This is a genomic window from Paenibacillus tianmuensis (genome assembly GCF_900100345.1).
Lineage (GTDB): Bacteria > Bacillota > Bacilli > Paenibacillales > NBRC-103111 > Paenibacillus_G > Paenibacillus_G tianmuensis.
Map to the genome: position 1 here is coordinate 1 of NZ_FMTT01000031.1, position 57,671 is coordinate 57,671.

At 55.9% G+C, this 57,671-nt stretch carries 45 protein-coding genes, 1 rRNA gene and 3 pseudogenes (1 of these 49 running past the window's edge); 14 read left to right on the forward strand and 35 right to left on the reverse strand.

From position 1 onward, the window contains the following. The 11 genes and pseudogenes from BLO51_RS18615 to BLO51_RS18665 form a co-directional block, all read right to left on the reverse strand. Positions 1-308, reverse strand: a 16S ribosomal RNA gene (locus tag BLO51_RS18615); the annotation flags it as partial. A gap of 424 nt (positions 309-732) precedes the next feature. Beyond that, positions 733-1,590: pseudogene (locus BLO51_RS18620) on the reverse strand (helix-hairpin-helix domain-containing protein); the annotation flags it as partial. A 104-nt stretch (positions 1,591-1,694) separates the two neighbouring features. Continuing rightward, complete coding sequence (locus tag BLO51_RS18625) at positions 1,695-3,491, reverse strand: reverse transcriptase domain-containing protein (protein WP_090674273.1); 1,797 nt, start codon at positions 3,489-3,491, stop codon at positions 1,695-1,697. A gap of 627 nt (positions 3,492-4,118) precedes the next feature. After that, positions 4,119-5,279 (reverse strand): annotated as a pseudogene (ligA, locus tag BLO51_RS18630) (NAD-dependent DNA ligase LigA); the annotation flags it as partial. 48 nt (positions 5,280-5,327) lie between these two features. Further along, positions 5,328-7,640 carry a DNA helicase PcrA gene (gene pcrA, locus BLO51_RS18635; RefSeq protein ID WP_090674274.1) on the reverse strand — a complete coding sequence of 771 codons (2,313 nt, stop codon included), beginning with the start codon at positions 7,638-7,640 and terminating at the stop codon, positions 5,328-5,330. 16 nt (positions 7,641-7,656) lie between these two features. Next, on the reverse strand, positions 7,657-8,340 hold the full coding sequence (pcrB, locus tag BLO51_RS18640) for a heptaprenylglyceryl phosphate synthase (protein ID WP_090674340.1): 684 nt from the start codon (positions 8,338-8,340) through the stop codon (positions 7,657-7,659). A 306-nt stretch (positions 8,341-8,646) separates the two neighbouring features. Then, positions 8,647-9,231 (reverse strand): hypothetical protein, encoded by a 585-nt coding sequence (locus BLO51_RS18645; RefSeq protein ID WP_090674276.1) that lies wholly within the window; start codon positions 9,229-9,231, stop codon positions 8,647-8,649. 128 nt (positions 9,232-9,359) lie between these two features. Further along, positions 9,360-11,288, reverse strand: coding sequence for an ABC transporter permease (locus BLO51_RS18650; RefSeq protein WP_090674277.1), 1,929 nt, complete (start codon positions 11,286-11,288; stop codon positions 9,360-9,362). Continuing rightward, positions 11,263-12,045 (reverse strand): ABC transporter ATP-binding protein, encoded by a 783-nt coding sequence (locus BLO51_RS18655; RefSeq protein WP_090674279.1) that lies wholly within the window; start codon positions 12,043-12,045, stop codon positions 11,263-11,265. The genes BLO51_RS18650 and BLO51_RS18655 overlap by 26 nt, the downstream gene beginning before the upstream one ends. A 108-nt stretch (positions 12,046-12,153) precedes the next feature. Then, on the reverse strand, positions 12,154-13,266 hold the full coding sequence (locus tag BLO51_RS18660) for a sensor histidine kinase (protein ID WP_090674281.1): 1,113 nt from the start codon (positions 13,264-13,266) through the stop codon (positions 12,154-12,156). Beyond that, positions 13,263-13,967 (reverse strand): response regulator transcription factor, encoded by a 705-nt coding sequence (locus BLO51_RS18665; protein ID WP_090674342.1) that lies wholly within the window; start codon positions 13,965-13,967, stop codon positions 13,263-13,265. Before BLO51_RS18665 ends, BLO51_RS18660 begins: the two co-directional genes overlap by 4 nt. A 181-nt stretch (positions 13,968-14,148) precedes the next feature. On the opposite strand from BLO51_RS18665, the pseudogene BLO51_RS18670 reads away from it, so the two are divergent. Then, positions 14,149-14,521: pseudogene (locus BLO51_RS18670) on the forward strand (VOC family protein). Between the two features lie 91 nt (positions 14,522-14,612). Here the strand turns inward: BLO51_RS18670 and BLO51_RS18675 are convergent. From BLO51_RS18675 to BLO51_RS18705, 7 genes are all read right to left on the reverse strand, one after another. Next, entirely contained in the window at positions 14,613-15,674 is a 1,062-nt protein-coding gene (locus BLO51_RS18675) for a spore coat protein (protein ID WP_090674283.1), read from the reverse strand. Between the two features lie 26 nt (positions 15,675-15,700). Beyond that, positions 15,701-15,925, reverse strand: a complete 225-nt coding sequence (locus tag BLO51_RS18680; protein WP_090674285.1) for a hypothetical protein — start codon at positions 15,923-15,925, stop codon at positions 15,701-15,703. A 163-nt stretch (positions 15,926-16,088) separates the two neighbouring features. Next, positions 16,089-17,063, reverse strand: coding sequence for a DUF4340 domain-containing protein (locus tag BLO51_RS18685; RefSeq protein ID WP_090674287.1), 975 nt, complete (start codon positions 17,061-17,063; stop codon positions 16,089-16,091). Further along, positions 17,060-18,451: a GldG family protein gene (locus BLO51_RS18690; protein WP_090674288.1), complete on the reverse strand. Its 1,392-nt coding sequence runs from the start codon at positions 18,449-18,451 to the stop codon at positions 17,060-17,062. The genes BLO51_RS18685 and BLO51_RS18690 overlap by 4 nt, the downstream gene beginning before the upstream one ends. A 61-nt stretch (positions 18,452-18,512) precedes the next feature. Then, complete coding sequence (locus tag BLO51_RS18695; protein ID WP_090674289.1) at positions 18,513-19,226, reverse strand: ABC transporter permease subunit; 714 nt, start codon at positions 19,224-19,226, stop codon at positions 18,513-18,515. Continuing rightward, positions 19,219-20,289: an ABC transporter ATP-binding protein gene (locus BLO51_RS18700; protein ID WP_245719733.1), complete on the reverse strand. Its 1,071-nt coding sequence runs from the start codon at positions 20,287-20,289 to the stop codon at positions 19,219-19,221. The genes BLO51_RS18695 and BLO51_RS18700 overlap by 8 nt, the downstream gene beginning before the upstream one ends. Positions 20,290-20,561: 272 nt before the next feature. Continuing rightward, entirely contained in the window at positions 20,562-23,066 is a 2,505-nt protein-coding gene (locus BLO51_RS18705) for a U32 family peptidase (protein ID WP_090674290.1), read from the reverse strand. Between the two features lie 197 nt (positions 23,067-23,263). On the opposite strand from BLO51_RS18705, the gene BLO51_RS18710 reads away from it, so the two are divergent. Together BLO51_RS18710 and BLO51_RS18715 are read left to right on the forward strand one after the other, a co-directional pair. Beyond that, positions 23,264-24,241: a LytS/YhcK type 5TM receptor domain-containing protein gene (locus tag BLO51_RS18710; protein WP_090674291.1), complete on the forward strand. Its 978-nt coding sequence runs from the start codon at positions 23,264-23,266 to the stop codon at positions 24,239-24,241. After that, complete coding sequence (locus BLO51_RS18715) at positions 24,150-24,359, forward strand: diguanylate cyclase (RefSeq protein WP_090674292.1); 210 nt, start codon at positions 24,150-24,152, stop codon at positions 24,357-24,359. Before BLO51_RS18710 ends, BLO51_RS18715 begins: the two co-directional genes overlap by 92 nt. A 32-nt stretch (positions 24,360-24,391) precedes the next feature. On the opposite strand, the gene BLO51_RS18720 is transcribed toward BLO51_RS18715, so the two are convergent. Both BLO51_RS18720 and BLO51_RS18725 read right to left on the reverse strand, forming a co-directional pair. After that, on the reverse strand, positions 24,392-25,828 hold the full coding sequence (locus tag BLO51_RS18720) for an aminotransferase-like domain-containing protein (RefSeq protein ID WP_090674293.1): 1,437 nt from the start codon (positions 25,826-25,828) through the stop codon (positions 24,392-24,394). A 31-nt stretch (positions 25,829-25,859) separates the two neighbouring features. Then, positions 25,860-26,072, reverse strand: a complete 213-nt coding sequence (locus BLO51_RS18725) for a hypothetical protein (RefSeq protein WP_090674294.1) — start codon at positions 26,070-26,072, stop codon at positions 25,860-25,862. 267 nt (positions 26,073-26,339) lie between these two features. On the opposite strand from BLO51_RS18725, the gene BLO51_RS18730 reads away from it, so the two are divergent. The 5 genes from BLO51_RS18730 (at position 26,340) to BLO51_RS18750 (ending at position 33,549) form a co-directional block, all read left to right on the forward strand. Continuing rightward, entirely contained in the window at positions 26,340-29,591 is a 3,252-nt protein-coding gene (locus BLO51_RS18730) for an FG-GAP repeat domain-containing protein (RefSeq protein WP_090674295.1), read from the forward strand. A gap of 135 nt (positions 29,592-29,726) precedes the next feature. Next, entirely contained in the window at positions 29,727-29,978 is a 252-nt protein-coding gene (locus BLO51_RS18735) for an acyl carrier protein (protein ID WP_090674296.1), read from the forward strand. A gap of 5 nt (positions 29,979-29,983) precedes the next feature. Beyond that, a complete protein-coding gene (locus BLO51_RS18740) occupies positions 29,984-31,180 on the forward strand; it encodes a class-II aminoacyl-tRNA synthetase family protein (RefSeq protein WP_090674297.1) in 1,197 nt (398 codons plus the stop codon). A 70-nt stretch (positions 31,181-31,250) separates the two neighbouring features. Beyond that, positions 31,251-32,219 (forward strand): SGNH/GDSL hydrolase family protein, encoded by a 969-nt coding sequence (locus BLO51_RS18745; RefSeq protein WP_090674299.1) that lies wholly within the window; start codon positions 31,251-31,253, stop codon positions 32,217-32,219. A gap of 178 nt (positions 32,220-32,397) precedes the next feature. After that, entirely contained in the window at positions 32,398-33,549 is a 1,152-nt protein-coding gene (locus tag BLO51_RS18750; RefSeq protein WP_090674300.1) for an MBOAT family O-acyltransferase, read from the forward strand. A gap of 66 nt (positions 33,550-33,615) precedes the next feature. Here BLO51_RS18750 and BLO51_RS18755 read toward each other — a convergent pair whose 3' ends face one another. Next, positions 33,616-33,906, reverse strand: coding sequence for a hypothetical protein (locus tag BLO51_RS18755; RefSeq protein ID WP_090674302.1), 291 nt, complete (start codon positions 33,904-33,906; stop codon positions 33,616-33,618). Between the two features lie 223 nt (positions 33,907-34,129). On the opposite strand from BLO51_RS18755, the gene BLO51_RS18760 reads away from it, so the two are divergent. The 3 genes from BLO51_RS18760 (at position 34,130) to BLO51_RS18770 (ending at position 35,789) form a co-directional block, all read left to right on the forward strand. Further along, entirely contained in the window at positions 34,130-34,351 is a 222-nt protein-coding gene (locus BLO51_RS18760) for a hypothetical protein (protein ID WP_090674303.1), read from the forward strand. 17 nt (positions 34,352-34,368) lie between these two features. Beyond that, complete coding sequence (locus BLO51_RS18765; protein WP_090674305.1) at positions 34,369-34,677, forward strand: hypothetical protein; 309 nt, start codon at positions 34,369-34,371, stop codon at positions 34,675-34,677. 143 nt (positions 34,678-34,820) lie between these two features. After that, positions 34,821-35,789, forward strand: a complete 969-nt coding sequence (locus BLO51_RS18770) for a sugar phosphate isomerase/epimerase family protein (RefSeq protein ID WP_036683040.1) — start codon at positions 34,821-34,823, stop codon at positions 35,787-35,789. Positions 35,790-35,956: 167 nt separating this feature from the next. Here BLO51_RS18770 and BLO51_RS18775 read toward each other — a convergent pair whose 3' ends face one another. The 3 genes from BLO51_RS18775 to uvrB form a co-directional block, all read right to left on the reverse strand. Then, the gene (locus BLO51_RS18775; protein WP_090674306.1) at positions 35,957-36,172 is read right to left on the reverse strand and encodes a hypothetical protein; all 216 of its coding nucleotides are present in this window, start codon (positions 36,170-36,172) and stop codon (positions 35,957-35,959) included. 418 nt (positions 36,173-36,590) lie between these two features. Continuing rightward, the gene (uvrA, locus tag BLO51_RS18780) at positions 36,591-39,473 is read right to left on the reverse strand and encodes an excinuclease ABC subunit UvrA (RefSeq protein WP_090674308.1); all 2,883 of its coding nucleotides are present in this window, start codon (positions 39,471-39,473) and stop codon (positions 36,591-36,593) included. A gap of 20 nt (positions 39,474-39,493) precedes the next feature. Next, a complete protein-coding gene (gene uvrB / locus BLO51_RS18785) occupies positions 39,494-41,491 on the reverse strand; it encodes an excinuclease ABC subunit UvrB (RefSeq protein ID WP_090674345.1) in 1,998 nt (665 codons plus the stop codon). Between the two features lie 284 nt (positions 41,492-41,775). On the opposite strand from uvrB, the gene BLO51_RS18790 reads away from it, so the two are divergent. Both BLO51_RS18790 and BLO51_RS18795 read left to right on the forward strand, forming a co-directional pair. Continuing rightward, positions 41,776-42,567 carry a flagellar motor protein gene (locus tag BLO51_RS18790; protein WP_090674309.1) on the forward strand — a complete coding sequence of 264 codons (792 nt, stop codon included), beginning with the start codon at positions 41,776-41,778 and terminating at the stop codon, positions 42,565-42,567. Then, on the forward strand, positions 42,551-43,345 hold the full coding sequence (locus tag BLO51_RS18795; RefSeq protein WP_090674311.1) for a flagellar motor protein MotB: 795 nt from the start codon (positions 42,551-42,553) through the stop codon (positions 43,343-43,345). Before BLO51_RS18790 ends, BLO51_RS18795 begins: the two co-directional genes overlap by 17 nt. Before the next feature lie 95 nt (positions 43,346-43,440). Here BLO51_RS18795 and BLO51_RS18800 read toward each other — a convergent pair whose 3' ends face one another. From BLO51_RS18800 to ftsE, 5 genes are all read right to left on the reverse strand, one after another. After that, complete coding sequence (locus BLO51_RS18800) at positions 43,441-44,733, reverse strand: PDZ domain-containing protein (protein WP_090674313.1); 1,293 nt, start codon at positions 44,731-44,733, stop codon at positions 43,441-43,443. Positions 44,734-44,955: 222 nt separating this feature from the next. Continuing rightward, positions 44,956-46,407 (reverse strand): S41 family peptidase, encoded by a 1,452-nt coding sequence (locus BLO51_RS18805; RefSeq protein ID WP_090674315.1) that lies wholly within the window; start codon positions 46,405-46,407, stop codon positions 44,956-44,958. Between the two features lie 92 nt (positions 46,408-46,499). Then, positions 46,500-47,726, reverse strand: a complete 1,227-nt coding sequence (locus BLO51_RS18810; protein ID WP_090674317.1) for a murein hydrolase activator EnvC family protein — start codon at positions 47,724-47,726, stop codon at positions 46,500-46,502. A gap of 42 nt (positions 47,727-47,768) precedes the next feature. Next, the gene (gene ftsX / locus BLO51_RS18815; protein ID WP_090674318.1) at positions 47,769-48,683 is read right to left on the reverse strand and encodes a permease-like cell division protein FtsX; all 915 of its coding nucleotides are present in this window, start codon (positions 48,681-48,683) and stop codon (positions 47,769-47,771) included. After that, positions 48,673-49,359 carry a cell division ATP-binding protein FtsE gene (gene ftsE, locus BLO51_RS18820; RefSeq protein WP_090674320.1) on the reverse strand — a complete coding sequence of 229 codons (687 nt, stop codon included), beginning with the start codon at positions 49,357-49,359 and terminating at the stop codon, positions 48,673-48,675. Before ftsE ends, ftsX begins: the two co-directional genes overlap by 11 nt. Before the next feature lie 321 nt (positions 49,360-49,680). On the opposite strand from ftsE, the gene BLO51_RS18825 reads away from it, so the two are divergent. Then, a complete protein-coding gene (locus BLO51_RS18825; RefSeq protein WP_090674321.1) occupies positions 49,681-51,177 on the forward strand; it encodes a VanW family protein in 1,497 nt (498 codons plus the stop codon). A 93-nt stretch (positions 51,178-51,270) separates the two neighbouring features. Here the strand turns inward: BLO51_RS18825 and argH are convergent, their stop codons facing one another. The 6 genes from argH to argJ form a co-directional block, all read right to left on the reverse strand. Further along, positions 51,271-52,686 (reverse strand): argininosuccinate lyase, encoded by a 1,416-nt coding sequence (gene argH, locus BLO51_RS18830; RefSeq protein WP_090674323.1) that lies wholly within the window; start codon positions 52,684-52,686, stop codon positions 51,271-51,273. Positions 52,687-52,829: 143 nt separating this feature from the next. Beyond that, positions 52,830-54,068, reverse strand: a complete 1,239-nt coding sequence (locus BLO51_RS18835) for an argininosuccinate synthase (protein WP_090674325.1) — start codon at positions 54,066-54,068, stop codon at positions 52,830-52,832. 39 nt (positions 54,069-54,107) lie between these two features. Continuing rightward, positions 54,108-55,064 (reverse strand): ornithine carbamoyltransferase, encoded by a 957-nt coding sequence (argF, locus tag BLO51_RS18840; RefSeq protein WP_090674326.1) that lies wholly within the window; start codon positions 55,062-55,064, stop codon positions 54,108-54,110. 37 nt (positions 55,065-55,101) lie between these two features. Next, positions 55,102-56,292 carry an acetylornithine transaminase gene (locus BLO51_RS18845; RefSeq protein ID WP_090674328.1) on the reverse strand — a complete coding sequence of 397 codons (1,191 nt, stop codon included), beginning with the start codon at positions 56,290-56,292 and terminating at the stop codon, positions 55,102-55,104. 44 nt (positions 56,293-56,336) lie between these two features. Continuing rightward, positions 56,337-57,128, reverse strand: a complete 792-nt coding sequence (gene argB / locus BLO51_RS18850) for an acetylglutamate kinase (protein ID WP_090674329.1) — start codon at positions 57,126-57,128, stop codon at positions 56,337-56,339. Between the two features lie 88 nt (positions 57,129-57,216). Beyond that, positions 57,217-57,671, reverse strand: partial view of a bifunctional glutamate N-acetyltransferase/amino-acid acetyltransferase ArgJ gene (argJ, locus tag BLO51_RS18855; protein ID WP_090674331.1) — the final stretch only. Its footprint extends 778 nt past the window's final position; 455 of the gene's 1,233 nt are visible here — the last part of the coding sequence; its start codon lies off the right edge, out of view; it ends in the stop codon at positions 57,217-57,219.

The window sequence follows — 57,671 nt, forward strand, 5'->3', positions numbered from 1 at the left end:
GATCACCCTCTCAGGTCGGCTACGCATCGTCGCCTTGGTGAGCCGTTACCCCACCAACTAGCTAATGCGCCGCAGGCCCATCTGTAAGCCACAGGTTGCCCCGTGTTTCTTGATCTCCTCATGCGAGAAGACCACTTATCCGGTCTTAGCTACCGTTTCCGGTAGTTATCCCAGCCTTACAGGCAGGTTGCCTACGTGTTACTCACCCGTCCGCCGCTAGCTTTACCCGAAGGCAAAGCCCGCTCGACTTGCATGTATTAGGCACGCCGCCAGCGTTCGTCCTGAGCCAGGATCAAACTCTCCAATAAAGTTTCGCGTCTTCACTTAGCCGAAGCCGGGCGAAGCGCTTGTTTATCGAACAGAGCCGATTAAGCTCAAATGCTTGTTACGCTTGGCATTTCGTTCTCATTTGTTCAGTTTTCAAAGAGCTTTTGTCACTATTCTGTTCTGCCGTGACAAGATCTAATCTTATCACATCAGGACGAGCTTTGCAACTACTTTTTTTCGTCGTCCGCTCGTTCAAGGCTAACTGCCTCTCGCGGCGACAAGCAATAATGTATCACAGATGTCGGGTCGAATGCAACCACAAATTTTGGCAATTGTAAATCGGGTCCATTCCTCGGCAAGCGGCGCACTTTTTAGCGGGCATTCCATAGCTCTTTCTGAGAACGAAAAACCGCCGCGCTCCTTTTCCGGAACCGGCGGTTTCGTGCTGCACAGCGTGAAAAGTGATTAGACGTCTCCTAACAGCTGCCGCAGCTCCTCTTCGTTATCAATAATACGGATACCCAGCTCTTGGGCTTTGGTCAGCTTGCTGCCGGCGTTCTCTCCGGCGATGACGATATCGGTCTTCCTCGACACGCTACCGGTCACCTTGGCGCCCAGCTTCTCCAGCTTCTTGGCGGCTTCGTCCCGTCCCATGGTGGTGAGCGTACCCGTTAAGACGACCGTTTTGCCGAAAAACAGACTGCTTTCGTCGACGACCGCAGGCGCTTCTTCGCTGACCGGCTGTATACCGGCGGCTAGCAATCGCTCAATGCTTCGCTGCATCGCCTGATCGCGGAAAAAGCCGACGATGCTCTCTGCAACGATACTGCCGATATCCGGCAGCGTGATCAGCTCCTCCGGCTCCGCCTGCATCAGCTTCTCGAGACTGCGGTAATGCTCCGCAAGCTCCTTGGTTGTCGTCTTGCCCGTATTCGAAATGCCGAGGGCATATAGGAACGATGCCAAATCGGGCTGCTTGCTTTTCTCGAAGGCGGCGATCAAATTCTCGGCCTTCTTCGTCCCGAAGCGCTCAAGCTTGATCAAATCGTCGAAGGTCAAATAGTACAGATCGGACGGGTCGCGTACGCCGAGCGAATCGTAGAGCTGCTCGGCCGTCTTCTCGCTGAACGTCTCGATGTCCATCGCATCGCGGGAGGCGAAATGGGCAATGCGCCCGACAAGCTGCGGACGGCAGTCCACCTTATTCGTACAGAACAGATGCGGACCCTTTTTCTCCAGATCGTGTCCGCACGAAGGACATACCGACGGAGGCACGATTTCGCTTCCGTCGGCTTCCTCAGTCACTTTGCCCAGAATCTCCGGATGAGGTAAGCCCCCGGCGCCTTGCCGCGTGTACGCGGTAGGTTTCCAAAGACTCCCTCCAGAACCGTACGTACTCCTCTCAGAGTATACGGCTCGCCACTTTGTCAATCTAGTCTTCCGGCGTTTAAGTCATCGTGACACTTTCTACAGAGAGCGAGAGTCTTTCTTCTTCTCGCAATCATGAATTGTTCCCATCTTGCTTTACCTTTTAGGTCCTTGAGCTTTCTTACGTGGTGCATTTCGATTTCGGTTTCTGCTTCGCACCATTCGCATTTGTTCGCTAGCAATCGGTCAACCAGGCTCGATCTGCCCGAGTAGATCAGTGTATTAGGTTCTTTGTCAACGTCTGGATCTGCGAGCGGGTTCTCATGTTTTGAGAAGCTTTCGTTGAGAAAGAATCTAATCTTCTCACCCTTCTTTGTCATGTATTTCACCGCGAATTTTCCGTTAATCCTGTATTTGTCAAGAATCTGACGAACCGAGATTTGATACTTCCTCGCGAATGTTTTATACATGCTGTATTCCATGATGTAGTGGAACTGGTTGAGAACACTGACGTTGTTGGCAAGACGATAATAGTTGCACAACCCTCTTATCTCAGAGTTGTAAATGCTAACGATCTCAAGGTCGTCGTTATCGATTAGATACTGTCTATGGATGGATTTCCACGACCCGTCATCCTTGGTTACTAGCGCTCCCAAGCTTCTTAGCTTGCCTTCCCAAGCTGACTTGGGTAGAAGAAGGTAAGGTTTGTAGTTTCTAGTTCTTCCGTGTTCACTAAACGATGTATCTCGTTGTACCGAGATGCCATACCCCAAGAATTTTGCGAATTTTGATGAGTGGGTAATCAAGGTTTTTTCCATGGATAGTTCGAGTTTAAGCTTCTCCTTTAGGAAGAGCGCCGCATCTTCTCTAACCTTCTCCGCCTCTTGCTTAGAACCGATGATGCCGATCAGGAAGTCATCCGCGTATCTTACGTAGACGAATCTTCTGAACTCTTCATCCATTGGGTCTAAGGCTGGAATGACCTTGATTCTTTCGTTTATCCGATTGATTTCTTCTGTGTACTCCGCCTTTTTGGCTTCGTCCCAGATATCCTTATTTTTCTCAAGCGTCCGTTGATATGATCTTCGTCTACCTTCGATAAGCCGATACTCCGGATTCCTCTTCCGTTCTTTGCCAGCGTTGAATTCCTTCTGGTATTTGCTTATGTACCTGTCAAATTCATTTAGGTAGATGTTCGCCAAGATCGGACTCACGATACCCCCTTGAGGTGTCCCGCTGTAGGTGCCGTGATATTCCCAGTCCTCCAAGTAACCTGCTCTAAGGAATTTCCAGATTAATCGAATAAATTTCTCATCTTCAATTCGTTTTCTAAGGATTACGATTAGTGTAGCATGGTCGATGTTGTCGAAGAATCCTTTAATGTCGCCTTCTACAAACCATCTTACTCCAGTGAACAGATTTTTAACTTGTTTAAGCGCTGTGTGACAGCTTCTGTTCGGTCTGAATCCATGCGAGGAGTCTTTGAAACTACCTTCGTAGATAGCCTCTAGTACCATTCTCACGACTTCCTGAACAAGCTTATCGTCCGTGGAGGGAATCCCTAATGGTCTTTTGCCACCGTTTTTCTTAGGGATATATTTCCTCCGAGCGGGGTTTGGCTGGTACGATTCGTCTCTAATCTTAGAGATGAGGTCATTAATTCTCTTAGTACTCATGCCGTCAATGGTTTGCCCATCTGACCCCGCTGTCATGTTGCCCTCTTTCGAAGCAACCTTCTGATACGCTCTTAGGTAAAACTCAGGATTGTACAGGTTTCTGTACAGATCACGATACTTGTAATCCTTATCTTTCGATTTGGAAGCTAGACTGTTTAACACTACTTCAGGAATTCTCAAGAGCCTCTCGCCCCTTTCCCTTTCGTATTAAACTGGACAAAGCTGTCCTCCTTCGCCATGTAGTGGGCTCTCCCTAGGGGCGCTACCCCCGTTCAGGTGGAGAACATATGTCACCATATGTTCTGACACCACCACCTTACCACTTCGGACTACTACGAGGACTCTGTCACCATATTGAGCGAAAATACACCCAACTTAGGTGATCCCCATTTACGCTTCAGAGACACGCGCGTTACAGTGTCGGATGTGCCGTTCGTCCTTTAGCTCTGATTGAGCTTGCCCAGCTTTTGACCTCTGATTAACTAAGTAATCCCATTAGTTAATCCAGTATACACCAATGTCATCCCAATCGGCGTATCTCAGCTGTCCGACTTTCGCGCCTACCTGGTCGGAGGGAACGTTAACCCTGCTTGGACTGGCATTCAAGTAATTCAACCTTCATCCTCGTCTGTAACTTTTCACCTTGCACTTCAGTAGCGCCATGGTAGTTAGGCGACTTAGTGCTTTGACCAACATGCTACACTCCCTCTTCGGTTTCCCTCCAAGATAAGTTGGCTGGTGACAGGCTATGATGGCTGGCCTGCTGCTTGCGAGGCAGATTCTGCTGAAGCGCCTTTATGGGCGCACGATGACGTCGTTAGAACGGCGGATGTAGACGAGACTGCCTAAGCCGTATTTTAAATTTTTGCGTTCGATGTCGTCCATGTTGTTCAGCGTACAGTTCTGTACGGTCACACCGCCGATATCAACGGCTTCGACTTGGGCGAGCGGCGTCACTTTGCCGGTCCGGCCCACGTTCCAGCTCACGTCGAGCAGCGTCGTCACGGCTTCTTCGGCTTCGAACTTATAGGCTACGGCCCACCGCGGGAATTTGTTGGTATATCCGAGTACTTCACGGGTGCGCATATCCGTTATTTTTACGACCAGTCCGTCGATCAGAAAATCAAGCGTATTGCGCATAGCGACCAGCTTCTCCAGCTCTTCCTCCACCGCGTCGATGCTGTCGACGAATTCGACGAACGGGCTGACTTTGAACTGGTTGTCGCGCAAAAAGCCGACCATTTCCTGATGATTCTGAACTTGCAAAGAGTCGGCATAGCCGATGTTGTAAAAATAAGCGTTGAGCTTGCGCTCCGCCGTCACCTTCGGATTCAGGTTGCGGAGGGCGCCTGCGGCGGCGTTGCGCGCGTTTTTGAGCGGTTCGGCCGCGGTCGCGTTATAGGCTTCGAGCACGGACAAGTTCATTATTCCCTCGCCCTGTACTTCGATAATCCCATCGGTATATGGAATGCGCAGCGGCACGGAACGGATCGTCTTGACATTGGCGAGAATCCCTTCGCCGACGACGCCGTTGCCGCGGGTAGCCGCCTGCACGAGCTCGCCGTGGTCGTAGGTCAGATTCAGCGTCAGGCCGTCGAATTTCAATTCCACGACAAAGGATAAAGGCGGCAGCGGATCGTCCGGATGCTGCGTATTGTAGTCGTTCACGAGCTTTTGGACGCGCGTATGCCACGCCATTAAATCGTCGTGATTTTGCGCCTTATCCAAGCTCCAGAGGCGGGCCAGGTGCCGATGCGGATCGAACCCTTTGAGCAGTTCGCCGCCTACCCGCTGCGTGGGCGAGTAAGGCAGCACGGTGCCGGTTTCCGCTTCCAGTTGAACCAGCTTATCATAGAGCGGGTCGTATTCGGCATCTGTGAGAGAAGGCTGGTCCAGCGTGTAGTATGCGTAATTGTGTTTATTGATCTCTTCGATGAGCGTCTTCATCGTTTCCAAAGCGTCCGGCATCGGAAGTTCATCCTCTCATGGCTACGGGATATAAAGTTGTCTGGCGATTTAGCTCTGCTTGGTGATCGGCGCAAATTTGGCCAGCAGCCGCTTGACGCCCACGGGGGCCGGGAAAGCGATCTGCAGCTCGGTGTCATCGCCCGAGCCCTTGATGGCGACGACGACGCCGGTGCCCCACTTGCCATGCGACACTTTGTCGCCCATGGCAAAGTCGGTCGCCTGCGCCGCGGGGGCCGCGGCTTTGGGCGCTGCGCTTCCCGCGGCGGCGGCCGGGCCGCTGCGGAAGCTCACGGGCGTGCGGCCCGCCTGTGCGGGCGCGCCGCCGAAGCCTCCGGCGCTGCCGAAGCGGCGTTCGCCGCCGGCCCACGCCGGGGTTGCCGCTCCGCCGCGGCCGAAGCCGCCGCCGGCGCGAACGGTCTCCAGGAGCTCCTGCGGGAGCTCCTGAAGGAACCGGGACGGCGCGTTCGCCGTCGTCCGTCCGAACAGCGTGCGCATCCGGGCGCACGTAAGGAACAGCTCCTCCTCGGCGCGGGTAATGCCGACGTAAGCGAGGCGCCGCTCCTCCTCCAGTTCCTCGTTGTCCATCAAGGCCCGGCTGTGCGGGAATACGCCTTCCTCAAGGCCAATGACGAAGACGACGGGGAACTCGAGTCCTTTGGCGCTGTGCATCGTCATGAGCACGACGCCCTGTTTTCCTGCTTCCGGGTCCTGATTCATGGAGTCAATGTCGGCGATCAGCGCCAGATCGGTCAGGAAGGATACGAGAGATTTATCCTCGTTGCGCTTCTCGAACTCCATCGTTACGGACAGGAACTCGTCGATGTTCTCCAGCCGCGCCTGCGACTCGATCGTGTTTTCCCGCTTCAGTTCCTCGCGGTAGCCGCTCATTTCGAGTATTTTCTCCGTCAGCTCGGTGACCGACAAATAATCGACCATCCGGTACAGGTTCTCGATCATGTCACGGAAATCGGCCAGCGCATTGCGGGCTTTGGCGCCGATCTCCATGCTGTCCACGTTCTCCAGCATCGCAAACATCGATACGCCGAATTGCCCCGCCGCTGCCCCCAGCCGCTCGACCGTCGTATCCCCGATGCCCCGCTTCGGCACATTGACGATCCGCGCAAAGCTGATATCGTCGTCCGGGTTCGAGATGAGCCGCAGGTAGCCGAGAATGTCCTTGATCTCTTTGCGATCGTAGAACTTGATGCCGCCGACGATCTGATAAGGAATATCGGATTTGATCAAAATTTCCTCGACAACCCGGGACTGCGCGTTCGTGCGGTACAATATGGCATGGTCGCTGAACCGGCGACCTTTGTCCACGTTTTTGCGGATTTCGCCGGTGATAAAATAGCCTTCCTCATGCTCGGAATCGGCTTGGTAAAGCCGGATTTTCTGCCCTTCACCCTTGTCGGTCCACAGGTTCTTCGGCTTGCGTCCGGTGTTGTTGGCGATCACTTTATTCGCGGCGTTCAAGATGTTCGAGGTCGAGCGGTAATTTTGCTCGAGCAAAATGGTGGTGGCGTTCGGGTAATCTTTTTCGAAATCGAGAATGTTGCTGATATCGGCCCCGCGCCAGCGGTAAATCGACTGGTCACTGTCGCCGACGACGCAAATGCGCTTGTATTTGTCGGCCAGCATCCGGCACAGCATATACTGGGCGCGGTTCGTATCCTGGTATTCGTCGACATGAAGGTACTGAAACTTGTTCTGATAAAAATCGAGCACCTCGGGCACTTGCTGGAACAGCTCGATCGTGGTCATGATCAGATCGTCGAAATCAAGCGAGTTGTTGGCCTTCAGCTTGCGCTGGTAGGACGAGTATACTTTGGCGACGATGCCGTCGAAGTAATCGCCGATCTTGCGCTCGAATTTCTCTGGTGTCAGCAGCTCGTTCTTGGCGTTGCTGATGGCGGCCTGGACCGCTTTGGGCTCGAATTTTTTCGAATCGATGTTCAGCTCTTTCATGCAGTTTTTGACCACGGACAACTGGTCGCCCGAATCGAGAATCGTAAAATTCGACGTGAAGCCGATCCGCGAGATGTCCCGACGCAAAATACGCACGCACATCGAGTGGAAGGTGGATACCCAAATATCCTGCCCCTGCGGGCCGACGAGGGCGCTGACGCGCTCCTGCATCTCCCTCGCCGCTTTGTTCGTGAACGTAATGGCCAAAATGCTCCACGGCGCCGCTTTGCGCGTCGCGATCAAATAAGCGATCCGGTGCGTCAGCACGCGGGTTTTGCCGCTGCCCGCCCCGGCCATGATCAGCAGAGGTCCGTCCGTCGCTTCAACGGCGCGTCTTTGCTGCGGGTTGAGCTTTTGAATCGCTTTGTGTATATCGATAGGTTCGTTAATCATGATTCTTATTTCCTTTCTACCGCATTTCCATTACCGCCGGGACCGTAGCGAGCGCCCGATCGAGATCATCGTATACCGCGTTGCCTACGACGACGGTATGCGCCGCCTTGGCCGCCTCGCGCGCTTTCTCCGGGCTGTCGATGCCTCCGCCGTAAAACAGCCGCGACTGGGAAAGCAGCCGCTTCACCCAGCCGACCAGCTCCATATCGCCGAACGCGCCGCTGTACTCTAAATAAACGATCGGGCAGCGGAACAAGCGGTCGGCGATGCGGGCATAGGCCTCCACATCTTTCGCGTCGAGCCGTACGTTGGCTTCGGTCAGCTTGGCCGCCGTGGAATCGCCGTTCAATATAATGTAGCCTTCGGGAACGAGCTGGTCCCAATCCAGAATCGCGCCGTATTCCTTCAGCGCCTGCTGATGGCGCCCGACGATCCACTGCGTGTCTCCAGCGTTCAGCACGATCGGGATCATAAACAAGTCAAACCCCGGTACGATCGCTTCCGTGTCCGACACTTCCAAGACGCATGGCACTTCATACCGGCGGATGCGCGCCAGCAAGTCGACGGTGTTGTCGAAGGTGACGCCAGACGAGCCTCCGACCATCACCGCATCGGTGCCGGAGAGGCAGATGCGCTCAAGCGCTTCGTCGCCGATCTCCCGGTCCGGGTCAAGTTTAAACACATGCTTCCATTCTTCCATACGCAAATGCAAAGAAATTGCCTCCTGTCCGTTAAACGCGGCAAGCCCGCCGCCCCCCGGAAAAGGAACGTACGGAGCTGATTCAACCTGTCTCAAGTCAAGTCTATGCGAGCCTGTGCCCGGTGTCAATGAAGCCTGCGGGGAACGGCTCTTCTTCCTATTATACCATAAAACAAGCAAGGAATAGGAATGCTTGTTCGTCTGCCTCGGACGCTTGGCCGGAACCTTTTTCCATAGTCGGCAAACAAAAAACAGACCGGCGTGTAATAGTCACCAGTCTGCTGTAAATAAAGCTGTTTGAGCGGTTTAAGAGCGGGTCTTGAATTCGCTGACGATCAATCGGTCGCCTTGCACGCTGTAGGCTGACTCATGATGCATGACGGATTCGCTGTAATCCTGCTTCGACCTGCCGGTCAGGCTGAGCTTGTACTGTCCCTCGGCCGGCTGCGCTTTATGCAGCTCGTACTGCCCCCATTCGCTGCGCAGGCCCAGCATGGCCTTGGTGCTGTTCGCTTGGTACGTTCCGATCCGTGGGTCCCGGCGGTAAAAGTAATCGATCATCCGCCGCGCCATGTCGGGCGTATATACTTTTCCCAGCTGTGTCTGCATCTCGCGCATGGCGTGCTCGTCCATCTCCCCGGTAACCGGCGAAGACAGCACTTTATGCGTCCAGTCGTCCACTTGCTTAATCCAAGCGATGATCTCTTGATCGGACTTGTTCATGATTTCTTTTCCCATCGGCGGGGGCTCGATTTGGCTGAATGTCTGAAGCAGCCGCTCGCGGCCGACCGTTTTTTGCAGCGTCTTCATATCGGTAGCGTGGCGATCGGGCTCCCTTGTGCAGCCGCACAGAAGCGCCGCGGCCAGAAGCAGTGTGACGATGATTTTCACCCGGATGATGCCCCTTCCGTGTTGGCTTTTTTTTCGTATTATGGTTCAAAAACGAAAAAATATACCAAGCTTGCGGAGGAGGCCCAGGCAATGCCTTGCTTATGAGGGTTACGCGTCTTGCCCATCGCTTACAAGCTCTTCATCTGGGCCATGTAAGCGCGGCGGGTAAGCAGGAAATATCCAAATTGCAGCACGGCAAAAATGGAAATGACCAGCGCCCCGTAAGACCATATGTTCATCGAGAGCAAATTAGCCAGCGTCTTGTAAGCGAAAGCCGCGTGAGCCGCGCCTACGACAACCGGGAGCAGGAACAGCAGGCCGATCTGCACGTTAATGATCCGCCGGACTTCAGATACAGACATCCCGATCCGCATAAGTGCGCGATATTGGTTGTCATCGTCCTGCAGCTCGGTGAACAGCTTGAAATACAGCATGCTCGCCGAGGCGACAAAAAACAGGAAGCTGACGAACAAACCGATAAGCAGCGATAATGCCGAGCTTTGTTTGTTCGCGGCGTAGATGGAGGCGGGGCTGAACAACTTTTTCCGCTGCTCTTCGGGAACGGACTGCTTTACTTTCTCCACTGTGGCGATATGCTCCTGCCAGCGGTTCAAATCAAAGCCGTAATAGACAAGCTTCCGGTCGTCAGGCACCTTGCCCATCATCTGGGCATATTCCCCGTCATTGACCACGAGCAGCCCTAGCGGTTCCCCAAGCAGGTTGATCACGCCTCCCGTTACCTGCCCGTCCATCTCCAACGCCCAGGATTGCCCGTCCAATTGAACTGTCCGCTGCGAACCCTTATCCATTAGCTTAACGTCGGAATTCCTGTATGGATAACTGAATACGGCATGCCCCGGCGCGATCTGAAGCGGGGCTGTATACTCGATTCCTTCCGCCGCCCGATTATAATCGAATTCCGATATCAGCAACGCCTTCGTATCCAATGCGCGGGAGCCGTCCAGCATAAGCGGGACCTGAACGCCTACGATTTTCAATTCTTTAGCTAAGCTCGCTCTTTCGGCGGCCAATACGGCCTTGATCTTCTCGGGGCCGATCCCTTTAGGAGCATTGAGCCCTTGTTCGGTAAAGCTTATCGTATTCGGAAACTGCTCCATCACCTGCTTGTCGCTGTTCTTATAAAACACGTAAATCGTGCCTGATGCTGTCAAAATGACCGCGCTTAAAACCGAAACGACGAACAGCGTGCGCGCGTTGTCTTTCATTTTGAACGCAAGCTGCGAGATGGCAATTAAATTCGTCCTGTTGTAGTATAGGCCCGTCATGCGCTGCAGTCTGTGAATAATCGCCACGCTCGCCTGCGTGAACAGGAAATAGGTGCCGAGCACAGTTAAAAAAATGATTGGCAGCATGAGCACCAAAATAAGCTTCAGCGAGGTCGTGAAAGCTAAGTAATATCCGCTTCCGAGGCATAGTACCGCTAAGGCAGTCAGCCACGGCGAAGCTACGGGAGGCTTCTTCGGCTGCTTGGCCGCCCGCAGAAGCGTGATGATCTGGCTGCGGCCGACGCTGAACATCGCAAACAGGGTCATCGCGAGAAACAAGGCCAGAAATCCGACGACCGTCTGAAGCAGCGCCTGGGGTGGTACGATGAAGCTGAGCGGACTATCCGTTTGGAGCAAACGCGCAATAGCCAAAAAGAACAGCTTCGAGAACAGCATACCGGCGCCGATTCCGACGCCGACCGACAGCAAGCCGATCATCATCTGCTCGTAAAACATCAGCCGGCTGATCTGCGAACGGGTCATTCCGAACAAGGTAAGCAATCCGAATTCTTTCTTGCGCGTCTTGAGAAAAGCAAAGCTGGCGTACAGCACGAAAAAAAACGAGAAGACGACGATCAGAATCTGGCAGGCGAAGAGCACTTCTTTCACCATATTTGCCGCTCTGATTTGCCCGTTGGCGACTTCGGGATGATAGATGAAAGCACCGAACATATAGAAGACCATAACGGAAAAAGTGCTGCTTAGAAAAAATGCGACGTACCGGTGCCAATTGCCTTGAATATTTTTAAGGGCGAGCTGTCGGAAGTTCATCGAAGTTCCCTCCCAGCACGCTTAAGCTGTCCAAGATTTGTTGAAAAAAGGCTTGGCGGTTCGCGCCGCGGCGAATTTCCGAGAACAATCTGCCATCCTTAATGAACACAACCCGCTTGCAGTAGCTGGCGGCGAACGGGTCGTGCGTCACCATCAGGATGGTAACGTCCCGCTCCTCATTAAGGCTGCGCAGCGACTCCATCACGTCTTTGGCCGCCTTCGAATCCAGATTGCCCGTCAGTTCGTCGGCCAGCAGCATCGACGGACGGTGAATGATCGCCCGCGCAATGGCCGTGCGCTGCTGCTGCCCTCCGGATACCTCGTACGTCCGTTTGGACAAAATCGGGGTGATGCCGAGAACCTCGGCAATTTCCGCCACGCGCCGCTCGATCTCGGACGGCTTCGTCCCTTCCAGCACGAGCGGCAAAATGATGTTTTCTTTGATCGAGAGCGTCTCCAGCAGGTTGAAATCTTGAAATACGAAGCCGAGCTCGCGGCGGCGGAATAAAGCCAGCTGCTTGTTGTTCAGCCTCGCCGGGTCGGTGCCGTTGATTTCAATATGCCCCGAGGTCGGTTTGTCGATGGTGGCGAGCAGATTGAGCAGCGTCGTCTTGCCGCTGCCCGACGGCCCCATAATGCCGGTGAATTCTCCCCGTTCGATTTCCAGTGAGATATGCTCGAGCGCTTTATAAACGACGCCTTTGCCGGCGCTGCCGTATATTTTGGACAAGGCGTCCGTCTTCAGTACAGTAGTCACGATGCGGGTCCTCCTTTGATCACTTCACTCTGCCTGTAGTATACGAAGGTTCCGCCGATCAAGCCATCGATTCACCTTACATCGCGATCCTGTTTTCTTACAACACTGTCACCTAAGGGGCAGCAGCCCTTCGTGCAGCGCTCCGCTGCGCGGAAAATGAAGGCGGACGGTCGTTCCTTCCCCGAGCTTCGATTCGATCTCGAGCCGGTGTCCGAGCCTCCGGCACGCTTCCTTGGCGACAAACAGCCCCATGCCGGTCGATTCGGCGACAAGCCTGCCGTTCTCGCCGGTAAAAAAAGGATCGAACACCCGCGGAAGATCCTGCTCGGCAATGCCGATCCCTTCGTCCTGAAATACGGCATGACAGCCGCTGCCGTCCTTCGTAATCGTCATGATCAGCGATTTGCTGCCGTCGTGCTTGCTTTTGGAATATTTAATCGCATTCGAGACGATTTGATGCAAAATGATGCCCAGCCACTTGTCATCCGTATCGATGTAGCACGCTTCATGGCTGGCAATCAGCTTCGGATATATCCGGTAGCGGATGCATGCCTTCTTATGCTCGTTAATGACATGGCGCGCCGCTTGCAGCAGGTCGACCTTCTGCATGCGAAGATCCGCTTCGAACTTCTCAAGCCGTGCCGTGTGCAGCATCATGTCGAGGCCTTGACGCAGCTTTTCGTTTTCTTCCTGGATGCTCTCCAGCACTGCCCCAACAGGACGTTGGGGCGCTTCCTTCGGCGCGGCGTACGGCTGCTCGGTCAGCAGTCTGATGATGGACACTGGCGTTTTCATTTGATGCACCCATAACCGAACGAACGTTTGGTGCTGATCTTGGGAAATCCGGTGCTTCTCGAGCCGGTCGGTATAAGCGCCGTATAATTCCAACAGCAGCTCTACGGCGATCCGCTGCTCCCGGGTAACGCCGCCCGTAGACAGGCTTATAACGCCTTCCATAGCCTTAGGGTTGCGGCCGCTCAGCCCGCTTTGCTTCAGACTCCGAAGGCCTTGGAAATACCCGCGCTGCCGGATATAGTCCAAGCTCAAGAAAGCGGCGAGTCCTGCTGCCGATAATAACGCCATGTAGGCGATATTGCTTTCGTCGAGCGAAACGTTTTTGCCCAGCAGGTCCAGCTGCACGACTGCTGCGATCAAGATCACATTGATCCAATAAACGACGATAAATCCGATGCGGTCGGCCAAAAAGTCGCGGAAGTTCATCCTTCGCCCTCCCAGGAAGATTGAAGCCGGTAGCCTTGGCCGCGGATCGTTTCGATGGCGTGCGTGATGCCTAGCTCCTCCAATTTTTTGCGCACCCTTGTGACATTCACCGTCAGCGTATTGTCGTCAACGAAATCGATATCGTCCCACAGCGCCTCAAGCAGTCGTTCGCGGGACACGACTTCTCCCGCCTGCTTCAGCAAAAGATCCAGAAGCAGCAGCTCGTTGCGGCTGAGGTCCACTTTGCGCCCCTGCCATTCGGCCGAGCTTCGGGTCCGGTCGACGAACAAGCCGTTCAGCTCCGTCAGCTCGCGTCCGGTTTGCACCTGCGCATATTCCCCATAGGCGCGGCGCAGAGCGCTTTTGACCTTCGCCATGACGACTTCCGAATGAAACGGCTTCGTTATGTAATCGTCGCCGCCGTTCTCAATGGCCATGATCTGGTCCATTTCCCCGACTCGCGCGGACATGAACAAGATCGGCACGCTGGAGACGGTGCGAATCTGACGGCACCAATAGAAGCCGTCGTAACTAGGCAAGTTGATATCGAGCAGCACAAGCTCGGGCTTATGCTGAAGGAACGCGTCCTTGATATGTTTATAGTCGGTCGTGCGAAGCGCTTCGTACCCGTACTTTTCCAAGTATTCCTGAAGGATACTGGCAATCTTATCGTCATCCTCCACAATCAGAATACGATACATCATCCCAAGTCTCCTCTCCAAGTCGCTACGGAAAATATTATACCCTTTTTTGGCAAGGCTGGGTTAACAGCGCTCGATGCGGCTCTATATACATGAAAATCAAAATCGTATATGATAAATTCGTATCATTTAATGAAATTAAGTTTCATTATATGAAACTTCAATAAAGGAGCCATCTGTCATGAAAGCTCACGAATATACAGGGATTGACCATGTTCAATTGGCCGCGCCGGACGGATGCGAAAAAGAAGCGCGGGCTTTTTACGGAGAACTGCTGGGAATGCGGGAAATTCCGAAGCCCGTACTGCTCCAGGCGCGCGGCGGCGTATGGTTCGGCTGCGGCCCCCATGAGGTGCATATCGGCGCAGACCGACTTCGCTCCTGCGTCGAAAGCGCATCCGGCTTTTCAGGTCAAGGATATCGGAAAGCTTAAGCAAGCGTTATCGGAAAAGGGAATCGTCATCCGGGAGGACGTGCCGCTGGAAGGCGTTCTCCGCTTTCACTGCCTGGACCCGTTCGGCAACCGTCTTGAGTTCGTTCAGCGGCTGACGTGAAATGCTGCTCGGGCAGCCTTTGCCGGAAATAAAACCGTACGCAGAAAAAAGCCCGGCGGAACCTGGAAGGTCCGGTCCGGGCCAGAGCGCCTTACATCATATATTTGCTGCTATGGGTCGTACCTTGTTGGGAATGCGACTGCGTTTTATTGCGGTACGAGCCGGATATGGAAGCTTGACTTGACGTTGGCGCTTCGACTCCCGAGGAGACGCTGCCAAAGCTGGAGCTGCCGCCGGCAGGGCGGACGGAAGACGACGGGGCATAGCTTGTCTCTTGCGAGGACGTAGTCCCGGCGCTGTAAGTCTCCTGTCCGCTGCTGTATTTATTATTGTTATAATCTTGAACCGACCGGGCCGAGAAATAGTCTTGGTTGTCCGTCCCGGTAACGGAGGATTTCACGCCATATTCGTTGCTATGCGCCCCGGCAGAGGAGGAAAGCGAGCTCCCGAAGCTCGAACTGACTGCTTGACTGAGGCCCGGATTATGGGCGCTTGCTCCGCTCGTTTGACCCGTCCCCGTGCCGGTTAAACTTGAACCGACCGTTGTGCCGGTGCTTGAACCGTAAGAGCTCGAACCGGTCGTCGTATGACTGAAGCCGGAGCCGGACGTCTGGCCGTAAGTGCCGCTCGGGAATGCAGTAAAGCTGCTGCCGTAAGGCGATGCAGTCGAGGAAGTCGCAGTCGCGCTACCGGACGGATAGCCCGTCGGATGCACCGGCGCTTGGTAAACCGGCTGCTGGGCTTGCGGGTAAGCCTGCGTCTGCTGATGGGCGCTTTGCGCGTACAGGCTGCCGCCTGCATAGGCGGCCTGTACCGCCTGTTGAACGACCGAATGGAGCTGCTCGGTCTTGCGAAGCTGCTGCTGGAGCTCCTGCTGTACTTCTTGCTGGGAAGCCATGCTTATGGAGCCGTATCCGCCCGATTGAGACAAAACGTTGTACAGCTCGGCCTGATCCTGTAGTGTCTTTTGCGTCAACGATACAAAAGTTTGGCGAACCGCCGGATGCGTCGCCTCCAATGCAGCGGTCGTATACTCGCGGGCCGTGCGCTTAAGCTCGGACAAGACGAGGTTGGCGACATCCTGTTCGTTCAAATGAAAGTGAATTGGCTGGGTCTGTGCCGGCTGGAGACCGGAGAAGTTTTGCTGATACATGTTTACCGCACCTCCTTATGGTTGCCCTAGTGGGTAGTTTGCGTTTGCTGCTGCAGCGTACGGAGCAGTTGGTCCGTACTCTGCAAACGGTCCTGCGCAATTTGCGCCAGCTTCTGCTTCAGCTGTGGATTCTGGCTTTCGGCTACGCCTTGAGCTGCAATTTTGGCGAGCAGTCCCTCGTTTTTAAGGCTGTCCGTAATATAGGCGAGCTCCTTCGTGCTGACCGTCCCTTGCTGTTGACCTGAAATCATCCAAATCCTCCTTCCTTGTTGGCATTAGATTTCCCGGATGGTGGGAAAATATGTATGACTACCCAATTTATTTTTCGGTCCTAACCAACCATGCCAATGATCTCCGTAAAATCAAAAAGGACGCCATACCGGGACTGTGAGTCCCGACAGGCGTCCTATTGCTTTATTTCTGCTCCTTCGGCGCCTCTCCTTGGGGAGCCTCCGGCTTGGCCGGCTCCTTCTTGCTCAAATCGGCCAGCTCCTGAATGCTCTCGGACGGAACGGCGAAGGCCCATTCTCCGCCCTGCTTCGCGATCCAGACGTTATCGCCCTCGACGGCTCCGACGTAAACGGAAGAACCTTCCTTGCCTCCGGCGGACGCATCGGCTTCCTTAATCTCCATCCGCAGCCCCGGCTTATCCAGCCCCTTGATCTCGGTGGTTCGTTTGGCCGGCTGCTCCGAAGTCAGAAACGCCGTTTTATCCAAAAACTGGCTCGCTTCGGCGCCCTTGAACTCCTTGTCGCCGAGCTTCCAGACCGCCTCGTACGACTTCTTGTCCGGCTCCGTCTTGGTGATCGTCCAAGCCTGGCCTTTCCAATCGACTGTCAGCGAGCGAACCTGCTCGTAGTTCAGCTTGACCGGACTCTTTTCCATAAAATCAGTCTGCTGCTTCGCGAGCGCATTCACCGTAGACTCGCTAAACTGGAACACTTCCGGCGAAGAATTGAACTTCGCGTAATAAAATCCTTGAACGGCCGTCATGTCGCCTACGGACAGCATATTCGTCGAGCCGCCGGCGAGGTTTACCGTAAACTCCTGCTTCGGCTTGTCGAGCCCGAATTGAGCCAGGTCGGTCGGGTTCGCGTCGACGGTTTTTTCTTTCTTGGCCCCGTTGAACGAATCGACCCAGGCTCCGGGAGCATAGTCGTTCAGCGGAAGCGGGGACGGCTTGGTCATCGCCCATTTGCCGTCCTTCTGCTGCATTTCGATGACGGTATCGCCGTTTTTGATCGTGTAGCTCGCCACATCTTCCTTCTTCACCGTGACAAGCGCCGGCGCTTCCGGCTTCTTCTCTTTGAAGAAGTCCTGACTCGATGCGTACCAGAAGCCTCCGATGCAGATAAGTACCAGAACGAGCGTCGGAATGAACCGCTTCATCCTTTTCTCCTCCTCCACCAAATCACGCCACCCGCGATCAGGAAGAGGAATGGGAAGACCAGCACCGTGCCGTAGAAAATCATATTCCCCTGCCCTGCGGTTAGCATCGCCGTCTGGATGGCGTCGCCTTCGCGCGGACGAATCGTGACTTGATTTTGCTGCTCCTGCAGCCAACCGACCGTATTCAGCGCAAAGTCGCGGTTGCCCTGCTGCGCGATGACGCGGTCGTCGAACAACGTCGAACCGCCGAGTACGACGGCCTTCGGCTTCTTGTCCTTATCCTCGACGACGTAACCGAGGTTGAGCGGGCCCTTCACGTCATTGGCTTCCATGGTGCTGCGGCTGCTGTTGGCGAGCGTCTTCAGGTCGGTCTCGCCGTAGGCTTGATTCGTCGTCTTAAGAATCGACGTTGCCGGGAAGTCCGCTACAGGCTGATCCGCGTTCAGCGGGACGGCCAAGGTCATCATCGTCAGCAGATTGTACTGCTGCAGCTTGCTCGTAATGGTATGGCTGCCGTATTCCGGAATGATCGTGAGCGGATCGTACAGCATGCTCTGCTTCGGTTCGATCGCGACGGCATGCTGGTCTTTAATGCCGTAAGCCGCCATGATCCCGTCAATATTTTTCCAATTTGTTTCCATATCTTTATTGAAGCCGAGCGCCAGATACAGCTTGCCCTTGCCGTTCAAATACGTCTTGATCAGCTCAGCTTCCTTGTCGCTGACATCGTTTTCCGGTCCGATGATGAACAGCGTGCTGGCGTCATCCGGGATTTTGCCCTCGCGCAGCAGGTTAAGGTCCTTCACCTCATAGTTCTCGCCTTCAAGACCGCTCCGCCACAGGTTCATTCGGCTGAGTGGAATTTCGTTATGCCCGGAAAGGAAGTAGACCTTGCTCTTCTCCTTGCTGTTCAGATTGACCAGCGCCTGCGTCAGCTTCTCCTCGCCGCTGAAACTGTACTGGCCCGGCTGCTGCCCGGGCAGAAACATATCGTAATAATAGATCGTTTTCTTCTGGGTACCGCTTTCCACCACAAGTGTCCCCGACGGGTCCACCTCGTACTGCTTGGCGATCGCTGGCTGTTTGATCAGATCGTATTCGTCGAGCGTAATCTTACCGTTTCGTTTCTTGTACTCCTGCACCAGGTCGACGACTTGGCGCTTGATGTACGGATCGGTTTGATCGCTTGTCAGCGATATGATGCGCACGTCTTTATCCAGCACCTGAAGCGTCTGGGTCGTCTGATCGGACAGCGTAAATTTTTTATTTTGCGTAAGGTCGACCTGAAGGCCCTTGACCGAATTCAGAAAAATGGTCAGCACGATGAAAATGCCGATGACCGCCAGCGACAGCACGGTCGCGTTCGTGCCGCGAATCCACTTGTTCACTTTGCCTTTCCCCCTTCTGCTTGGACTTCTTCCGCAGGTGCGCGGAAGCTCGGACTTGCGCTTACCTCCACCGTTTTCTTTCAAGCACTTGAATGCTGAGTACGACGAACACCGCAATGAACGTCACATAGAAAAGAACATCGGCAAAATCAAGCACGCCTTTCTGAAAATCCACGGTCCGGCCGACGATCGAGAAAGTGCCGAGGTAGTCCTTGACTTTGCCGCCGATGGTATCGCCCAGCCATTCGATCGTCCAGAACACGAACAGAAGCACAAAGCACGCGATCCCCGAAACCATCTGGTGCGCGGACAGCGAAGAAGCGAACAGGCCGACGGACATCATGGCTGCTCCAAGCAGGAACATCGCGAGATAAGACATCCACAGCACAGGCTGGTCCAAGGTGCCGTAAGCGCTCAGAATCAGCGGATAGATCAGGCTGCCGACGACCAGCAGCAGTTGGACAACGAGCGCCGCCAAATATTTGCCGATCACGATCTCCGAAATGCTTGCAGGCGACGTTAACAGCAGTTCGTCCGTGCCCATCCGCAGCTCGTCGGATACGAGACGCATCGTAAGCAGCGGAATGATGAACAGGAAAATGAACACAACGGTGCCGAAAATCGGCCGAACGTCGACAATATAAGGCGGGTACAAAAAGTTCACGCTGAAGAAGTACCCGGCAATGACGAAAAAGAATGCAAACGCCGCATAAGCGATCGGCGAGTAAAAATACATCTGCAGCTCTTTCTTGGCTATAGCCAACGTTCTACGCATGAGGAATCGCCTCCTCTGCTTCCGGTGTTGGGCCGCCGTCCGCGGCCGCTGAATCCAGTGACTCGTTCGTCGTCAGCTTCAGGAAGATGTCCTCCAGACTGAGGCTCTCCTTCTTCATCGACACAATCGGATAGCGTTTATCGGCCATCCGGTAAAACAACGTTTCACGAATGTCCGTCTTGTCCGCCGAGGCGACAACGACTTTAACCGTTTCGCCTTCAGCGGTGACGGCTGTGTCTGGCGCCGCTGCTTCCGCGTCGGCCAACGCGGTCGGTTCGCCCGTAAGCTCCCGAACGCTGCCTACGCCGGGAGTGTCCCGCAGCTCAGCCAGCACCGCTTCGCGCGGGCCCTTGACTTCAAGCGAGACCTCGAACGTCTCGCCCATCGTATTCGCAAGCTGATCGGGCTGGCCGTCCAGCACGATGCTGCCTTGGTTGATGATCAGCACCCGATTACACAGCGTGTTGATCTCCGGCAAAATGTGCGTGCTGAGCAGCACGGTATGATTCTCGCCCAGCTCGCGAATGAGCTGGCGAATCTCGATAATCTGCTTCGGGTCGAGGCCGGACGTCGGCTCGTCAAGCACGAGCAGGTCCGGGTTATGCAGAATCGCCTGGGCGAGACCGATCCGCTGCTTGTAGCCCTTGGACAGGCTGCGGATAATTTGCCGCTCGCGCCCTTCCAGACCAAGCCGCTCGATCACTCCGCCGATGCGCTGCTTCTGCTCCCTCACCGGAATGCCGCGCAGATCCGCGATAAACTGCAAGTACGCCCTAACGCTCATTTCAGGGTACAGCGGCGGCGTCTCGGGCAAATACCCGATCTGCTGCCGCGCCTTCTTCGGATGGTCCGCCATGGACATTCCGTCAATCGTGATCGTGCCGTGCGTCGGGTTCAAGTAGCCCGTGATCATCCGCATCGTCGTCGTTTTCCCGGCGCCGTTCGGTCCGAGGAAACCGACGATTTCTCCGCGGTTCATCGAGAAGTCGATGTGCCGGACCCCTCTTTGGTTCTCATATAATTTACTGACTTGTTTCACCTCAAGCACGTCATACCCTCCCATCTGACAAATGGTTTCCTTACTAACATCCATTTCCATCTTGCGTGCCGCTTAACCTGCTTACAGACCAACAACAATATACAAACGAAACAATAATAGGAGCTTAACCGAAGCTGAAAATTGGATTAAAAATTTGTGTCTAAATTGTGAACAATCCCTCTACATCCACCCATCCATCAAACAAAAAAGCCTCGCCGTGATCCCAAGACGACTAAGTTCCCGAGATAACGCGACGAGGCTTATTTATTTCGATGCTATATCCATAAACGAAAAGCTTACTTTACGAGCTGACCGCGGGTAACGCCAAGCTGATTCGTCGCTTTCAGCGTCTTCCACACCTGCGTGCCGCCGATCTCCCCGCGCAAGGCGCGGTCATAGAGACCAAGCACCTCGCGCACCTTCTCTGCCGTTTCCTCTAGAAATTCGACGCGGTATGAAGATACGCCAAGCTCCATAAAGTTGGCGAGATACTCCGCGCCCGATTGATCGATGGCGTTGTACACTGTGTTGCGGCAGCCTTCGTCGACCCGCACCGGATGCGAGAAGCCGACGCGGTCGCGCAGCGACGCCCGCTGCTCCTCGCACGGGCGGCCGCAGTTCGTGTAGTCCGTACCCGGACTCATGAATGTACAGTAGACGCAGTGCTCGGTGTGGAACATCGGCAGATGCTGGTGGATAACGATCTCCAGCTTCGACGTATCGGTCCGGCGCAGCAGATCGATCATCTGCTGAATGTTCAGGTCGTAGGACGGCGTCACGCGCTGAAGTCCAGCTTCCACGAACAAAGCCGCCGCCTTGTGGTTGGCGATATTCAGCGAGAAATCGCCGATTAGCTCAGGGCGCGCTTCTGCCGGATGCTCCGCAAAGTACCGCATGAACCAATAAACGGCGCCCGTATTACGCACAAGCACGGCATCGGGGCCGAGGTTCAAAATGTTTTTGAAATAACCCGTTTCGCCGGGCATGTGAATGCGTGGCGTCGCCAGCGCGATGCGCTTCCCTGCGGCCCGAGCGGCTTCCACGGCGGCCGGAAACTGCTTGATGAACTCGAAATCAGCATAGATGAGGTCCACGTTCAGCTTACAGGCTTCCTGCACCTGCTCGAGGCTCCGGCACAGCGCCGTCAGCGACGGCCGCGCCTTCGAAGCGGCTGCGGGTGCCGCAGGCGCGTCGCCATAGACGTCCGCGCGCCGCTTGATGTACGCGCGCCGGCGCTCACGCTCCACAACCAACTGCTCCGCCGCCTGACGGCGCATTTGATTCAGCTCGCGCATCGGCACGATCAAGTCGCCGCTCAAATGCACGTCAACGGCCTCCAGCGCAAAAATCGTCCCACCGAGCCGCCCGAACTGCTCCTCGAACAGCGCCGCATCCATCGGCCGTTTCTCCGCAGGCACCAGCGGCAGCTCCGACTCAACGGTAACGGTATGCCCGGCCGCCACGTCGGTCCAGACGCTCTTCAGCGGCTGACCGGCCGCTCCCGTCACCTTAACCTTTACCGGAAAGACGCGGTACGGCTTGTCCGTCTCGAACGTCTGGCGCAGCCGCTTGTCCAGGTGCGGATCGTTTGTTTTCCAGATTCGGTCGCCGACATGCACCCGGCCTAAATCGACGTCGCTGCGTCCCGGCACGATCTCGATCAGCCCGCCCGGCGCTTCGCCTTCCAGCTTCACGCCTTTGCGGCGCAGATCGTAGACGCGGCCTCCTTCTTCCTTCTTCGTCGGGTCGCCCGCGTCGAAGCAAATGCCGTCCCCGCGCTTCAGCGGCGCCTCAAGCTCGCACAGCACGCCGTCGCGCAGCACCTGCTTCACGCGTCCTACATATACGCCCCGGCTCTTGGGATACGTGCCTTCCACAAGCTGTTTGTTGTTCGTACCCTTTAGAAATCCGTGCGTAAACCCGCGCGAGAAGCTCTGCTCCAGCTCACGCAGCTCTTCCTTCGTCGGCTTCGGATTGTCGCCGTCTAAGTAACGGTCGATCGCGCGCCGGTACTTAGACACAACGTTCGCCACGTACTCCGGGCTCTTCAGCCGGCCTTCGATCTTGAAGGAGGTAACGCCCGCTTCGATCAGCTCCGGGACAAGCTCCAGCGCCGCCAAATCTTTGGGCGACAGCAGGTAAGCCACATCGCCCATCGGCTTCTGCTCTCCGTCGACCATCAGATCGTACGGCAACCGGCACGCCTGCGCGCACTCGCCGCGGTTCGCCGAACGGCCGCCCCACATCTCCGAGGTCAGACACTGCCCGGAATACGAAACGCACAGCGCCCCGTGCACGAATACCTCCATCGGCAGCTTCGCCTGGTCTCCGATCTGCTTGATTTGCTTCAGGTTGTTCTCCCGCCCGAGCACGACCCGCTCGATATCGAACGGCTTCGTGAACTCGACGGCCTCCGGCGACGTAATCGTCATCTGTGTCGAACCGTGAATCGGGAAATCCGGCGAAAGCTCGCGGATCATTTTCACCAGACCTAGGTCCTGCACGATCACCGCGTCGACGCCCGCATCGATACAGGCCTCGATCAAGGATTTCGCATCCTCCAGCTCTTCTTCAAATACTAAAATATTAAACGTCAAAAAGCCCTTCACCCCATAGCGGTGTAGGAACGACATAATATCCGGCAGCTCATCCGTATGAAAATTGTTGGCCCGGGCCCGCGCATTGAATTTTTCGACCCCGAAAAAGATGGCGTCCGCCCCGTTCGCCACGGCAGCCCGCAGGCAATCCCAGTCTCCCGCAGGCGCCAGCAGCTCGATATCTGATTTGCGAAGTTCGCGCATGTTGAATTCATTCCTCCGAAAAAAACACTTTTCCTCCTAGTGTACCAGAAACAGGGGAGACAAACCATGGCAAGCCCTTGCCAGCAAACGCAAAAACTCAATAATATGGAAATGACGAATAAAGAGGAATTTTGTCAGATTATGACGAATATCGAAGGTACTCTACTTGTTCGAAACGATCCGATTCGGAGGACGCGATGTTCAAAGATTTCATAACGAATGCGTCGCTGCTGGTGACCTCGTTTTTTATCATCGGCCAACTGTTCAAAGACTACCGGCTGAGGCCGTCTTCTTCATGGAAAATGAAGGCGGCGTTAGGGGGTTGCTTCGGGCTGCAGGGCATCCTGCTTATGATCTACAGCGTGCGCTTGAACGAGTCTGTCATCGTCGATCTGCGGCATATCCCGACGGTCGTCGCCGCGATGCAGGGCGGGCCGATTTCCGCTGTCGTCAGCGCGATCGTCATCACTTCCGGAAGAATCGGCCTGTTCGGTCCGTCCTATTCTTCCATAGTCGCCGCGATCCTCATGCTGCTGATCGGCATTACCTGCGGCATATTGGCGGGGCGCAAAGGCATGTCCTTGCGGCGTTTCCTGCTACTCAATACTGTGGCGATGCTCTACGTGTCCGTCGCAGTTTCCATGAACCTCCATCTTCATGATCTGCAGCAGCTCGCGAGCGTTCTCGCTTGTCATTGGGTCATATCCACCGTTGTCGGACTGCTGTCCGTCTATGCTTTTCTTTACATTGTCCGGGCCCACGAATCGACCAAGAAATTGCAGGAAAGCGAAGCGCGATACAAACGGCTCATTACGGCTTCGCCGGACGCCACCTTTGTGCTGAGCCAGGATCTTATCGTCTTTATTAACGAAAAAGGGGTCCGGATGCTCCGGGCCGCCGCAAGAAAAGAACTGCTCGGCCGGTCGATCTACGACTTGTTTCATCCCGACAATCGCAATACGGCCTGGACGCACTGTCAGGACATCCGGTCCGGCAAAGCGCAGCCCGAGCTGATCGAGCAAAAGCTCGTATGCCTTGACGGTAGAGGCAGCGGAAGCTTACGAATGGGCGGAGGTGATCCAGATGGCCGTAGAACGGCTCGCCTTGCCGTGCAAACCGTCGGACGAAAACCAATGTGTCACGGTCAGCCTGGGGCTTGCTTCTCTCGTGCCTGACGCATCCGCACCCCCCGAGCAATTGATCGATCTGGCGGATAGGGCGCTGTATCAAGCCAAGGCCGAAGGCCGCAACCGGACGGTATGCTATGGCAGCACCGACGAGGCGGCCGATTAAGAAAAAAACAGGGCGTTCGCCCTGTAAGTACGTCATCGCTTGGAAGCCGCCCGGAAAGCCTCGGCAAAACGCGCCGCCCCGATAGCGATGTCCTTCTTGGAAGGACGCGCGAACGTAAACCGCACATGGCCACTATCCGGCCCGAACACGCTTCCCGGCACAAACAGCACGCCGCGTTTGATTCCCTCGTCAAGCAGCCTCGCCGCCGAAACTCCCCCTGCAAGCTTTCCCCACAGGTAAAGTCCGCCGGCCGGCCGCTCAAACGTCATTTCCCCTTGCAGATGCGCATTCAGCTCCTTCATCAGCAGCTCGCTCTTCAGCTTCAGCGCGCGCCGGACCCGAAGCAGGTGCCTGTGAAAAAAGTCGGAAGCCAAAAACCGCGCAGACAGCCATTCTGGAAGAACGCTCGGTCCCATATCCATCTGCTGTCTGGCTGCCGTCAGCTGACGAATGACGGTGTCGGGGCCGACCAGCCACCCGGTTCTTAGTCCAGGCGCCGCAATTTTGGACAGCGAGCCGACATACAGCACGACGCCTCTCGTATCCATCGCTTTCAGCGGCACCGGGGGTTCGTCCCGAAACGCGGCCAAGCCGTACGGGTCGTCTTCGACAATCGGGACGCCCAGCTCCGCTGCGATTTCAAGCAGCCGTTTTCGGCGATCCGGACGTAGGGTGCGGCCCGTCGGATTTTGAAACGTGGGATTCAAAATGAGCATGCGCAGCTTGTCTTTACGGATGCGCGCAGCCAGTTCGTCGGGCCGGATTCCAGACTCATCCGCTGGCAGCGCGACTGCACGCAGCCCGGCGCTCGGCAAGACATGGGACGAATAATGATACGACGGAACCTCAATGCCCACCGCATCCCCCGGACGCAACAGACAGCGCGCAATGAGATACAGCGCCTGCTGAATGCCCGATGTGACGAAGATCGACGAGGCGGTTGCATCCACTTGGCGGTAGGTGCGCAAGTAGACGGCGAGCGCTTCCCGAAGCGGGTAAAACCCTTGGGGGTCCGTATACCCCAGCGGCTCCGTGAGCGGCTGCTCCCGCATCAGCTGACGGAACGCCTCCATCGGGATCAGGTCCTCCGACAGCTCGCTGCCGGCCATATCGACGACCTCTGCGCCTTTCCGGGCTTCCTCCCGGACTTTGCGAAGCAAAGGAGAGCCCGGCGGATGACTTTGCTCGGTATAGGCCTGCCAATCGACGGCCGGCTTCGGCGATTCCTCCCACTTTCGCAGGCTGACCCGGGTCCCGCTCCCTTTTCTGCGGTCGATCAACCCCCGGGAGCGCAGCTCTTCGTAGGCTTGGATAATCGTGCTGCGGTTGAGCTGCCACTGCCCGGCCAGCTTGCGCTCCGGAGGGAGGATCGAGCCCGGCGGCAGCTCCCCGAGAACGATGCGCCGTTCGAAATAATCGGCAATTTGTCGATACATGGGCACGGGGCCCAAGCGGTCCGGTTTCCACATGGTCGGTCCCTTTCCTCTGCCGCGGTCTCGATTACATGTAGTACATGTATACCGCAAAGACCAGATAACCGCCGAATAGGACGACGGCATAAATCCATGTCAGCCGCAGCAAATTTTTTCCCGTTCGCTGGTCGTAGGTCGGGTTGCCTTCTTTATTTTTGGCCGATACGCCCACCACAATGGTAGCGATCAGCGCGAACAGGACGATAACGAAGATAAGCAGATACAGCATCCATTCGTTCATAAGAGCTTCCGTCCTTTCTTCTATGAATAAAGGATCATCTTCTCGAAAAGTATGCGTCCTACTCTTACTTTACATGAGAACGAGTACGGCGTAACCCCCCAATCGGCCGCTTTTACACCCATCCAATTTGTTACTCTTGCCGCTATTGGATGGGTAGATTTACGGGGGCACGCCGATCCCGTCCGGACCGTGCAAAAGTTAACAAAGCCCGCCATCCATGCTATAATGGCAAGGTAATCTAGCCTAACGAACAATGAGGAGATTTTTTTGATTCGACAACAAGCATATCGCAAGGCAGCGGTGATTGCGATTGTTGCAATAGCGGCCGTCGGTCTCGTCTTCCTGCTGACATCGAACAAAGAGCTGAAGGTACGGCTGTTGTACGCCACCGCAAGCGGCGCTTCCGATCCGACCGCCTACGCGCAGCTGCGGCAATCGCCGGTCGTCGGTCTGGAGCTGGAGCGGCAGGAGCTGAGCCGTCTGAGCGCGCGCGAGCTCCGGTCTTACGATTCAATTTATTTGGACCCGTCGCTGCACGGGAGCATGACAGACTCCCAGCGGGAGCTGCTTCAAGCTTACGTCCGAGAAGGCGGGCATTTATTTCTTGAGAACCCGTTTGCGGACGATTTTGACCCCGGCTTTCTCGGAGCGGGACAAGTCGTCAACGTCCCTGCGCCGGCCCGCGGCGCTCTTGGAGCCGGAAGCGGCAGTCCGTCCCTCTGGTCTTATCCGGATGTCGATGCCAACCTGCAAAGCGTCCAGCAGCTGCTTCGGTCGTTCACAGACAGCTTCTTCCAGCACGACACCGAAGGCAGCTTGAGCCGGTTCTCCTGGGGAAAAGGGCTCGTCCCTTCCACGGCACAGACGCTCGCTTCCATGAACGGCATCTCGCTTTATACGTTGAACCGGTACGGGGAAGGCACGGTGTTTTTTAGCGGCACGCTGCTGCCGAACCGATATTTTGTGACGGGCTACGATCTAAGCAGCGGCATGGACCCGAAGCTCGGCTTCGAGAAGCTGGCGGCGAACACGAACGCGACCAGGAAGCCGACCTCGGACGCGCTGTATTTCGACCGCAGCCAGCTACCGCTGGCGCCGTACTTCCATTTTACGTTCGCAGCCGGGAACGCCCTGCTGCGCAGTGAATACGCCGCGTTCGTTTCCAAGACGAAGCTCGGCTACAGCGTCAAAAAGTCGTACGGGCCTTACGGACGTCCGGCGATGGCGTATCAGAACCATTTTGAAGCGCTGGAGGCGATCCGCGACGGCGAAGGCATCCAGTGGGCGGAGCTGCTCAAGAAGTACAAGCAGATCCCTTCGTTCTCGCTGGTCCGCTCGTCGTTCACGTGGGGGCGTTGGCAGGAGTCGGTCGTCGTCCACTTGAATACCGGAACGAACGACAAGCCCGCCTTCGCCGGCGAGACGCCGAATTCGTTCTATTCGAGCGGCACGCGGCTGTCCGCCGACGGCGAGGCGATCCGGCTGGCCAATTATCCGGATTACCGCTCGCTCGGCGATCCGATCACGCTGCCCTACCGCGCGTACCCCGCGCTGGTCGACCTTACCGGCGACGGCCGGCCCGACCTGATCGTCGGGTCGGCCGACGGCGGATTGTACGTTTACCGGAACGCCGGTGAAACGGAAGGAGCCTACGCCGGGCAGCAGCTTCCGGCGGAACTGAAAGCGCCCGCGGCGTTCGCGCGGCGCGAGCCCTTGCGGCTCCCGAACGGGGAGCCGCTGAAGGTCGGATCGTACGCCAGCGTGGCGGCGTATGATCTGAACGGCGACGGCCGGCCGGATCTGCTGATCGGCCAGCCGGACGGCACGCTCGCGGTCGCCTATGGCGAAGCTGGCGGCGCGTTCAAGGCGCCCGTCCCGCTGCTGGCGGACGGGAAGCCGATCCGCGGCGCGGCGCCGATCGCGCCGGCCGTGGGCGACGTCACCGGAGACGGCGTCCCCGATCTTGTAATCGGGGATGCCGACGGGCAGGTGACGCTGTACCGCGGCTCGCGAGCAGCGAACGGCGCGGTCGCCTTGCACGCGGGCGAAGCACTGTTCAAGCTGTCCGCGCGGTTTGCGGCGCCGTCCGTCCGCGACATGAACGGGGACGGCAAAGCCGACCTCGTCGTCGGTACCGGAGAAGGCGACCTGCGCGTTTTCGTTCAGGAGAACTCGGGCACTGGGCGTACCGTTTGGGTGGACAAAGGCGTTATCGAAGCGGCGACCGTCAACCAGCTCGGCAACCATGCGCTTGTCGGCGGGCACAACGCCGTCCCGCTCTGGTACGACCTGAATGGGGACGGCAAGGACGATCTGATCGTCGGGCAGCTCGAATTCGGCATCCCGTCGACCATCGACGATCCGAAGTTCCCATATGCGGACCAACTGAACGAATTCATCCGGTACACGAAAGACAACCGTCTGGAGCTGTACCCGCACATTTTTGTCCATAACTTTACGAGCGATGCCCAGGAGAAGCAGGAAATCGCGCTGCATCAGAAAGCGTTCGAGAAGCTCGGCATTCCGTGGGGGATGACCGGCACGAACCAGCATACGTGGCGGATCAACAATCCCGACCGCAGCCAGACGCTGCGCAACGAGCGGGAGTCCGGCATTTGGTTCAACTTCGGCTTCAAGCCGTCGCATATCAAAGCCGATCCGCGCCTCGGCGTCGAGTATAACTGGGGCCTGCCGTTTCTCATGACCGATGCGTCGGGCGAGCCCGACTTGAGCAAGCCGATGATGCTGAATACCCCGGCGCCGGTGCTGCGCACGGGCACGCATTATTCGACGAAAGATATTTTCGAAGCCTACGCGGTGCTCGACCTGCCGATCGATTATTTCGAGCATATCGAGTACCATTTCCCGACCCGTGTACCGGAGCTGCTGGAATTCGTCCGGTACTTGGACAAGCTTCGGGACGACTATAGCTATAACTTTATGACCGAGCCCCAAATGGCGCGTTCGTTCCTGAATGCGATGACGACCCGCGTCGAGCTGTACCGGCCATGGCATGAGGTCGTCACGGACCGCGTCAAGAAAATGCTCGGCATGACCGTCGAGCCCGCCTTCCGCGTCAAGGCGATCACCGACGACGTTCCTGCGCAGGCCGCCGAATACCGCGGTACGCTCGGCCTCGTCGTCGACCGCGGGCAGCCTTACGCGGCCAAGCAGGCCGTCACCGATGCCGAGGTGCGCGATACGCGCGGCAGCAAGCTGTACCTTGGCGTCCCGCAAACGGCCGCCATCCGGTTCGCTTCGCCCGAACGAGCGGAGGCGCTCGGCAACGATCCGCATCTGATGCGCTCGAACGTCCCGTACGAGCTGCAAAAATCCGCGGACCGCTGGACGCTGAAGCTGAACGCGCCCGGCATGCAGCAGGTCCAGATTTACAGCGCCGAGCCGCTGACCATCGAAGGAGCCGGGCTGACCGTCGACCGGGACGAAGCGAAAGCGACTTATACGGTCACGCATTACGGCGATCCGGTGACGCTAACCGTTGCCAAAGCGGCTCGTTAGCTTGTATTCACTCTTCACGCGGACGGTTGCGGCGGGGCCTCTGGGTCCCGCAATCGCCGTCCCGCTTTTATGCCGGTATCCTTTGTAAGCCCGGTGCCTATCGCTTGATCTTAATTTATCGGAGGAGGCTTACCCATGCAGGAATTGCTGGAACAGCTTGAAGCGCACATCAAGAGCCGTTACGAAATCGAAGACGATGACGACGATTTCACCGTAGACGTACACTTGTTCGACTATGGATATATTGATTCCATCGGAGCGACGGCGCTGATCGCACATATCGAGAAAACGTACGGCATCCAAGTGACAAATCAGGATTTAATGCTGTACCCGCTCAACACCGTCCGCGAAATTGCTACGTTCATCCACAACAAGAAAGAGAGGTAAAGCCCATGGAATGCGTCGTATCTTTGGAGGGGCTCGCCTCCAGCCAGCACGGACAGCTCAAATACGCCGCGGCGTTTATTGACGAGACCATCCGCGACATCCGGCTTGAGTCCGGGCACATTCATATCGTTCACGACTCCCCGAAAGGCAACGCCGCCATCGAAGAGCAGGTACGCAAGCTGATCGATCGTTTCTCGCAAGGGGATTTCGGCTTCAAGGAAAACATCCTGTTCGAGCATAAAGCCGACACCCCGTACGAAGGCGATATCATCGCCGAGCTCGCCGATCGCAAAATCATCAAAGTGCTGGAGCCGGGCCTATTTATTTTCCGCGAGCCGTTCTCCAGTCTGATGCGTTTTCTCGACTACAGCTTCGTCACGAAAATAGCGAATCGTTTTGAAGGAATTACGGAGGAGCAGTACCCGGCCGTCATTCATTGCGATACGCTGAACAAGACAAATCATTTTACTTCGTTTCCGGAGCACATTCACTTCCTGTCGCACCTGCGCGAGGACCTCGACATCATCGAAACGTTCTCCCAATCGATCCGCGACGCCGGAGGCTGGAAGCAGGAGCAGCCGCTCGATCTGAACGCCAACCTGGCGAAGCCGAAATTCACGATGAACCCGTCGACCTGCTACCACTGCTACGAGGGGCTGCAGAACGAGACGCTTGAAGGCGACGGCGTGACCGTGACGGCCATCTCCAAGTGCCACCGCTTCGAATCGCGCAATCATACGGACTTCGGACGACTGCTCGATTTCAGCATGCGGGAGATCATCTTCGTCGGCAGGCCGGATTACGTGAAGGAGAACCGGCTGCGCGCCATCGAATATTTGAAGGAGCTGGCCGTCGAATGGAACGTGGACAGCGTGCTGGAAATCGCGAACGATCCATTTTTCACGAACGACTTCCAGGTCAAGGCGTCCTTCCAGCGGAATCAAGAAATGAAGTACGAGCTCCGGCTGACGATTCCGAATATCAACAAGTCGATCGCCTGCAGCTCCGTCAACTTCCACAGCAACACGTTCGGCAATGCGTTCAATATTAAAATGGGCAAACGCAACGCGGTTACCGCCTGCGTCGGGTTCGGCATCGAGCGCTGGGCGTTCGCCTTCCTCGCGCAATACGGATTGGACGAGGCAAACTGGCCTGTTTCATTCCGTGAGCAGTACCACGCGTGGCAGGAAAAATCGCTCTAGCGCCATAACTCGTGATTCTGTGATTGATAACTAATGATCGCCTTCATTGGAAAGTGTGGGTTTTCCCGTTATGATCGCTTTTCTTCGCAAAAACAGCTTCGCGCTGCTGCTGTTGGCCGCTTTCGTCCTATCGGACGTGCTCATCTCCTGGTGGGACCCGATGGTGACCTCGCGGCGTTTTTATAAGAACGATTTTACGAAGACGCTCTTCCATCACGATTGGCAGAGTCGGGGGTCGGCTTTTTACGGCAACTCCGCAGTCACGGGGGCGTATATCGAGACGGACTCGGCCGCCAAGCTGGTGGAGCTCGGACTTTCCTATGGCAAGCTAACTGATCTGAAAGCGATTTTGGAGCAGCAGCGTTTCCAGGTGGAGGCGCAGCTTGTCGTCGGCATCGACGTGCATACGATGGTCGACAGCCTGGAAACGGACCCGACCTACCAGTGGTTCAAGCCTTGGTACCAGCCTTACGTCTACGCGTACCGCGATTATTTCCACGATACCGGGACGGAGATTGCCTGCGGCTTGTACCAAGGGCTTCTGCAGAAGCACGCCGCCCGCTTCGAAGCATGCGCCCGCTTCCCGGAAACGCTGAAGCTGAGCGTGTCCGATCCGCTGGCCTACCAGCCGCGCTGGATCGACAAGGAGCTTTATTTCGGCCGAAAATCCGATGAGGATCTCCGTAAAAAGTGGGACGAGTATGAGAAGCGGTTCGGCTGGATGACCAACCGGGATTTCAAGAACAATCTGGACGCGCTGGACTTCATCATCGCTTACAGTAAGCAGCAAGGCTTACCGCTGCGCGTCGTCTGGATGCCTTGGAACCGCGGCTACAAGCTGCCAGGCTACATGCCCGCTTTGCAAGAAGAAGTCAATCGGCGTCTGCAAGCGGCCGGCGTGCCGATGCTCGATCTGCTGACGACATACGATCCGAAATATTTTCACGATCTCGTCCATCTGAGCCGTCAGGAAGGCGCTCCGGTATTTACGAAGGAGGTGGACGCATGGCTCGCTTCGCTCGCAAAATCGTCGAAGTGATCGTTTATCTCGCCATGCTCATCATGGTGCTGATCTACTTTACCGGCAAAGGATTGTTCATCTACGAAGGGTTCTGATCTTGTCTTGATCAGCGCCGCGGGCGCCGATCGGTCCTTCCGTCCCGCTCCGGGCCGGTTTCCGACCCGCACGGCGGATGCATATGTTGGAGGAATCTTCGATGTGGTATTTAAATATGAACGCGGTTATGGCTATGACCGGCATGGTGCTCGTGCTTGCCTTAACCCGGCGGTGGGCGGATAATAAGCGGCTGCTGCTGCTCGCGTTCAACCTATGCTTTTTGCTGCTGTTCAGTAAAAAGCTGCTCGCTTTTTACTTGGCCTACACGGCGCTGAACTATTTGGCCTTTCTATTTCTCAGCCACACGACACGCTTTCGCAAGGGCTGGTTTATTCTGCTGATCGCCGCCAATGTGGCCGGTGTTTGCTCGCTGCGGCTGTTCGGGATGGAGGTATTTACTCATCCGCTGTTCGACGCTATCATTGTGCTCGGCTTGATCTACAACGTGCTCAAGGTGATCGACGCGCTGTATTTCGCCTACTTTTTCGGTAAAGATGCCCGCGCAAAGGTTATCGACTATTTCAATTATATTTTGTTCATCCCGACGTTCACGTCCGGCCCCATTCTCAAATTCCGTGATTTCATGGCGGATACGAAACAGCCGTATCGGTTGGATGCTGCACAGACGGAAAGCAGCATCAAGCGCATCATTCTCGGTTTGTTCAAGAAGATCGTGCTCGTCACCTGGATGACCGACGTATTCAACCACTTATCGGGGCAAGAGCTTTACACGCATCAATCGCTATTTTTGATGGTCTGGTTTTATGCCCTGATCTACTTCGATTTCTCCGGCTACTCCGATATTGCGATCGGCTTCGGAAGGCTGATGGGCTACAACATTCCGGAAAACTTCAAGAAACCGTTCCAATCCCCGACGCTGACGCAGTACTGGCGCAATTGGCACGCCACGCTCGGTGACTGGTTCCGCGATCATATTTTTATCTTCTTCTCGCGCCAAACGCCGACCAAATGGACCGCAGCAGGCCTGTCCATCCTCATTATGGTGCTGATCGGGCTATGGCATGGCTTTAGCTGGCTCTATCTGCTGTGGGGCGTCTACCACGGCGTGTTAATCGCACTGGAGAATCTGCTCGGCAAAACGACGGTCAACAAGAAAAAAGTATCCCGGACGTACTTCTTCGCCCGCTGCGCATTAACCCAACTACTCGTAACAGCGGCCGTTATCGTCTACAGCGGCAAAAGCGAAACGGTACTCCATATTTATCGTGGTCTCCTGAACTGGCCGTTCTAAACATGATAAAAGCAGCGTCCCTTCGCAGGCGCTGCTTCTTTTTTACACGAAAATCGCGAAAATACCTCAACTGGCATCGGATTGCTTCCCTGTCGTCTCCATCACTTCTTCTTTGGCCGGGGCAGCTTGAACGTTGCATTGCAGCTGATTGCCGTTTGCCGTTATATGCAATTCCCCCACATATTGAAACACATCATCGCTGTCCTTCTTATGTACATGCACACAACCCGATTTCGTATTAATGTTTAGCGAGAGCTGATCGGGCAGCTCCACCAAGCAATGAAACCTTTTAAAATTGTTTGGGAAACGCAGCCAGGTGCCTGATACGGTTTCAACAATTTGTGTATCTTTGCTCATCTTACGATCCGCCCTTTCTTTAAAAAGTTACCCCTTCCCTCCCCTGATCCGAAGAGAATTATTTCCATTGTAAACCAATCAAAAGAAAAAGAAACGGGAACATTGTCGAGCGTTTTTATCGAAAGCAAAACTTGCCCATCGAACAAGCATTCGCCGAGCCGTATATTTTAAGCAAATTGCCAGAAAATAAGGATATCCCCTTGGAAGGAGAACGTGATTCTGAATGCTCTACACTCTTATCGCACTTGCGGCCATCGTATGCGTGATCTCTGCCGTTGCGTCATTTGTACTGGCTCGAAGGCAGCAAAATAAGGAGTTTGACAAAAACACGGACCCGACAACAGTCAAGCATCCCGTCATGGCGAATCCGATGCTCATCGTTTATGTTCTTTTTCCGATCGTTCTGGTTGCCGGCGCAGTTATCTGGTCTTACTATTCCAAATAAAGTCGGAGGTCACTTCAGTGGATAAAACAACCTACTATGTATCGGTACAATCTAAAACAATCATGCAGCACCAAGGCGACGCGGCTTACGAGTTGGAGATCGAAGCCACACCGGAGGAAATGATTAAACTGAAAGAATTGTTCGAAGACCTGGAGTATACGGAGGAACAAACCTACTCCAGAGCTCTTTTTCCCGGTATTCCCTATCATCATGATGAGGCAAACGATGCGTATGACCTCAATTTGAAAAGCATCTATCAAACGCTGTACGGTTTGGGTACCGATGAAACAAAAAACCATATTCAAACGATGAACGTTTTGGACTGAGTCGTGAACTTTTTAAGAAAAGGCGACACCTCGTTGCGTTATGTCCGAAACTCCTACTTTGAGCCGTAAGCAATTAATGATATAATTTGGATGAGCGTTCCGTTGTACGCGCGTTCATTTTGATTATTTTCGGAGGTGTCCCCATGAAATTAGGCGTTTTCACGGTATTATTCCAGCAGAAGCCTTTCGAAGAAGCGCTTGACTACATTGCATCCAAAGGACTTGACGCTGTTGAAATCGGCACCGGCGGCTACCCGGGTAAAGCGCACTGCGACCCGGACGTGCTGCTCAGCGATAACGGCAAGCTGAAAGCATTCAAGCAAGCGATCGAATCCCGCGGACTGACGATCAGCGCGCTCAGTTGCCACGGTAACCCGCTTCATCCGCAAAAAGCGCTCGCCCAAGCCGATCACGAAGCGCTGCTTAAAACGGTCGATCTTGCCCAGAAGCTCGAGGTGCCTGTCGTCAATGCATTCTCCGGCTGCCCGGGAGACTCCGACAACGCGAAATATCCGAACTGGCCGGTGGCTCCTTGGCCGCCCGATTTCCAAGAGATTCTTGACTGGCAGTGGGCCAACAAAGTCATTCCGTACTGGACGGAAACCGGCAAATACGCTTCCGAGCGCGGCGTGAAATTCGGTCTCGAGCTGCATGGCGGCTTCTCCGTCCATACTCCAGCGACGCTGCTGCGTCTGCGCGAAGCGGCCGGCGACGCCATTGGCGCGAACCTGGACCCGAGCCATATGTGGTGGCAGGGCATCGATCCGGTGCAGGCGGTGAACATTCTTGGCCGCGCAGGCGCCATTCACCATTTCCATGCCAAAGATACGTCGATCGATCCGATCAACGTCAACCGTTACGGGGTAACGGATATGCAGTCCTACGCGAACATGCTGGACCGCGCTTGGCAGTTCCGTACCGTCGGCTACGGGCACGATCTCAAGACGTGGGCAGACATCATTAGCGCGCTTCGCTTAGTCGGATACGACTATGTCGTTAGCATTGAGCATGAAGACGGCTTGATGTCGGTAGACGAAGGCTTTACGAAAGCAGTGCAAAACCTGCAGCAAATCCTCATCAAAGAGCCACTTGGCGAAATGTGGTGGGTGTAAAGCCTTTCAAAGTTATGAAAAACGATGGAGCGCTCCCTCTACTCTGAGGAGGCGCTCCTTTTATATTTTTTGGAATCATCCTCTCGAAACGCCAAAAGGACAGCGTCCCGGGAGACCTGTCCTTGTCCGTGCATGTATGATCTTATTCGCGTCTCTGCAGCAGCAGCTTACAGCTTGCCCATCCAGCCCATAACCATAACTGCGCTCAAGGTTACGAATACGGCCAAACTAACCAGACCGAAGCCAATGGCGAACGGATTTTTCTTTTTAGCGCCGAGCAACCGGAAAAGGCCGATGGCAATAACTACCGTGAACAAGATCACGAAGATATCGAAACCGGAAAAGTTGCTCGTGGCTTTTGCCGCTTCTTCAGCCAAAAACATGGAGGGACCTCCTTCAATATGCGAAAATACTTAATTTCTATCTTATCTTGACTAGCTTGGAAGTGCAAGCGATTTCTCCAAGTGTAACAAGTTTGTCAACATTTTCGCCGGGAAGCGGCAGGGCTTAACTTCTTCGCCGTTGCCCCCTCTGTGAGGCACTTCACTCAAGACGTGAAAGGCTTATTTGGCAGCCATTGATGAACCGGAATTTCTCGAATCTTCCGCGCAAATATAAAATGTCCATTTCTTCTACTATTTATAACTCCGGCCATGCGGAAATTCAGTGCCTGGCCTTCACGCCCACGACCAGAAGTACATTGCCGACATCGGCCTGCAAGGCTCAATCGTAAAAACGCCGCTCTCAAGCGAGTTTCCCGGCTTGGAGCAGCGTTTTTTCTATCCCTATGGGTCATCGAAGTTAGACGACCGCATCTTCCATTTCTTTAAGCCGTTTATAGTAATCTTCAGAGCGCAATTTGTCTCGTTCCAGGATCGGTTTCAGGTATTTGCCTGTATACGAGCCGCTTACCTTTACGACTTCCTCTGGTGTTCCGGAAGCGACGATGGTACCGCCCCGGTTACCGCCTTCCGGTCCAAGATCGATAATATAATCGGCTGTCTTGATCACATCGAGGTTGTGCTCGATGACGAGGACGGAATCGCCGTTCTCGACCAAGCGATGCAGCACCTTAAGCAGCCGGTCGATATCGTGAATATGCAATCCCGTCGTCGGCTCGTCCAGAATATAGATCGTCTTGCCCGTGCTGCGGCGATAGAGCTCGGCCGCGAGCTTCACGCGCTGCGCCTCTCCCCCGGAGAGCGTCGTCGCCGGCTGACCCAGGTTCATGTACCCGAGCCCGACGTCCATCAAGGTCTGCATTTTCCGGTGAATACGCGGAATGTTTTTGAAAAACTCGCATGCATCCTCGATCGTCATTTCCAATACCTCGGAAATGTTCTTGCCTTTATATTTGACTTCCAACGTTTCGCGGTTGTACCGTTTGCCTTTGCATACCTCGCATGGCACGTAAACGTCCGGTAGGAAGTGCATCTCGATCTTGATGATGCCGTCGCCCTTGCACGCTTCGCAGCGTCCGCCCTTCACGTTGAAGCTGAAACGGCCTTTCTTGTAGCCGCGCACCTTCGCTTCGTTGGTCGCCGAGAAGACGTCACGGATGTCGTCGAATACGCCGGTATACGTCGCCGGGTTCGAGCGAGGCGTCCGCCCGATCGGCGATTGATCGATGTCGATTACTTTGTCGACATGCTCCAGTCCTTTGAATTCCTTGTACTCGCCCGGGCGAACCTTGGCGCGGTTCAGTTCTTTTGCCAACGTTTTGTACAAAATTTCGTTAATCAACGTACTCTTGCCGGAGCCGGAAACTCCGGTCACACAGCCGAATACTCCGAGTGGAAACTTCACATTGACGCCACGCAGATTGTTTTCTTTAGCCCCGCGGATTTCCAGCCACTTGCCGTTCGGCTTCCGCCGCTCGGCAGGGACAGGAATAAACTTGCGGCCGCTGAGATATTGCCCGGTCAACGATTGCTCGTCCTGCTTAATCTCCTCAGGCGTGCCTTGAGCAATTACCTTGCCGCCGTGAATACCCGCGCCCGGGCCGATATCGATGATGTAGTCGGCTGCCAGCATTGTATCTTCGTCGTGCTCAACCACAATCAGCGTATTGCCCAGATCCCGCATATGCTCCAGCGTCTGGATCAGCCGGTCGTTATCCCGCTGGTGCAGGCCGATGCTCGGCTCGTCCAAGATGTATAGAACGCCCATCAGACTCGACCCGATTTGCGTCGCCAGACGAATCCGCTGCGCCTCGCCGCCGGAGAGCGTGCCCGCTGCGCGATGCATCGTCAAGTAGTCGAGCCCGACATTGACGAGGAACCCCAGACGAGCTTTGATCTCCTTCAGGATCAGATGCGCGATCTGCGTCTCGCGGTCGGTCAGCTTCAGCGAGTCGAACCAATGCTGCGCTTCCCCGATGGACAGCGAGGTGACATGCGCGATATTTTTATCCGCTACCGTTACCGCCAGCGTTTCCGGCTTCAAGCGGGCGCCCTTGCACTTGCCGCAAGGCTTGGCGCTCATGTACGACTCGATATGCTCACGGATGCCTTCGGAAAACGTATCGCGGTAACGGCGCTCCAGATTGTTCACGATGCCTTCGAAAGGAACCATCGCTTCCTTCTTATGTCCGAAGTCGTTCTCGTAGCGGAAGCGCACCTTCTCCCCGCCGGTACCGTTCAACAGCTTCTGCATTTGCTCTTTCGTCAGCTCGCTGACAGGCACATTTTTCGGGATACCGTAGTGCTCGCACACCGCCGCAAGGAACTGCGGATAGTAGTTCGATGTGCTGCCGGCCCATGCCTCGAACGCTCCCTCATCGATAGAAAGCTTCGGATTCGGAACGAGCAGATCCGGGTCGACGATCATCCTTTGACCCAAGCCGTCGCATTCGGGACATGCGCCGAACGGACTGTTGAACGAGAACATCCGCGGCGCCAGCTCTTCGATACTGAAGCCGCACTCGGGGCAGGCCAGATTTTGGCTGAACAACAGCTCTTCCTGATCAATCACGTCCACGATGACGCGCCCCTCCGCCAGCTTCAAAGCCGTCTCCAGCGAGTCAGCCAGACGCGTCTGGACATCGTCCTTCACGACGATCCGGTCCACGACCACTTCGATCGTATGCTTTTTGTTTTTCTCCAGCTCGATCGTTTCCGACAGCTCGCGAAGCTCGCCGTTGACGCGCACGCGGACGAAACCTTGCTTCTGGATATCCGCCAGCAGCTTCGAATGCTCGCCCTTGCGCCCCGAAACGATCGGTGCCAAAATTTGCAGCTTGGTGCGCTCCGGATATTCCATAATCCGGTCAACCATCTGCTCCACGGTTTGCGAGGTAATCTCGATTTTATGCTCCGGACAGTGCGGACGCCCGATCCGGGCGAACAGCAGACGCAGATAGTCGTAAATTTCCGTCACCGTACCCACTGTGGAACGCGGGTTGCGGCTCGTCGTCTTCTGGTCGATGGAGATGGCCGGAGACAATCCGTCGATCGAGTCGACGTCCGGTTTGTCCATTTGGCCGAGAAACTGCCGCGCGTAAGCGGACAGCGACTCGACATATCTTCTTTGCCCTTCGGCATAGATGGTATCGAACGCCAAGGACGATTTACCGGAGCCGCTCAGGCCGGTCAGGACGACAAATTTATCCCGCGGAATGACGACGTCGATATTTTTCAGGTTGTGCGCCCTGGCGCCTTTAATTACAATGTTGTCTCTGGCCACGTTTCGAAAGCCTCCCTTGACTACAGCTCGGCCTTCAATTCGAGCACGGCGTCGCGGAGCTCCGCGGCACGCTCAAACTGCAGGTTTTTGGCTGCTTCCTTCATTTCCTGCTCCAACCGTTCGATCAGCGAGATGCGGTCTTTCTTGGACATCTTCGCCTGCTTCACTTCCGACAAATAGTCGGCCTTCTGCTCGGCCACTTTGGTCGCTTCAATCACATCGCGCACTTTCTTCTGTATCGTTTGCGGCGTAATGCCGTGTTTCTCATTATAAGCGAGCTGAATCGTCCGGCGGCGACTCGTTTCCTGAAACGCCTTCTCCATCGAATCGGTCACTTTATCCCCGTACATGATCACATGCCCGTTGGCGTTGCGCGCCGCCCGCCCGATCGTCTGGATCAAGGAGCGCTCCGAACGCAGGAAGCCTTCTTTGTCGGCATCGAGAATCGCCACAAGCGATACCTCCGGCAAGTCCAGCCCTTCCCGCAGCAGGTTGATGCCGACGAGAACGTGGAACGTGCCGAGCCGCAATTCGCGCAAAATCTGCATCCGCTCAAGCGTCTTGATGTCCGAGTGCAAATACCGCACCTTGATGCCGATTTCCTTGAAGTAATCGGTCAAATCTTCGGCCATCTTCTTCGTTAGCGTCGTGACGAGCACCCGCTCGTCTTTTTTGATCCGGTCTTGAATTTCTTCCAGCAGATCGTCGATCTGACCTTTGGTCGGGCGCACCTCGATCACCGGATCGACGAGTCCGGTCGGACGAATAATCTGCTGTACCATCTCGGGACAGTGCTCCAGCTCATACGGTCCCGGCGTCGCCGAGGCGTAAATGATCTGATTCACTTTCTCTTCAAACTCCTCGAAACGGAGCGGCCGGTTATCCAGCGCCGAAGGCAGCCGGAAGCCGTGATTAACGAGCACTTCCTTGCGCGCCCGGTCGCCGTTATACATCGCGCGGACCTGCGGCAGCGTCACGTGCGATTCGTCCACGATTACGAGCATGTCGTCCGGGAAATAATCAAACAGCGTGTACGGCGTCGCCCCGCGCTCGCGGAACGTCAGCGGCCCCGAATAGTTCTCGATCCCGGAGCAAAAGCCCATCTCCTGCATCATCTCGATGTCGTAACGCGTCCGCTGCTCCAGGCGCTGCGCCTCCAGTAGCTTGCCCTCTCCGCGCAGTTGCTCAAGTCGTTCCTCCAACTCCCGCTCGATGTTCACGAGCGCCCGCTTCATTGTCTCCTCGTGCGTCACGAAGTGAGAAGCCGGAAAGATGGCGATATGATCGCGCTCTCCGATAATCTCGCCAGTGAGTACGTTAATCTCCGTGATCCGCTCGATTTCATCGCCAAACAGCTCCACACGGATCGCTTGCTCGCCGTGTGAAGCCGGAAAAATCTCGATAACGTCGCCGCGTACGCGGAACGTGCCCCGTACGAAGTTCATATCGTTTCGCTGGTACTGAATGTCAATAAGCCGATGCAAAATGTCATTGCGGGAACGCTCCATACCAACCCGAAGCGACAGCACGAGATCCCGGTACTCCATCGGAGAACCGAGGCCGTAGATGCACGATACGCTCGCGACGATAATAACGTCGCGGCGCTCGAAAAGCGAGCTGGTCGCCGAGTGCCGGAGCTTGTCGATTTCTTCGTTAATGCTGGAATCCTTCTCAATATACGTATCCGACGACGGAATATACGCCTCCGGCTGATAGTAATCGTAATAGCTGACGAAATAGGAGACGGCGTTGTTCGGGAAAAACTCCTGCAGCTCGCTGCACAGCTGCGCGGCTAACGTCTTGTTGTGCGCAATCAGCAGCGTCGGTCGGTTCAATCGGGCGATCACCTGGGCCGCCGTAAACGTCTTCCCCGTTCCCGTTGCGCCAAGCAGCGTCTGATGTCTTTTCCCTTCCCGTATGCCGTTCACCAGCTGCTCGATTGCGGCCGGCTGATCCCCTTGCGGTTGGAACTCCGCTACGAGCTGAAATTTCTTGTCGCTGTAGACGACTTCGTTCATTTTGCTCATCTGATCACCCGTTCATTAAAAAGACTTTGTTTTCCTTCTAAACTTTTATCTGCCATATTCCGATAAATAACTAAGCGTCGGTTGACGCGCATTCGACTCCGTTCGACGATTTCCTGAGATAGGAATATTTGTTCCCGTACATTATACCTTTTTTCTCTTACTGTTGCAATCGAGTCCCATTTCCTATTTTTCCAAAGACGCCGCTTGCGCAAACAAAAATAAAAGAAAAAAGATGCAGCACAACATAATTTTAGAAATCTAGGGGTGGAACGATAGTGGACTTGATTACATTAATAGGTATTATCGTAGGCCTTGGAGGTCTGGTAGGCGGCTATCTGATGGACGGTGGTCACCTTTCCGCACTGGTGGTTCCCAGTGCCATGCTCATTATTTTCGGTGGTACGATCGGAGCGGTCATGATCAGCTTCCCGATGTCCCAGCTTAAGCAGATCGGCAAAGCGTTAGGAATGGCTTTCAAGGAGCCGAAGCGCGATCACGCCGCGATTATCGAAGAGCTGGTCGACATGGCTACGATCGCCAGACGAGAAGGCGTGCTTGCCTTGGAGCAGCGCGCGCAAGAGCATAGCAACCCGTTCCTGCGGGACGGCCTCATGATGGTTGTCGACGGAACCGATCCGGAGTTGACCCGGCAAATTCTGGAGCTGGAGATGGATGCCATCGAGCACCATCACGAAGGCTACGCCAAAATGTTCGATGCCGCCGGAGCCTATGCCCCGACCATGGGGATCATCGGTACCGTTATGGGCCTGATCCACGTGCTTGGCAACCTGTCCGATCCGGGAAGTCTGGGGCCGGCTATTGCCGTTGCGTTTACTGCAACGCTGTACGGCGTATCGTCCGCGAACGTTCTTTACCTGCCGATCGCAACCAAAATCAAAATCCGCAGCAAAGAGCAAATTTCCGAGATGGAATTGATGCTGGAAGGCATCCTCGCGCTTCAAGCCGGGGAAAATCCGCAGCTTATCAAAAAGAAACTGAACTCGTTCCTCCATCAGAAACATAAAAAAGTCGAAGGCGCAGGTGAGGCCGGTGGCGCGGAAGAATAAAAAGCAGGAAGCCCCCGAAAATCATGAGCGGTGGATGGTTACCTATGCGGACCTGATTACGCTGCTGCTCATCTTTTTTGTCATCATGTATGCGATGAGCAAGGTGGACGTGCAAAAATATGAGGTGCTGTCTCAAGCGCTGAAATTTGAATTCATGAAGGCCGACACGATTATGCCGAAGGGCATGGGCATCTCCGGCTCCGCCAACCCGGCGAAGGGCGGGGATGACAGCACGAAAACCGAGCAGCAGCTCAGGGAAATGAAAGAAAGGGAAGAGCGGGAGAAAAAGGAACGCCAGCTCGAAGATCTGCTTCAAAAAGTGCAGGTCTATGTCGAAGAAAACAATTTGCAATCCCAAGTGTCTGCAGCCAATACGCCGCGAGGAGTAGCCGTCACGCTGAACGATCTGTTCCTGTTCGATCTCGGCAAAGCGGATCTGAAGCCGCCCGCGGTTCCGGTCTTAAGCAAGCTGGCAAGCTTGTTCCCGACGCTCGATGCGACAGTCAGCATCGAAGGGCATACGGATGACCTGCCGCTCGCAACAGGCTCTTTCTACAAAGACAACTGGGGATTATCTCAGGCCCGTTCGCTTTCGGTGCTGCGGTATTTCCTCTACGAAACACAGCTGGATCCGAAAAAGTTCGTTTCGACGGCCTACGCGGATACGATGCCCGTGGCGGAAAACAACAGCGCAGAGAACCGCGCCAAAAACCGCCGTGTCGAAATTGTCGTGCTGCGGGAGAAGCCCGCGTCCGCTCTTCAACCGTCTGGCAATTAAAGCTCGCTCATAGCTTATTTACCGCACTTTACGCTTATTTGAAACAAGCCGCTTGGCGTGATTTTGTCTCTCACGCCAGCGGCTTGTTTTTGTGCTTATACCGATTTGGAGCCCGAACGATTGCTCCGCAGTCCGACCGGTTTGCGGCTGAAGTACGCCCAGATCGGCCGCTGCCTTACCTCTGCGTAGTGAAGCGCCTCTTGATCGGGCGCAAGCACGATGCCAAGCTGATGGTGCTCTCCCGAAAAGATCCCGCGCTTCAAAAATTTGCTTTCGCCCGCCAAATTCAAAATTTCCAGCTTGCAAAACGCCGAGTTCTGCTGCATTGCCTGATGCAGCTCCTGCTTCGTTCGGACCGGGATGCCGTTAACCTTGTGAACGATCTCGCCAACGGCAAGACCAAGCTCGTCCGCCGGACTACCGGGCAGAATGCCGAGAATTTTCAGCCCGCGACTTCCGTGTACATACAATGGACTGCGCCTCGCTTCATCCCACCGGCTGTAGGCGATCATCGCTTCGTGCATCAGGATGCACAGTACGGACGCCACTGCTATGAACGGCGGCCACCAAGCGGCGACGGCAGCGAACAACAGTAGGGCGGCGGCATAGAGCAGCAGCAGGCTCGAGCTGAGCTTCGCTTTCTCTTGGGGCAGCCGCGACATCGTCATCTCGGTAAAGCCGATCATCACGGGGAAGCCGACGATCGTCCAGCCGTGCTGCCACAAATCGCCGCCAAGCAGCGGCGTCCAAGGCAGTGCCGTTCCCCCGGTCATCGGGACCAGAAGAAACAGCGTCATCGGCCAATAGCCTTGCAGCTGATATCCGCCGACAATTTTGCCCCGCTTGCTCTCGTAAAACATCGGCGTGCCGAACCGCGTGCCTTGAAAGCGTACGAACAGCGCTTCCGCCAGATGCAAAACCGCCACAAGCGCCAGCATGGACGGCATATTTAACGACAGCAACGGTCCCGTCACCCAAGCCCAAGAAGCCGCAGCCTCCCCGTCGTATAAGGCGGGAAAAGCCCTCATAACCGCTTGCACCAGACCGATCACGCCTACGGCATAAGCCCAGCACAAAAAGCGCATCCGCGCGAAAATAAGCAGCAGAGAAACGAGCCACAGCAGAACAACCGCCTCCGGTTGAACAGACGCCCCGATTCCCGCCATCAGGACGGAAGCGGCAAGCCCGCCCGCCCAGCCCCACAGCACGGTACGCCACGTTTCCGAGAGCAGCGAATGCAGCTTGGTTGCGAACAGCTTCCGTTCGAACGCAATCTGCCGACGGTACTGCAACACGATGAATAGAATGCCTACATAGTAAAAAGGATGCGTCAACAGCTGCAACAGCGCCCGGAGTCCCCGGTACGCCAGTTCCAAACCAAAGTCCATGGCCGGCTCCTTTGAGAAGTCCGAAAACAAAGGCGAACACTTCGTTTCTACAGAACGCTTTCGGCTGCTCCGCTCGTTATTCACCAGACTTCAATGTTTATAAGTAAAAAGAAAACCTCTATCGGGGCCGTTAAGTCGGGCGGCCCCGATAGAGGTTGTTATTTCGACGCGGATGCTTCGTTTTCCTGCCGAAGCCCGAATTTCCCTAAATCCCCGAAGCCGTTATTTCTTAACGGCACCTTGCATGTACTCGACAGCCGCCTTAAGCTGCACGTCGTTTTTCGGATCGCGGATCTCGGCCAGGATGGCCTTCTCTAGCTTGTTCGCCGTCTCGGTATCCACCTCGCCGGTGATCGGCAAGCCGTTCAACCGCTGGAACGCTTTGACGGCCAGCGCAGTTTTTTCGCTGAAGTAGCCGTCCTGCCGGTCTGGACCGAGCCCCAGGCCCTGCAGCATGATCTGCAGATTTTTGACGTCCTCATTGTTCGTATCCGGCTTAAGCGTCGCTTTTTTGCTTAGGGGCGCCACTTTGAAGTAAGCCGGTTGCCCCACGGGCATCGTCGGCGCGATACCTTTCTTATGAACCCATGTGCCGTTCGGCGTAAGCCACTTGTAAACGGTCATCTTAATGTTGCTGCCGTCGCCCATCTCTTTCTCGAACGTCACCTGAACCGTTCCTTTGCCGAACGTGTTCTCTCCGATGAGCTGGCTGCCAGCGGAGTCGTGCAGCGCGCCGGCCAGTATCTCCGATGCGCTCGCGCTGCCCTTATTAATAAGCACCGACACAGGGTAAGGCTTGCCGGTTCCCTGCGACGCCGTCTCCTCGCGCTTGCCTTTACGATCCTCGATCTGAACGATTCCCTTGCCTTTCGGTATGAACGGCTCGACAATCTCCACGACGGCGGTAAGCAGACCGCCCGGATCGTTGCGCACATCGATGATGAGTCCCTTCATCCCTTTGTCCTCCAACGCTTTCAGCTCTTCCTTGAACCGTTTGGAGGTATTGCTCGCGAACTGCCGGATTTCGATCTTGCCGATTTGTCCCGGCAGCATCTCGCTGTGTACGGTCTCAACATCGATGTCATCGCGGACGACGATCATCTGGATCGGCTCTGGCGCCCCGGCCCGCAGCACTTCGATCTTCGCTTGCGTGCCTTTGGGGCCGCGGATCTTCATAATCGCTTGGTTGAGCGACAGCCCTTCCAGCTTCTCTCCGTTAATCGAGACGATGATGTCGTGCGCGTGAAGTCCGGCCTTCTCTGCCGGCGACCCTTTGATCGGAGCGACGATGGTCACCTTGCCTTCTTCGGAGGTCACCTCCGCGCCGATGCCTTGGAACGACGAAGAAATGTTCTCGTCGAACTGCCGCGCCTCCTTCTGATCCATGTATACCGTAAACGGATCGTCGAGCGTGGACAGCATTCCGTTGATTGCGCCGTTCACGATCTTGTCGTGATCGACATCGTTCAAAAATTTGCCTTCGATCAATTGGTACGTCGTTGCCAATTTTTTGTAATCCTTGCCGGTCAGCCCCGATTTCACGTCGGTTGATGCCGAGCCCTCCAAGCCGACGGCGGCGAAAATCGACGGATGTACGATCGTCAGCGTCATAATGCTGCTTGCAAACATGGACAACAGGACAAACGCCAATACGGTACGTCCTTTAAATGTCATTTCTGGTCCCACACCGCCTTTGCTGTTCCCCCTACTTGACTAACTTGTCTTTCTAGTTTATGACAAGCCAAGAAAAAATATGAACAGCAGCATTATCTCAAATACGGCTTCGGATCAACCGGATCTCCGTCGTTGCGGACTTCAAAATGCAGATGGTTTCCGGTCGAACGGCCGGTGGAACCGACTTCTGCAATCTTTTGACCGCGCTTGACGGTGTCCCCTTTCTCTACGACGATGCCGTCGTTGCGAATATGCCCGTACAGCGTCCACATGCCTTTGCCGTGATCGATGACCACGCAGTTGCCGTACCCGCTCCACCAGGACGCGACGATGACGACGCCGTCCTCCGCCGCAAAAATGTCCGTTCCGTTCGGGGAAGGCAGATCGAGTCCGGTGTGCGTTGCTTTCCGTCCGGTAATCGGGTCGGTCCGGGTGCCGAAGTCCGAAGACATCTGCACAACGCGCGGCAGCGGATAACCGAACTTGCCGCCACCATAAGTATATGCAGGCGCAGCGGGAGCAGCCTTGCTCTTCTTGGCGTTCTCCGCCGCTTTGGCCTGCTGAAAAGCGCGCTGTTTATCCGCTTCCTGCTTCGCCACTTGAACGAGCTGCTGCTGCACTTCTTCACTAATATCTTCCAATTCCTTTTCCTTTTGCGAAAGGCTTGCGATTTTAACTTCTTTTTCTTTTTCTTTCACGACAAGATTGGCTTTGATGGCCGCCGCCTGGGCATATAGATTTTTGACCTCCGCCAGCTGCTTTTCAATCACCACGCGCTTATCGGCAATCACGGCCTTGTCCCGCTTGTTCGCTTCCAAAATTTCTTTGTCCTGCCCGACAATCGACTTGAGCGCCTGCAGCCTGTCCAGAAAATCGCTGAAGCTCGTGGAGCTGAGCAGCACATCGGCGTAGGACACGACGCCGTTCATATACATCAGACGCAGCCTTGATCTAAGCATCTTGTCGCGGGAGACGATTCTCGCTTCCGCTTCCTCCAACTGCTGAGCGTTCTCCTTCAGAGAGGTCGTGACGCTCGACGCTTGTTCGTTCAGCACGTTGAGCTTCTTGTTCGTCGCGTCGATTTGGCCGAGGATGGCGGTAATATCGTTCGCCGTCTGCTGCTTTTCCTGCTGCACCTGATTGATTTGCTGTTCCGTCTCGTTCGCTTTGTGCTGCGTTGTGGATTTCATTTTTTTAAGCTCATTGATTTCCTGCTGAATCCGCTGCGACTCCGACAGCGCAAAGCCGTATTGCGGAGCGATGAGCGTTCCTACCAAACCGGCCGTGACAACAAGAGGCACCCAAGACTTCTTCAACATCCGTTCCTCCTCCGACTATCATCCGAGATTGTTCGATGGTTATTAAACTTTCAAAAATTTGCGGACCGACAGCGTGCTTCCCCAAATACCGATCAAAATGCCGATGCCCAGCAGAAGCCCTGCCGTCTTAAAGCTGATCGCTTCAAAAGGCAGCAATTGAACGAGCAGCAGGTTCAGGTCGAGCTGGATCGCCCGCATCATTTCCCAATACCCGTACAGCAGCAGACCGACGGGAATCACCGAACCGATAATGCCGAGCAGCGCCCCTTCGATAAAGAACGGCCAGCGGATAAACGAGTTGGTCGCCCCGACGAGCTTCATGATCGAAATCTCGCGGCGGCGCGCCACGATCGTAATTTTAATCGTATTGGAAATCAGGAACATGGCGGTCAGCGCCAAAGCGGCCACGATGACCAGCCCAACGTTGCGGACGATCGACGTCACTTTGAACATCGTCTCAACCGTGCCTTGTCCATAGCTGACCCGGTAAATCGGCTTCGTCGGCTTGTCGTTGTTCAAGCCTTCAATCTGCTTCGCAACCGCTGCGACCTCGCGAGGCTCGGCCACTTCGACGGTGAAGGAATCGTTCAGCGGATTGTTCTCGCCCTCGAACCCTTCGAGCAGCTGTTTCCCGTCTCCCAGCTTTCCGCGCAAGAATTCAAGCCCTTCCTCTTTAGAGACAAACTTGACCTTCGAAACGTTAGAAATGGCCGAAATTTCGTTTTGCAATGAAGTTACCTGATCCTGCGGCGTTTTCACCTCAAGATACACGCGGATCTCGACCTGCTGTTCGATCTGTTGGGTCAAGTAATTGACATTCAGCGTCAGAAGCAAAAAGACACCCAAAATAAACAAAGAAATCGCAATCGCACTAATGGAGGCAAAGGACATCCAGCCGTTTCGAACGACGTTTTTAACGCCTTCGCGAAGATGCCGCACGGCCGTGTTAATCCTCATAGCCGTAGTCACCCCTTACCTCATCCCGGACAAGCCTGCCCGATTCGATGGCCAGTACCCGCTTGCGCATCGTGTTGACGATTTCTTTGTTGTGCGTTGCCATAATAATGGTCGTGCCGCGGAAGTTGATTTCTTCCATCAGCTTCATAATGCCCCAAGACGTATCGGGATCGAGGTTCCCCGTCGGCTCGTCCGCGACGATGACGGAAGGGTTATTCACGATCGCCCGCGCTATAGCGACCCGCTGCTGCTCGCCCCCGGAGAGCTGGGTTGGCAGGGAATTCACTTTGTCCTTGAGCCGCACAAGCTCCAGCACTTCGAGCGTGCGCTTCTTGATGAGTTTCTTCGGCGCCTCGATCACTTCCATGGCGAAGGCGACGTTCTCATATACGGTAAGCTTCGGGAGCAGCCGGAAGTCTTGGAAAATGACCCCGATATTGCGCCGTACAAACGGAATTTTGCGTTGTTTGAGCTTCTCCAGATTGAAGCCGTTGACGAATATCGTGCCTTTGGTCGGTCGCTCTTCTCTGTAAATCAATTTCATAAAGGTCGATTTGCCGGCGCCGGAAGGGCCAACGACATAAAGGAAATCGCTTTGGTCGACCTTGACGTTGATGCCTTTCAAGGCATGGCTGCCGTCAGGATACGTTTTCCAAACGTCCTGCATTTCGATCACGATATCACATCCTGAAAAATTTGCGAGTCTGAGACCGCTTCGAGAAGCGGACTTGATGCCAGCTTTTACATGTTCGACATAAAATCGCAAAATCCTTTATCCGACAGTGAATTTCTACAGTTCTTCACATTTCGGAACACCGGTTCGAGTCGGACTAGCGGGCAGGGAGGCTCGCCGTTTCGCTATTCTTCGATAGGATCGCACAGTCCGTGCAACCTTTCGCAGACGATTGGCGAAGGACGGCGAATGGAAAGTTTAGGGGCTTGGCCGCATATAGATGGAGAGGTACAACTGTATCGAGGAACAAAAGGAGAGCCCGTCATGCCACGATGGAATCTGCGTTTTCACTGGATCTGGATCGGCACGCTGGCGCTGATGCTGACCATTTTCCTGTCGGTTACCGCCTACGGGTCGCTCGCCCGGGTTCCCGCAGGCGTCCGTGTCGCTAGCTGGCCGATCGGGGGCCTGTCCTGGTCCGAGCTCGAACATCAGCTTGCTGCGAAAACGTCGGCGCTGCTGGAGCAAAAGGTCCGGCTGACCGTGCCGGGAGGCGGCAGCGCCGAGCGGACGCTCCGGCAGCTCGGGCTTGAAATCAACGGCCAGGAGCTGCTGGCGCAGCTTCAGCCCGTTCGGGAAGGACCGCCGTACCAGCGGGCAGCGGCCCGTTGGCGGCTGCGGGGAGCCTCGCTTGCGCTGACGCCTGCGCTGTCCGCAGACAAGCTGCGGGCCGCGCTGAGCGAGGCGTTCCCGCAGGTGTACGCCCGCAAGCCGACCGATGCGAAACGGCTGGTCGACGCCAACGATGTCATCCGTTACGAGCCTGAGGCCCGTGTCGAACGAGTCAACGAAGCGCAGCTGCTCAGCCGGCTCCAAGCGGCGCTGCCGGACTGGGGAGCCGTGGCCGCAGCACCCGAATCCGCGGGGGGAAGCCGCCAGCAAGAGCCGGCCGCCATCTGGCTGGACGTTCCAATGCGGACGCAAGAGCCGGCCATTACGGAGCAGGCGCTGCGAGCGCAGGGTATTGTACGCAAAATCGGCGAGTTCACGACTGTATCGCCACCGGCCCCTTCCGCCGCCGTCAGCGTCGAAGGACGGGTGCACAACGTCCGTTCGACAGCCGCTTCCCTGCAGGATGTGCTGCTGAAGCCGGGAGAGGTGTTCGACTACGCTCCGTTCATCGAGCGGACGGAGAGGCGCTTCGGCTTCAAGGAAGCGCCTGTCATCGTGAACGGCAAGCTCGTTCCCGGCATCGGCGGCGGCATCTGCCAGGTGTCGTCGACGCTGTACAACGCCGTCCTGCGGGCCGGTCTGGCCGTCGTGGAACGGCGGAATCATTCGCTCCCTGTGAGCTATGTCGCGCTGGGACAGGACGCCACATTCGCCACCGGCCACATCAATTTCAAATTCCGCAACTCGACGAACCATTATTTGTTGATCCGTACTTCCTCGGACGAGCGCAGCGTCACCGTGAAGCTGTTCGGCCAGACGCCTCCGGACATCACCTACGAAATCGAGTCGAAGACGCTCGAAACGTTGGCGCCGCCAGTCAAATACGTGCTGAATCCGACATTACCGAGCGGCAAACAGGAGATCGTCATGCAAGGAAAGCCCGGATATGTCGTCGAAACGTTCCGATTTAAGAAGCAGAACGGCGTCGTCATTTCACAGGAAAAAGTATCGCGTGACACCTACCACGCCCAGCCGACCGTGGTCGCTTCCGGCGGCGGCTCGGGAACCCTTGATCGTACGGCGCCTCCGCCCGGAGGGTCGCCTGCGCCGCTGATCGAGGATGGCGTCCGAGGGCCGACCTTCCGGTGACTAAGCGCAGACGCGCGAAACCCCCACTCCGTCTGAAAGTGCGGCTGTTGGAGCCGCGCCCTTCCTGCGTGTGGGGGTTTTGATTTACTTTGCTTACCTGCTTTTCGCGAAATATTCCTCGAACCAAGCCGACGAGCCGGCCAGAACGGCTTCCGCCCGTTCGATCGCTTGACTCACCTGCGCCGCGGCGGTACCGCCGTAGACGTTGCGGGCGTTGACGACGCTCTCCGGCTGCAGCACATCGTAGATGTCCTGATCGAACTGCTTGGAAAATTGGTGGAATTCCTCCAGCTTCAGGTCGAGCAAATACTTTTGATTTTGGATGCAGTAAAGTACGGTTTTGCCGATGACTTCGTGCGCTTGGCGGAACGGCATTCCCTTGTTCACCAAGTAGTCTGCAATATCCGTCGCATTGGAGAAGTCCTGGTTGACGGCTTGGCGCATCCGGTCCTTGTTCACCTTCATTGTGCTGACCATCGGCGCGAACAATTGCAGCGCGCCTTGCAGGGTGCGGACCGTATCGAACATGCCTTCTTTATCTTCCTGCATATCCTTGTTGTAAGCGAGCGGCAGCGACTTCAGCACGGTCAGGAGGCCGAACAGATTGCCGTAGACACGGCCCGTTTTGCCGCGCACAAGCTCGGCGACGTCGGGATTTTTCTTCTGCGGCATAATGCTGCTGCCGGTACAGAAAGCGTCATCCAGCTCGATGAACCGGAACTCCGTGCTGGACCAGAGCACGAACTCTTCGCTGAGGCGCGACAGGTGCATCATAATCGTCGCCGCGTTCGACAGGAACTCCAGAATAAAATCGCGGTCGCTCACCGCGTCCAGCGAGTTCTCGTACACGCCATCGAAGCCGAGCTGCTGCGCCACGAAGTGACGGTCAATCGGAAACGTCGTCCCGGCCAGCGCCCCGGCGCCCAGCGGCAGCACGTTCACGCGCTTGTAGCTGTCCTGTAGACGCTCGATGTCGCGCTGGAACATCGACACGTACGCCATCAAATGATGGGCGAACAATATCGGCTGCGCCCGCTGCAAATGCGTGTAGCCCGGCACGATCGTATCGAGGTTGGCTTTCGCTTGTCCGATCAGCGCTTCCTGCACCTTATTCAGCAGACCGACAAATTCCACGACCCGCTTGCGAAGCCACAAATGCATATCCGTAGCTACCTGATCGTTGCGGCTGCGGCCGGTATGCAGCTTGCCTCCGACCGGGCCCACCTCGTCGATCAGCGCCTTTTCGATGTTCATATGAATGTCTTCGTCGCTAATGGAAAATTCCATTTCACCCCGGCGAATCACACTCTGCACCATCAGCAAACCGTCCTTGATTTTCTCCACATCGTCTGCCGGAAGGATGCCGCATTTGCCCAGCATGGTCACATGCGCCAAACTGCCCTGGATGTCCTCCTCGGCCAGCTCCTTGTCGAACAGGATCGACGCCGTATATTCTTCGACCAGTTGGTCCGTCTTTTTCGTAAACCGTCCGCCCCACAGCTTGGACATATCAGCGTCCCCCTTTTTCGATATCCTAATGCACCGAATGAGTGCCACCCGGTATACACAGCCTTAGGGCTTCCCGCTGACGGAAAACCCTAAGGCTCGAAGTGTTACAGGCTGATAATGGTCGGCTTCTCGCCTACCGCGATTTATTTCGCCGCGTTCTGCTCGACGCCGGAAGCGACGCGCAAACGCAGTGCGTTCAAACGGATGAAGCCTGTCGCATCGCCTTGGTTATACGCTTGCGTCGGATCGGCTTCCATCGTCGCAATGTGCGGGTTGTACAAGCTGACCGGGCTCTTGACGCCAGCGGCGATCACGTTGCCTTTGTACAGCTTGAGGCGCACCGTGCCGCTCACGTTCTTCTGGCTCTCGGATACGAGCGCCTGCAGCGCAAGCCGCTCCGGAGCGAACCAGAAGCCGTTGTACACAAGCGAGCTGTAACGCGAAATGAGCGAGTCGCGCAGATGCATGACTTCGCGGTCCATCGTGAGCGATTCCATCTTGCGGTGAGCGGAGAACAGAATGGCGCCGCCCGGGGTTTCGTACACGCCGCGGCTCTTCATGCCGACGAAGCGGTTCTCCACCATGTCGACGCGGCCAATCCCGTGCTTGCCGCCCAGCTCGTTCAGCTTCTCCATCACCTGCAGCGGAATCATACGCTCGCCGTTCACGGCCACGCAGTTCCCCTGCTCGAACTCCAGCTCGACATATTCCGCTTGGTCCGGAGCATCCTCCGGGTCCACGCTCAGCAGATACATGTCTTTGTTCTCCGGTGCGCTCGCGTCGAACCACGGATCTTCGAGCACGCCGCTCTCATAGCTGATGTGCAGCAGATTGCGGTCCATCGAGTACGGCTTGGCCGCCGAAGCGGTGACCGGAATGCCGTGCTTCTCGGCGTAAGCAATCATTTCGGCCCTGCCCGGGAACTGCTCGCGGAACTGCTCCAGACGCCAAGGCGCGATAACCTCGATCTCCGGCGTCAGCGCCGCAGCCGTCAGCTCGAAGCGGATCTGGTCGTTTCCCTTACCCGTAGCGCCGTGAGCGATGGCTGTAGCGCCTTCTGCGCGCGCGATTTCGACCATACGCTTCGCGATTAGCGGCCGCGCGATGCTGGTGCCGAGCAGGTATTGTCCTTCATAGAGCGCGCCCGACTGGAACATCGGATAAATGAAATCGCGGGCGAATTCTTCACGCAGGTCGTCGATGTATACTTTGGAGGCGCCGGTGCTCAGCGCTTTCTCCTCCAAGCCGTCCAGCTCTTCCTTTTGTCCGATATCCGCGGTAAAAGCGATAATCTCGGCATCGTACGTTTCTTTCAGCCATTTCAGAATGATCGACGTATCGAGGCCGCCGGAGTAGGCCAATACGATTTTTTGCTTTGCCATGTGGTTCCCGCTCTCCTTTAATTGTAAGCTTTCCGAATATTACAAGATTGCTGCCATGACTGCCTTTTGCGCATGCAGCCGGTTTTCCGCCTGATCGAAGATGACGGAGTTCGGTCCGTCGATGACCCCTTCGGACACTTCTTCCCCCCGGTGTGCCGGTAAACAGTGCATGAACAAGAAATCTTTTTTCGCATATTTCACGAGCTCGTCGTTGACTTGATAGTTTTTGAACGCGATCTCCCGTTCCTTCTGCTCCGCCTCGAAGCCCATGCTGGCCCACACGTCCGTATAAATGACGTCCGCATCCGCCACCGCTTCTTTCGGGTCGGCTCCCACGTAAATGGTTGCTCCCATTTTGGCAGCACTTTCATTGCACTGACGCAGCACTTCGCTGTCCGGCTCGTAGCCTTCCGGCGTCGCAACGGCGAAATTGACGCCAAGCTTGGCCGCGCCCATCAATAAGGAGTGTACCATATTATTTCCGTCGCCGATATAGGCCACTTTGAGCCCTTGCAGACGGCCTTTTTTCTCATAAATCGTCTGGTAATCCGCCAGCGCCTGGCACGGATGGGACAAATCCGTCAGCCCGTTAATCACCGGCACCGTTGCCGCCCGCGCCAGCTCGATGACCGTACGGTGTGCGAAGGTGCGGATCATGATGCCGTCCAAATAACGCGACAGCGTCTGCGCCGTATCGTGAATCGATTCGCCGCGGCCGATTTGCAGATCGTTCTTGCTGAGGAACAGCGCATGCCCCCCAAGCTGATACATCCCTACCTCAAACGATACCCGCGTCCGCGTGGACGATTTTTCGAAAATCATGCCGAGCGTTTTGCCTTTGAGCGGTTGGTACGCTTCGCCTGCTTTCTGCTTTCTCTTGAGCTCGACCGCGAGCTCGATCAAATATTGAATCTCTTCCGGCGCATAGTCGACCAAGCCGATAAAATCGCGCCCTCTGAGCTGAACCGCCAAATCCTGTTGTGCCGTTCCCGCCATGGATGCCTCTCCTTTCGGTATGCGTTTCTTTGTCAGCCTAGACAGCGGCTGCGGCTTTCTTCGTCAGTACGCTGCAAATCGTCTCCAGCCCGCGATCCAAATCTTCCTTCGAGATCAACAAGCTCGGCGCCAAACGGATCACGTTTGGTCCTGCCGATACGACGAGCACGCCCTGCCCGTGAATTTCCGCGATCAGCTCCACCGCCGGCACGGTCAAACCGATGCCGATCAGCAGTCCGAGCCCGCGAATCTGTCCTACCAGCGGATTGTCCGCCAGCTTCGTTTTCAGCTCGCTCATAATGTAACCGCCCAGCTCCGCCGCGCGCTCCGGCAGCTTCTCCGCCAGCATCGTCTCCACGGTCGCAATCCCCGCCGCGGTAGACAAGTAGTTCCCGCCGAAGGTGGAGCCGTGACTTCCTGCCGTGAACGCTTCGCGCAGCTTCGCTTTGCCGAGCAGCGCGCCGATCGGCATGCCGCTGCCCAGCCCTTTGGCCAGTGTGAACAAATCCGGCTTGATGCCGTAATGCTCATAGGCAAACAGCTTGCCCGTGCGTCCCATACCAGTTTGGATCTCGTCCAGTATGAGCAGCAGCCCGTGCTGCTTGCACAGCTCCGCCACCCGCTTCACGAACGCAGGGTCCGCCGGATTGACGCCGCCTTCGCCCTGTACCAGCTCAAGCATAATCGCGCACGTCCGGTCGCCGATCAGCTTCTCCAAAGCGTCCGCGTCATTATACGGCGCGTACACGAAGCCTTCCGGCAGCGGCGCGAAGCCCTCTTTCACTTTATCCTGTCCCGTTGCTGTCAGCGTAGCCAGCGTCCGGCCGTGGAACGACATATCGAAAGTAATGATCTCGTAGCGCTGCGGCTGGCCGAGCACCTTGTTGAAATAGCGCCGCACCAGCTTGATCGCCGCTTCGTTCGCCTCCGCTCCGCTGTTGCTGAAAAACACCGCGTCAGCGCAGCTGTTGTCCACGAGAAGCTGAGCGAGCTTCTCCTGGTTCGGAATGTGAAACAGGTTGCTCGTATGCCAGAGCGTATCGACCTGCTCCTTCAGCCGTTCGGTCACCTGCTTCGGCGCATGCCCGAGGTTCGTCACCGCCAGTCCGCACATCAAATCCAGATACTCCTTGCCATGCTCATCCCACAGACGGCTGCCGTCCCCCTTCACAAACGTAAAAGGATACCGTGCGTAGTTCGGAAACAATGCGCTTTGAGCCTCTCCCATGTCGTTCACTCCTTTGTCTCGGATCATTTTAGAATGAATACAATTTATTCCTTCACAATGCGGGTGCCGATTCCGCCGTCCTTCAGCGCTCGGCTGAGCACTTCCGGCTCTGCGCCGTTAACGATGACGACTTCGCGCACCTTGCCTTGAATACACTGTACCGCCGCGCGTACTTTCGGAATCATGCCGCCGTAAATTTCGCCGCTGGCGATCATTTCGTCGATCTCGCGAACAGTGACCGAGGGCAGAACCCGCTTCTCACCGTCCACGGTCTTCATAATGCCGGGTACGTCCGTCACAACGATCATCCGCTCCACACCCAGATGCGATGCCACAGCACCGGCCGCCGTATCGGCGTTGATGTTGTAGCGTTGGCCCCCGCCCGCTCCGATGCCGACCGGCGCGATGACAGGGATGTAGCCCATCGTCACGATGCCCTGCACGAGCTCCGCATTCACCTGCGTCACGTCACCGACAAGCCCGATCTCGTGCGCGTTCGCCACCGGCGCCGCCTCGATCAGGTGTCCGTCGACGCCGGACAAGCCGAGCGCTTTCGCCCCGGAAAGCTGGATTTTGCGGACGATTTCTTTGTTAATTTGTCCAGCCAGCACCATTTCGACCACATCGAGGACGGCTTCGTTCGTTTTGCGAAGGCCGTTTACGAATTCGGACTCAATGCCCAGCTTGCCGAGCGTGTCCGAGATCGCCGGACCGCCGCCATGCACGATGACGGGAATGATGCCTGCAGCCTGCAGCCGCTTCAAATCGTCGAAAAAAAGCTCCGGCAGCGCTGCGAGCGTACTGCCGCCGCATTTCATCACAAAACAATTGCTCATCCGAACCGTTCCCCTTTATCGTTTCACCGGTCTGCAACACGGGGGTTGCGGGTGGTTTGTTTTCGCCCATTATTGCCGAACCTTCAGGCTACGTCCGGTACGCCGCGTTGATTCGCACGTAATCGTAGGTCAAATCGCAGCCCCAAGCCGTCGCCGACGCTTCGCCCATATGCAGATCGATATGGATGAGCATGAAATCGCCTTTCAGGTATTCCGCAGCCCGCTCCTCGTCGAACTTCACTGGACGCGATTGCTCCAGCACGACGATATCGCCGAGGCGGATGTCGACGGTTTCCGTCTTCACCGGATACCCGGCGCGGCCGACCGCCGCAATGATGCGTCCCCAGTTGGCATCGGCGCCGAAGCAAGCGGATTTCACCAGGCTGGAGCCGATGACCGTCTTCGCAATCGCCCGTGCCGCTTCACGCGAATCCGCGTTCGCCACCGTAACCTCGATCAGCTTCGTCGCGCCTTCGCCGTCCCGCGCAATCGCCTTGGCCAAGTACTCGCCCACATGATTGAATGCGGCCTTGAATGCCGCCC

Coding starts and splice junctions, on each gene's coding strand:
- argB (WP_090674329.1), bottom strand. CDS start 57,128: ATGAGCAATTGTTTTGTGATGAAATGCGGCGGCAGTACGCTCGCAGCG.
- BLO51_RS18715 (WP_090674292.1), top strand. CDS start 24,150: ATGGCCGTAGAACGGCTCGCCTTGCCGTGCAAACCGTCGGACGAAAAC.
- BLO51_RS18845 (WP_090674328.1), bottom strand. CDS start 56,292: ATGGGAGAGGCTCAAAGCGCATTGTTTCCGAACTACGCACGGTATCCT.
- BLO51_RS18810 (WP_090674317.1), bottom strand. CDS start 47,726: ATGTTGAAGAAGTCTTGGGTGCCTCTTGTTGTCACGGCCGGTTTGGTA.
- pcrA (WP_090674274.1), bottom strand. CDS start 7,640: ATGATTAACGAACCTATCGATATACACAAAGCGATTCAAAAGCTCAAC.
- BLO51_RS18735 (WP_090674296.1), top strand. CDS start 29,727: ATGCAGGAATTGCTGGAACAGCTTGAAGCGCACATCAAGAGCCGTTAC.
- BLO51_RS18770 (WP_036683040.1), top strand. CDS start 34,821: ATGAAATTAGGCGTTTTCACGGTATTATTCCAGCAGAAGCCTTTCGAA.
- BLO51_RS18695 (WP_090674289.1), bottom strand. CDS start 19,226: ATGCGTAGAACGTTGGCTATAGCCAAGAAAGAGCTGCAGATGTATTTT.
- BLO51_RS18675 (WP_090674283.1), bottom strand. CDS start 15,674: ATGTATCAGCAAAACTTCTCCGGTCTCCAGCCGGCACAGACCCAGCCA.
- BLO51_RS18680 (WP_090674285.1), bottom strand. CDS start 15,925: ATGATTTCAGGTCAACAGCAAGGGACGGTCAGCACGAAGGAGCTCGCC.
- BLO51_RS18665 (WP_090674342.1), bottom strand. CDS start 13,967: ATGTATCGTATTCTGATTGTGGAGGATGACGATAAGATTGCCAGTATC.
- BLO51_RS18740 (WP_090674297.1), top strand. CDS start 29,984: ATGGAATGCGTCGTATCTTTGGAGGGGCTCGCCTCCAGCCAGCACGGA.
- BLO51_RS18745 (WP_090674299.1), top strand. CDS start 31,251: ATGATCGCTTTTCTTCGCAAAAACAGCTTCGCGCTGCTGCTGTTGGCC.
- BLO51_RS18775 (WP_090674306.1), bottom strand. CDS start 36,172: ATGTTTTTGGCTGAAGAAGCGGCAAAAGCCACGAGCAACTTTTCCGGT.
- BLO51_RS18650 (WP_090674277.1), bottom strand. CDS start 11,288: ATGAACTTCCGACAGCTCGCCCTTAAAAATATTCAAGGCAATTGGCAC.
- BLO51_RS18825 (WP_090674321.1), top strand. CDS start 49,681: ATGCCACGATGGAATCTGCGTTTTCACTGGATCTGGATCGGCACGCTG.
- BLO51_RS18835 (WP_090674325.1), bottom strand. CDS start 54,068: ATGGCAAAGCAAAAAATCGTATTGGCCTACTCCGGCGGCCTCGATACG.
- argH (WP_090674323.1), bottom strand. CDS start 52,686: ATGTCCAAGCTGTGGGGCGGACGGTTTACGAAAAAGACGGACCAACTG.
- BLO51_RS18750 (WP_090674300.1), top strand. CDS start 32,398: ATGTGGTATTTAAATATGAACGCGGTTATGGCTATGACCGGCATGGTG.
- uvrB (WP_090674345.1), bottom strand. CDS start 41,491: ATGAACGAAGTCGTCTACAGCGACAAGAAATTTCAGCTCGTAGCGGAG.
- BLO51_RS18800 (WP_090674313.1), bottom strand. CDS start 44,733: ATGGACTTTGGTTTGGAACTGGCGTACCGGGGACTCCGGGCGCTGTTG.
- BLO51_RS18720 (WP_090674293.1), bottom strand. CDS start 25,828: ATGTGGAAACCGGACCGCTTGGGCCCCGTGCCCATGTATCGACAAATT.
- BLO51_RS18755 (WP_090674302.1), bottom strand. CDS start 33,906: ATGAGCAAAGATACACAAATTGTTGAAACCGTATCAGGCACCTGGCTG.
- BLO51_RS18660 (WP_090674281.1), bottom strand. CDS start 13,266: ATGAACTTCCGCGACTTTTTGGCCGACCGCATCGGATTTATCGTCGTT.
- BLO51_RS18705 (WP_090674290.1), bottom strand. CDS start 23,066: ATGCGCGAACTTCGCAAATCAGATATCGAGCTGCTGGCGCCTGCGGGA.
- ftsX (WP_090674318.1), bottom strand. CDS start 48,683: ATGAGGATTAACACGGCCGTGCGGCATCTTCGCGAAGGCGTTAAAAAC.
- BLO51_RS18685 (WP_090674287.1), bottom strand. CDS start 17,063: ATGAAGCGGTTCATTCCGACGCTCGTTCTGGTACTTATCTGCATCGGA.
- pcrB (WP_090674340.1), bottom strand. CDS start 8,340: ATGGAAGAATGGAAGCATGTGTTTAAACTTGACCCGGACCGGGAGATC.
- BLO51_RS18725 (WP_090674294.1), bottom strand. CDS start 26,072: ATGAACGAATGGATGCTGTATCTGCTTATCTTCGTTATCGTCCTGTTC.
- BLO51_RS18710 (WP_090674291.1), top strand. CDS start 23,264: ATGTTCAAAGATTTCATAACGAATGCGTCGCTGCTGGTGACCTCGTTT.
- BLO51_RS18760 (WP_090674303.1), top strand. CDS start 34,130: ATGCTCTACACTCTTATCGCACTTGCGGCCATCGTATGCGTGATCTCT.
- BLO51_RS18805 (WP_090674315.1), bottom strand. CDS start 46,407: ATGACATTTAAAGGACGTACCGTATTGGCGTTTGTCCTGTTGTCCATG.
- BLO51_RS18700 (WP_245719733.1), bottom strand. CDS start 20,289: ATGGGAGGGTATGACGTGCTTGAGGTGAAACAAGTCAGTAAATTATAT.
- argF (WP_090674326.1), bottom strand. CDS start 55,064: ATGGCGGGAACGGCACAACAGGATTTGGCGGTTCAGCTCAGAGGGCGC.